The sequence below is a fragment of the Microcoleus sp. Z1_A1 genome (genome assembly GCF_036700305.1).
In the GTDB taxonomy this organism is placed as follows: domain Bacteria; phylum Cyanobacteriota; class Cyanobacteriia; order Cyanobacteriales; family Microcoleaceae; genus Microcoleus.
The window spans coordinates 423-58,093 of sequence record NZ_JAUBOR010000024.1 but is presented as its reverse complement, the minus strand read 5'-3'; the positions used below and the strand labels follow the sequence as shown (position 1 = coordinate 58,093).

37 protein-coding genes are annotated in these 57,671 nt (G+C 46.6%); 27 read left to right on the top strand and 10 right to left on the bottom strand.

Translation table 11 applies throughout. The features are described 5' to 3' along the window. Positions 1-139: 139 nt before the first annotated feature. A complete protein-coding gene (locus QT973_RS16875; protein WP_333053190.1) occupies positions 140-373 on the top strand; it encodes a hypothetical protein in 234 nt (77 codons plus the stop codon). A gap of 340 nt (positions 374-713) precedes the next feature. Here the strand turns inward: QT973_RS16875 and QT973_RS16870 are convergent, their stop codons facing one another. Both QT973_RS16870 and QT973_RS16865 read right to left on the bottom strand, forming a co-directional pair. Further along, the gene (locus QT973_RS16870; protein WP_333053191.1) at positions 714-1,409 is read right to left on the bottom strand and encodes a TrkA family potassium uptake protein; all 696 of its coding nucleotides are present in this window, start codon (positions 1,407-1,409) and stop codon (positions 714-716) included. Between the two features lie 140 nt (positions 1,410-1,549). After that, the gene (locus QT973_RS16865) at positions 1,550-2,884 is read right to left on the bottom strand and encodes a TrkH family potassium uptake protein (protein WP_333053193.1); all 1,335 of its coding nucleotides are present in this window, start codon (positions 2,882-2,884) and stop codon (positions 1,550-1,552) included. Positions 2,885-3,103: 219 nt separating this feature from the next. On the opposite strand from QT973_RS16865, the gene QT973_RS16860 reads away from it, so the two are divergent. From QT973_RS16860 to QT973_RS16850, 3 genes are all read left to right on the top strand, one after another. Continuing rightward, entirely contained in the window at positions 3,104-4,078 is a 975-nt protein-coding gene (locus QT973_RS16860; protein ID WP_333391761.1) for a methyltransferase domain-containing protein, read from the top strand. 36 nt (positions 4,079-4,114) lie between these two features. Continuing rightward, positions 4,115-5,173, top strand: coding sequence for a homogentisate phytyltransferase (locus tag QT973_RS16855; RefSeq protein WP_333391760.1), 1,059 nt, complete (start codon positions 4,115-4,117; stop codon positions 5,171-5,173). A 64-nt stretch (positions 5,174-5,237) separates the two neighbouring features. Next, positions 5,238-15,299 carry a tetratricopeptide repeat protein gene (locus tag QT973_RS16850; protein WP_333391758.1) on the top strand — a complete coding sequence of 3,354 codons (10,062 nt, stop codon included), beginning with the start codon at positions 5,238-5,240 and terminating at the stop codon, positions 15,297-15,299. A gap of 209 nt (positions 15,300-15,508) precedes the next feature. On the opposite strand, the gene QT973_RS16845 is transcribed toward QT973_RS16850, so the two are convergent. Further along, positions 15,509-18,763: a glycosyltransferase gene (locus QT973_RS16845; protein WP_333391756.1), complete on the bottom strand. Its 3,255-nt coding sequence runs from the start codon at positions 18,761-18,763 to the stop codon at positions 15,509-15,511. An 89-nt stretch (positions 18,764-18,852) separates the two neighbouring features. Here QT973_RS16845 and cobA point away from each other — a divergent pair, with 89 nt between their 5' ends. From cobA to QT973_RS16815, 6 genes are all read left to right on the top strand, one after another. Then, entirely contained in the window at positions 18,853-20,439 is a 1,587-nt protein-coding gene (gene cobA, locus QT973_RS16840; RefSeq protein WP_333053200.1) for a uroporphyrinogen-III C-methyltransferase, read from the top strand. A 32-nt stretch (positions 20,440-20,471) separates the two neighbouring features. After that, on the top strand, positions 20,472-20,663 hold the full coding sequence (locus QT973_RS16835) for a DUF2281 domain-containing protein (RefSeq protein ID WP_333053201.1): 192 nt from the start codon (positions 20,472-20,474) through the stop codon (positions 20,661-20,663). 16 nt (positions 20,664-20,679) lie between these two features. Further along, complete coding sequence (locus QT973_RS16830) at positions 20,680-21,042, top strand: type II toxin-antitoxin system death-on-curing family toxin (protein WP_333262256.1); 363 nt, start codon at positions 20,680-20,682, stop codon at positions 21,040-21,042. 230 nt (positions 21,043-21,272) lie between these two features. Next, the gene (locus QT973_RS16825; RefSeq protein ID WP_333053203.1) at positions 21,273-22,463 is read left to right on the top strand and encodes a tetratricopeptide repeat-containing serine protease family protein; all 1,191 of its coding nucleotides are present in this window, start codon (positions 21,273-21,275) and stop codon (positions 22,461-22,463) included. 87 nt (positions 22,464-22,550) lie between these two features. Then, positions 22,551-23,129: a Uma2 family endonuclease gene (locus tag QT973_RS16820; protein ID WP_333391754.1), complete on the top strand. Its 579-nt coding sequence runs from the start codon at positions 22,551-22,553 to the stop codon at positions 23,127-23,129. A gap of 200 nt (positions 23,130-23,329) precedes the next feature. After that, positions 23,330-23,962 carry a restriction endonuclease subunit R gene (locus QT973_RS16815; protein WP_333262261.1) on the top strand — a complete coding sequence of 211 codons (633 nt, stop codon included), beginning with the start codon at positions 23,330-23,332 and terminating at the stop codon, positions 23,960-23,962. A 100-nt stretch (positions 23,963-24,062) separates the two neighbouring features. Here the strand turns inward: QT973_RS16815 and QT973_RS16810 are convergent, their stop codons facing one another. Continuing rightward, entirely contained in the window at positions 24,063-29,210 is a 5,148-nt protein-coding gene (locus QT973_RS16810; protein WP_333391752.1) for a CHAT domain-containing protein, read from the bottom strand. A 206-nt stretch (positions 29,211-29,416) separates the two neighbouring features. Between QT973_RS16810 and coaE the strand changes: the two genes are divergently transcribed. Continuing rightward, positions 29,417-30,148, top strand: coding sequence for a dephospho-CoA kinase (gene coaE, locus QT973_RS16805; protein WP_333391750.1), 732 nt, complete (start codon positions 29,417-29,419; stop codon positions 30,146-30,148). Between the two features lie 970 nt (positions 30,149-31,118). Continuing rightward, positions 31,119-31,322, top strand: coding sequence for a heterocyst-inhibiting protein PatX (patX, locus tag QT973_RS16800; protein ID WP_333208308.1), 204 nt, complete (start codon positions 31,119-31,121; stop codon positions 31,320-31,322). Positions 31,323-31,631: 309 nt separating this feature from the next. Here patX and QT973_RS16795 read toward each other — a convergent pair whose 3' ends face one another. Next, entirely contained in the window at positions 31,632-33,038 is a 1,407-nt protein-coding gene (locus tag QT973_RS16795) for a TldD/PmbA family protein (protein ID WP_333053209.1), read from the bottom strand. Positions 33,039-33,127: 89 nt separating this feature from the next. Next, positions 33,128-34,318: a transposase gene (locus QT973_RS16790; protein WP_333250041.1), complete on the bottom strand. Its 1,191-nt coding sequence runs from the start codon at positions 34,316-34,318 to the stop codon at positions 33,128-33,130. A 481-nt stretch (positions 34,319-34,799) separates the two neighbouring features. Between QT973_RS16790 and QT973_RS16785 the strand changes: the two genes are divergently transcribed. Beyond that, a complete protein-coding gene (locus QT973_RS16785; RefSeq protein WP_333391748.1) occupies positions 34,800-36,416 on the top strand; it encodes a HAMP domain-containing sensor histidine kinase in 1,617 nt (538 codons plus the stop codon). A gap of 258 nt (positions 36,417-36,674) precedes the next feature. Here QT973_RS16785 and QT973_RS16780 read toward each other — a convergent pair whose 3' ends face one another. Then, on the bottom strand, positions 36,675-38,234 hold the full coding sequence (locus QT973_RS16780; protein ID WP_333337840.1) for a UDP-N-acetylmuramoyl-L-alanyl-D-glutamate--2,6-diaminopimelate ligase: 1,560 nt from the start codon (positions 38,232-38,234) through the stop codon (positions 36,675-36,677). 199 nt (positions 38,235-38,433) lie between these two features. Next, the gene (locus QT973_RS16775) at positions 38,434-38,739 is read right to left on the bottom strand and encodes a glutaredoxin family protein (protein WP_333053321.1); all 306 of its coding nucleotides are present in this window, start codon (positions 38,737-38,739) and stop codon (positions 38,434-38,436) included. A 208-nt stretch (positions 38,740-38,947) separates the two neighbouring features. On the opposite strand from QT973_RS16775, the gene QT973_RS16770 reads away from it, so the two are divergent. The 4 genes from QT973_RS16770 to QT973_RS16755 all read left to right on the top strand — a co-directional run bounded on the left by QT973_RS16770 (position 38,948) and on the right by QT973_RS16755 (position 43,614). Beyond that, entirely contained in the window at positions 38,948-40,003 is a 1,056-nt protein-coding gene (locus tag QT973_RS16770; protein WP_333053215.1) for an acyltransferase, read from the top strand. Between the two features lie 315 nt (positions 40,004-40,318). Next, the gene (locus QT973_RS16765; protein ID WP_333391746.1) at positions 40,319-41,596 is read left to right on the top strand and encodes an ATP-dependent DNA ligase; all 1,278 of its coding nucleotides are present in this window, start codon (positions 40,319-40,321) and stop codon (positions 41,594-41,596) included. A gap of 92 nt (positions 41,597-41,688) precedes the next feature. Further along, entirely contained in the window at positions 41,689-42,264 is a 576-nt protein-coding gene (locus QT973_RS16760) for a Uma2 family endonuclease (RefSeq protein ID WP_333053218.1), read from the top strand. Between the two features lie 108 nt (positions 42,265-42,372). Next, entirely contained in the window at positions 42,373-43,614 is a 1,242-nt protein-coding gene (locus QT973_RS16755) for an exonuclease SbcCD subunit D (RefSeq protein WP_333053220.1), read from the top strand. A gap of 253 nt (positions 43,615-43,867) precedes the next feature. Here QT973_RS16755 and fmt read toward each other — a convergent pair whose 3' ends face one another. Together fmt and QT973_RS16745 are read right to left on the bottom strand one after the other, a co-directional pair. Then, the gene (gene fmt, locus QT973_RS16750; protein ID WP_333053222.1) at positions 43,868-44,881 is read right to left on the bottom strand and encodes a methionyl-tRNA formyltransferase; all 1,014 of its coding nucleotides are present in this window, start codon (positions 44,879-44,881) and stop codon (positions 43,868-43,870) included. 140 nt (positions 44,882-45,021) lie between these two features. After that, positions 45,022-45,249, bottom strand: coding sequence for a hypothetical protein (locus tag QT973_RS16745; RefSeq protein ID WP_333208315.1), 228 nt, complete (start codon positions 45,247-45,249; stop codon positions 45,022-45,024). Positions 45,250-45,310: 61 nt separating this feature from the next. Between QT973_RS16745 and QT973_RS16740 the strand changes: the two genes are divergently transcribed. From QT973_RS16740 to QT973_RS16695, 10 genes are all read left to right on the top strand, one after another. Then, entirely contained in the window at positions 45,311-45,445 is a 135-nt protein-coding gene (locus QT973_RS16740; protein WP_333267711.1) for a hypothetical protein, read from the top strand. Between the two features lie 18 nt (positions 45,446-45,463). Continuing rightward, the gene (locus QT973_RS16735) at positions 45,464-45,922 is read left to right on the top strand and encodes a hypothetical protein (RefSeq protein WP_333267726.1); all 459 of its coding nucleotides are present in this window, start codon (positions 45,464-45,466) and stop codon (positions 45,920-45,922) included. A gap of 261 nt (positions 45,923-46,183) precedes the next feature. Further along, the gene (locus QT973_RS16730; protein ID WP_333053225.1) at positions 46,184-46,375 is read left to right on the top strand and encodes a hypothetical protein; all 192 of its coding nucleotides are present in this window, start codon (positions 46,184-46,186) and stop codon (positions 46,373-46,375) included. A gap of 65 nt (positions 46,376-46,440) precedes the next feature. After that, positions 46,441-47,781: an ABC transporter substrate-binding protein gene (locus QT973_RS16725; protein ID WP_333208317.1), complete on the top strand. Its 1,341-nt coding sequence runs from the start codon at positions 46,441-46,443 to the stop codon at positions 47,779-47,781. A 557-nt stretch (positions 47,782-48,338) separates the two neighbouring features. Next, a complete protein-coding gene (locus QT973_RS16720; protein ID WP_333391744.1) occupies positions 48,339-50,852 on the top strand; it encodes an MASE1 domain-containing protein in 2,514 nt (837 codons plus the stop codon). Between the two features lie 300 nt (positions 50,853-51,152). Continuing rightward, a complete protein-coding gene (locus QT973_RS16715) occupies positions 51,153-54,884 on the top strand; it encodes a response regulator (RefSeq protein ID WP_333391741.1) in 3,732 nt (1,243 codons plus the stop codon). Continuing rightward, on the top strand, positions 54,877-55,251 hold the full coding sequence (locus QT973_RS16710) for a response regulator (protein ID WP_015177895.1): 375 nt from the start codon (positions 54,877-54,879) through the stop codon (positions 55,249-55,251). Before QT973_RS16715 ends, QT973_RS16710 begins: the two co-directional genes overlap by 8 nt. Next, complete coding sequence (locus tag QT973_RS16705) at positions 55,248-56,306, top strand: adenylate/guanylate cyclase domain-containing protein (RefSeq protein WP_333262279.1); 1,059 nt, start codon at positions 55,248-55,250, stop codon at positions 56,304-56,306. The genes QT973_RS16710 and QT973_RS16705 overlap by 4 nt, the downstream gene beginning before the upstream one ends. 84 nt (positions 56,307-56,390) lie before the next feature. Further along, positions 56,391-56,909 carry a Ycf51 family protein gene (locus QT973_RS16700; RefSeq protein WP_333232194.1) on the top strand — a complete coding sequence of 173 codons (519 nt, stop codon included), beginning with the start codon at positions 56,391-56,393 and terminating at the stop codon, positions 56,907-56,909. 185 nt (positions 56,910-57,094) lie between these two features. Beyond that, a partial coding sequence (locus tag QT973_RS16695) for a tetratricopeptide repeat protein (protein WP_333391740.1) occupies positions 57,095-57,671 on the top strand: 577 nt, incomplete at its 3' end.

The window sequence follows — 57,671 nt, the reverse complement described above, 5'->3', positions numbered from 1 at the left end:
ATTATAAAATTTATCACCCCAGCGGATGAATTTCCTAACCTTAAATTTTACCGTAATTAATGGCGCATTTCCGAATCTTTGATGTATTGTTACAATATGCTCAGATGCCATATGTAAAAAAATTGATGGGGTAAAAATCATGATCGCAAGTTGCTTAATTCCGTTGACGATCTGCTTGATTGCTTGGTGGGTGACAGCCGGGACTGACAACAGAACGCTAGACGGAATTCCGGCTCCCATAGCTGCAATTATTGGAATTTGTTCGTTAATTTGGTTGGTGGCGGCGTGTCCTTGGCCTGTTGAACTTGCTCTAGTATTGGCGGTACTGGTTTTGGGCAAAGCTTATTTGCAAAAAATCTTGAAAGTCGGCTGAAATTTTAGGGCTAGCGCTCCTAGGGTTTGCGGGAGCGCGACGATCGAGTGCTGCTACCTTGTTAAAATTTTTTGCAATGTGTCTGGCTAAGTTCTCAAAGGGGGTCGCAAAGGCGGAAAAAACCCTAGAATTGGTGAAATTCAATTTACATATTTTAGTTAAAAATTAGAACATAAAGATGGACAGGAAAACCCGGTTTATCTAAAATAAACCGGGTTTGTGAGGGTCTGAAATTGTCACACATCCAGCAATAATTGCTTAGGAGTGAGACACTCGGAACACAAGACACTGGGTTTCTGAGTCGAGGACTGTTGCTGTATGTGGGTAAAATGTCGATCTGTTAAATTGGCAAGCGATTAATATCTTTGTTAGAACCAATTACTACCATCACCTCGCCTTTTCTCAAGCGTTCGCTTGGCTGCGGATTGATCTCGAACTTGTCGCCACGACCGACTGCTAGCAAATTCAAACCATACCTGCGCCGGAGTTCCAATTCGGAGATGGTTTTGCCATCAAACTTTTCAGGAACTAGCAACTCAACGATGCTGTGAGCTGGGTCGAGGTCAAAGCGTTCTAAAATGCTGGGTTTTGTAAGGAGGCGGGCCAAAGAGCAGCCCATTTCTCGTTCGGGAAAAACTACATGATCTGCGCCGACTTTTTTCAACAGTTTTAAGTGAGTTTCCGAAGAAGCTTTGGCTATTACGTGAGCTACCCCGCCTTCCTTAAGATTTAAGGTTGTGGTAATGCTTTCTCCTAGATAATTGCCGATCGCAACAATTACTGTTTCAAATTCAAATATACCGGCTTCCGCAAGAGCGCTAGGCTCAGTAGAATCTAACTGCAAAACGTGAGCCGCAATGCGATCGTTCAAAGCTTGAGTTACTTTTTTTTCATCGGTGTCAATTCCCAGGACTTCGTAACCCAAACCGTGCAGAGTAGAACACACAGCTTTGCCGAAGCGTCCCAAACCAATAACTGCAAACTGCTTGTTGTCGGCGCGCAAAGTGCGAAAAAAATTTAAAGATGACAGGTTCACTGAATATCCAGCGCTGAGCGTCTTGCTGTTTAAATTTTAGCAGAGACAGCGCCGCCTCCTTTTGATTTTTGGGTAAGTAGTAAAAGTTGATTTGGGTTGTCACCCATTGTTTAGATTATCAGCAACGAGGCAGGATTTTTTTATCCCACTAACAAACTTTCCTCAGCATACTTAAAAGACCTAGGTTTTGGATCGCCGAAGGCAGCACTCATCAGCAGCAACACGCCAACCCGACCTATGTACATTGTAGCAATCAAAACCAGCTTACCGATCGCTGAAATCTTGGCTGTAATCCCTGTGGAAAGACCGACCGTGGCAAAAGCTGAAACTGCTTCATACAGCGCTGCGATAAATTCTACTTCGGGATTGGTCAGCTCAATTAAAATTGCAGATGTGAACGCGACCAACATGGAACCGAAGACTACACTAATGGTTTTTAGAATCATTGCTGGCGGGATTTGACGCTGATAGCACTCCACATCTTCCTGGCCTTCGAGAACTGCTGTGGTACAGCAAAACAATATTCTAAAAGTTGTGGTTTTGATTCCGCCGCCGGTGCTGCCAGGACTGGCGCCGATAAACATCAGCGCGATAGTCAGAAATAGCGAGGCTTCGCTCATTTTGCCAATGTCAATTGTATTGAATCCCGCCGTGCGGGGAGTAAGAGATTGAAACCAAGCTGCCATCACTTTTTGAGGAAAATTTAGAGAGCCGAAAGTGTCAGGGTTGTCGTATTCCAGCACCAAAAAGGCTAGCATTCCTAAAATCAAAAGGACAGCCGTTGTAGTGGTAACAACTTTGAAGTTCAGGGAAAAAACTGTGCAGATAGGGCTTTTCTTCAAGCGATCGCGCAGCCACAGGTACATTTCCATAATTACTTCATAGCCGATTCCGCCAAATATGATTAAACCACCGACAGTGAAGTTAACCATAGGCGAATTGATGTAGCCGATCAAATTATCTGAATAGATGCTAAAACCCGCGTTGTTAAACGAATTAACGCTGTGAAATATAGCAGACCACACACCCTCTTTAAATCCGTATTGGGGGACGAAAACCGTCATCAGCAAAAACACTCCTGTTAATTCAAACAAAAGTGTTGTTGCTAGAATTGACTGCACCAGTTGTACTACGCCGGCTAGCCCGGATTTGTCGAGAGATTGTTGCAGGGCAATTTTGTCTTTCAAGCCAAAGCGGCGGCCCAATAACAGCAGCAAGAAAGTCGTGGCTGTCATGTAGCCCAAGCCTCCTATTTGCACCAGTAAAACTAGGCACAGTTGCCCCCAAAAAGAGTAATATTTTCCGACATCTACAACCGACAAGCCGGTGACGCAGACAGCGGAAGTAGAGGTAAACAGTGCTGTTATTGGATCGCTCCAAGTTCCATCAATTGTGGAAAAGGGCATCATCAGCAATAGAGTACCTGCGAGGATGACAGCGAGAAAGCCCAAAGCAATGGTTCGCGAGACAGTCATTCGATTTTAGATTTTAGATTTTAGATTTTAGATTTGGGATTTGAGATTTGAGATTTTGGATTTGGGATTTGAGAGGGAACCCACAAATATATCGTCGGGCTTGAAATCAGGACATCTCTATCTGGCGAAGGCCGGAGACCGATCGAACTCAATCGCCAAATTCTATGACAACAGCGGGAAAATAACGGTAGAATTCCTTTAATAACTTGCGATCCGGCGATGACATCAACACTTTACCAGCAAATTCAGCAACTTTACGACGCTTCTAGCGGTTTGTGGGAGCAGGTGTGGGGCGAACATATGCACCACGGTTACTACGGCCCGGATGGCAATTTGAAAAAAGAGCGCCGACAGGCTCAGATAGATTTGATAGAAGAACTGCTGGCTTGGGCTGGAGTCCCGTCAGAGAAGGCACTGGGTGAATCTTACCGCATTCTCGATGTCGGTTGCGGGATCGGCGGCAGCACGCTGTATTTGACGGAAAAGTTTAGTTCGTTAGCGCAGCCCTCGAAGAGGATCGCTCAAAATAATTTAAAGTTGGATGGCGGGGTCGATCGAGATTTTAGCCGATCGCCCGAACTCAACAAAACGGGCGCTAGCGTTACAGCTACCGGAATTACTCTCAGTCCGGTACAGGCCAACAGAGCGACCGAACGCGCTAAAATTGCTGGGCTTGAAAGCAATGTGAATTTTTTGGTTGCCGATGCTTTGAATATGCCTTTTCCTGATGAGTCATTCGACTTGGTTTGGTCGCTCGAAAGTGGCGAACATATGCCAGACAAAATTAAGTTTTTGCAGGAATGCTGCCGCGTACTCAAGCCGGGAGGAACTTTGATATTGGCAACTTGGTGTCACCGCCCGCTGGGAGAAACGGCGGGTGAATTAAGTGATGAAGAGAGAAAGCAATTGGCAGAAATTTACCGGGTTTATGCTTTGCCTTATGTGATTTCTTTGCCGGAATATGAGGAAATTGTCCGCAGTTTGCCTTTGACAAGTATTCGCACCGCTGATTGGTCAAAAGCTGTTGCTCCTTTTTGGGATGTGGTGATCGATTCTGCTTTGACTCCGAGCGCGATTTGGGGTTTGCTAACGAGCGGTTGGACGACTATTCAAGCAGCACTTGCTCTCGGATTGATGAGCCGTGGATATCAGAGCGGGTTGATTCGTTTTGGAATGATTTGTGCTGTAAAATAACAGGCATATATCAGAGAAGTTTTGAGTCTTGAGTTGATGAGTAAGGTGCGTATTACGCACCCTACAGAATATTATTTGTTTGGCGTGGGTGTGAGATTTATGGGCAATGATTCGATTGGCAAGTCTTGGATTGATAAAAATGGCTCGGCTCCGCAAAGCTGGGTGAGGGCATTTTGGGAGTTTTCTCGGCCACACACAATTGTGGGTACTAGCTTGAGTGTATTGGCTTTGTACGCGATCGCCCAAAGCACGAGGCTGTTTGTGAATCCTATATTTTTGCCCCTAGCTTTTGCCTGGTTGGCTTGCATTTGCGGCAATATTTATATTGTGGGATTGAACCAGTTAGAAGATGTTGAAATTGATAAAATTAATAAGCCGTATTTGCCGATCGCGTCGGGAGCGTTTTCTAGGAAAACCGGGGAATTAATTGTAATTGCAACGGGAATTATAGCAATTTTGACTGCTGTTTTACAAGGCCCGTTTTTGCTGGCTACTGTTGGTGTTAGTTTGGCGATCGGGACTGCTTATTCTCTGCCGCCAATTCGGCTGAAGCGGTTTCCTTTGTGGGCGGCGCTGTGCATTTTTACGGTGCGGGGCGCGATCGTAAATTTAGGGTTATTTTTGCACTTTAATTGGGTGTTGGGTTTGGGAGGGGCGAAAAGCGCTTTTTCTGGCTGGAGTTTGGAGAGTGTGTCTTTTGAGATTCCTGCGGAAGTTTGGGTGCTGACGGTTTTTGTTGTGGTGTTTACGTTTGCGATCGCCATTTTTAAAGATATCCCCGACATGGAAGGGGACAAGCAATATAATATTACTACGTTTACGATTGAGCTGGGCAAGCCGGCTGTCTTTAATTTATCTCGCTGGGTGTTGACGGTTTGTTATTTGGGCGCGACTTTTGCGGGAGCGATCGTATTGTCTAATGTTAATTTAGTGTTTCTGGCAGTTTCTCATTTGGCGGCTTTGGGTTTGATGTGGTTTTGGAGCGCGAAAGTTGATTTGGACGATAAAATAGAAATTGCGGCATTTTATCAGTTTATCTGGAAGTTGTTTTTCTTAGAATATCTGATTTTCCCCGCAGCTTGTTTGTTGGGGTAGAAGTTCGGCAACTGATTGTGTAACGGATGTAACGGATGTAACGGATGTAACGGATGTCACTCCGATGGAAGGGGGAAGAAGCAAGAAGGAAGTCGGAAGTTCGGCAACGGATTATGTAACGGATGTAAAGGATAGAAGGAAGAAGGAAGAAGGAAGAAGGAAGAAGGAAGAAGGAAGAAGGAAGAAGGAAGGAAGAGTTAACACATTAGAAGAAGTTGGCAATTACCAGTTAGCGAACTCCCAAACAACTAAGACAACTATGGCTTCTCAAAAAAAATTGCGGAAATCTGCCTGTACACTGGGTGCCGAAGACTCTTTGAAATTAGCTTGGGAACATCACCAAGCGGGACGTTTGTTAGAAGCTGAGAATTTGTATCGGCAAATAATAGAAGTGCAGCCGGAATCAGCAAACGTGCTGTGTTTGTTGGGAATAGCGGCGAGACAGCAGGGAAAGATTGCAGAGGCGATCGACTTTTACGAAAAGGCGATCGCCCAAAACCGCGATTTTGTAGAAGCACATTTAAATAAGGCTAATCTTTTGCTCGATGTAGGCGAGTATCAAAGGGCGATCGCCAGTTACGAACAAGTCATCAAAATCCAGCCCAACTCCGCACTCGCCTACAATAATTTGGGCTGGTCAAAACAGCAATTAGGCGAAATAGATGCAGCTATTTTATATTACCAAGCAGCGCTGCGAATTGACCCCAATCTGCACGAAACAGCGCACAATTTAGGACATATATTTAAACAGAAGAATTACTTAAATGAGGCAATTGCCTGTTACCAGCACGCTTTAAAAATCAATCCAAATTTGACATATTCCCTGATGGGTTTGGGAACAGTTTGGCAGCAGCAAGGTAAATTAGCAGAAGCTCTCAACTGCTACCAGCAAGCGGTAAAACTAGACCCCAACAATCCCGAAGCTCACAACAATGTAGGAGCATTTTTTCACGAACAAGGCAATGCAAAAGCAGCAATATCCCACTACCGACAAGCCCTAAATTTAAAGCCAGATTTCGTGGAGGCTATTAATAATCTCGGACACGCTTTGGTCGATTTAGGAGAATTTCAAGAAGCTTTTTCTTGTCACAGTCGAGCCTTGGAATTGCAGCCAGAAAACGCGATCGCCCACCTGGAATTCGCCTTAACTTTGCTATTGTTCGGAGATTTTCAGCGCGGTTTTGCTGAATATGAGTGGCGGTGGCGCACTCCGCAACTACAACCGAGGCAATTTAAACAGCCGGTTTGGGATGGTTCGGATTTGCAGGGAAAAACTATTTTACTCCACGTCGAGCAAGGCTTTGGCGATTCTATTCAGTTTATTCGCTACGCGCCGATTCTTCGCAGCCGAGGGGCTAAAGTTATGGTGGCTTGCTATCCAGAACTGATGCGGTTGTTTGCGACAGTTGCCGGCATTGAATATTTATCAGTTCGTTTGGAAGGTTTACCAGAATTTGATGTTCACGCGCCGCTGATGAGTTTGCCGCGAATTGTGGGGACAACTCTGGAAACAATACCAGCAAATGTTCCTTATTTATATCCGCCTGCTGAGTGCAAATTTGCGCTTTCTTCTGATGCCAAGTTGAAGGTAGGGATTGTTTGGGCGGGAAGTCCGAAGCGCCGGAAAGACAATCAGCGTTCTTGCAGCTTGAGCGATTTTATTCGATTTTTGGATGTTCCGGGAATTGCTTTTTATAGTTTACAAAAAAACTTGTCCGAGAGCGATCGCACTTTGTTACACCAACACTTAGTGCCGGATTTAACTCCGCATTTGAACGACTTTGCTGATACCGCTTCGGCTATATCTCAACTGGATTTAGTCATTAGTGTCGATACGGCTGTGGCGCACTTAGCTGGTGCTTTAGGAAAACCGGTTTGGGTGCTGCTTTCTTTTGCTCCTGACTGGCGTTGGCTGCTGGATCGCGAAGACAATCCTTGGTATCCAACTGCGAGGCTTTTTCGCCAAAGTCAGCCGGAAAGTTGGCAAGAATTGTTTGAGGAAGTACAGGCGGCTTTGAGTTTATTTGCGATCGCCAATACTGCTAGTTATTCCGAGGAGTCTGCCAAAGATTCGCTTGACTTCGTTTCACTCGCAATGACGGCTAATCATAAGCCTGACCTCGATTATGTAGCTGTCAAAATGACAGGTGCAAGCGTAGTTCAAGAGAGTAAACAAATATTTGCGATTGCGAGCGAAGGGTTAGCAGAAGGCTCTGCAGCTAAGCAATCGCAGGGGATTGAGACATCGATTGCGATCGGAAACAGCGGGGAGAATTTGGTTGTTTTAGAGGATTTATTGCGGCAAGCAGAGCATTTAATGGAAACAGGCGATCGGGAAGAGGCGATCGCCCTTTACGAACAGATTATATCTCTTGAGCCAAATTGCGTTCAAGCGCGGATTAATTTTGGTTTTCTCAAGCAAGAAAAGGGCGAATTAGAAGCCGCTATCCCGCACTACCGAGAAGCTTTAGCCATCGCTCCAAATATTCCTCAAACAGCTTACAACTTGGCCAAGATTTTTGAGGAACAAGGTCAAGCGGAAGAGGCGATCGCACATTACGAGCAAGCTCTTGTAGCTCAACCGGATTTCGTACCTGCACTGATTAATTTAGCCGTGGCGCTGCAAGAAAAAGGCGAACTTTTCAGGGCGATCGAGCTGTACCGGCGAGCGCTGGAAATTAATCCGCATAGCTGGGAAGCTTACAACAATCTGGCAACTGTTTTGCAAGAACAGGGCAATTTAGAAGATGCGCTGGAGTATTATCACAAAGCTCTAGAATTGCTGCCGGATTTTGTGGAAGCTATCAACAATTTAGGCAGGACATTTCTGGAAAAAGGTGCGGTAGAAGATGCGATATCCTGCTACAGACGAGCGATTCATTTAAATCCAAATCATGCTAGCGCTCACCTGAATTTATCCTTGGCTTTGCTGTTGGTGGGAGATTTGGAAAATGGTCTCGCTGAATACGAGTGGCGCTGGCAAATTAAAGAATTTCACACTGGTCATTCCTGTTTTTTGACGGGGCCGGATAATAGTGTTTCGGCAAGAGAATACCGGCCTCTATGGGACGGTTCTGATTTGCTGGGAAAGACTATTTTGCTGCACGCCGAACAAGGTTTAGGTGATTCGCTTCAGTTTATTCGCTACGCTGCGATCGTCAAAAATAAAGGCGGTAGGGTTATTGTGGGCTGTTACCCGCAATTGCACCGTTTATTTGCAACGGTTGAGGGCATTGATTTGCTAATAGTTAAAGGGGAGCCACTGCCGGAATTTGACGTGCAAGCGCCGATGTTGAGTTTGCCCTATATTCTTGGTACAAATCTGCAAACAATCCCGGCAAATACTGCTTATTTATCTCCGCCAGCGGGTGCTGAATTTGGACTTTTGCCCGATCGCACTTTGAAAGTTGGGATTGTCTGGGCGGGGAATCCAAAACACCGCAAAAACAAGCAGCGTTCGTGCAGTTTGAGTCAGTTTCTGCCGCTTTTGGACGTTTCGGGGGTAAGTTTTTACAGCTTGCAGAAAGAGGTTTCTGAGGCCGATCGCGCGCTGTTGAATCAAAGGTCGATCGTAGATTTGAGCCCGCATTTTGGCGATTTGGCCGATACTGCTGCTGCGATCGCCAAACTGGATTTAGTCATTAGCGTCGATACCGCTGTCGCCCATTTGGCGGGGGCTTTGGGCAAACCAGTGTGGATTTTGCTGGCGTTTTCGCCGGATTGGCGGTGGCTGTTGCAGCGCGAAGATAGTCCTTGGTATCCGACGGCGCGGCTGTTTCGCCAGCATCAGCGGGGCGACTGGGAGGACGTTTTCGATCGGGTGGCGGAAGCTCTAGGCGCGGTTGCTGCTGCATTTGTCCCGTCGGATGGGGCGGATGCAGAGTTTCGGTTGGGCGTGGATTTGCAGCAGCAAGCCGATTGGGGCGGTGCGATCTCTTGTTACGAGCGAGCGATCGCGATCGATCCTAATTACGCAGCCGCGCACAGCAATTTAGGCGTTGTTAAACAGCATACCGGCCAGCTAACAGAGGCGATCGCGCACTACCGACAAGCCCTCTTCATCGACGGTAATTTGGCGGAAACTGCGAGCAATTTGGGCAGCGCGCTCGCGGAAGCAGGGGAGACTGAAGAGGCGATCGCAGAATATCAGCGGGCGCTTTCTTTGAACCCGAATTGCGCGGAAGCGCTGATTAATTTGGGCCTGTTGCGGGAAGAGCAAGGGGATGTGGCGGAGGCTATAAGCTGCTACGAGCAAGCGATTCAAGTCAATCCTAATTGCGCGGCGGCTTATTTGAATTTGGGAATTGCTTTGGAGGCACAAGGGGAGGATGCGATCGCGAATTACGAACGGGCGATCGCGAATTACGAACAGGCGATCGCGATCGCTCCCAATGATGTGGAGGCTTTGCAGCATTTAGCATACGCCTCGATCCGACAGGGCAAAATTTCCGATGCGATCGCATACTACGATCGAGCTCTGGCGCTGCAACCGGATTGGGCAGAAACTGATCTCGCTTATCTGAGTTCACTGTCTAGCCCAGATAAGTTGGATGAGGATTTAGCTGTTTGCCAGCAAGCGATTCAGGCATCGCCAGCCAGTGCACAGGCTCACGGCAATCTGGGAATTGTCCTGCACAAACAGGGCAAAATTGAAGATGCGATCGCCTGCTACCAGCAAGCTTTGAGGCTGAAACCCGACTTTCCACAAGCTTTGAACAATCTCGGCAAAGCTTTTGAGGAAGCGGGAAATATGGCAGAGGCGATCGATTGTTACCGTCGGGCGATCGTACTCAAACCCGGTTATATCAATCCCCTCACCAGTTTGGGAAGTGCTTTGCACGATCGCGGACAATTTGCGGATGCTCTCACCTACTACAGCCAAGCAGTTAAATTTAATGTCGCTAGCCCCGAATCTCACCTAAATTTAGGTTTAGCTTTGCTGCTGGCGGGAGATTTTCAGCGTGGTTTTTGCGAGTACGAATGGCGACTCCTAGTTAAAGAAAAACAGTTCCGGCGCCACAACTTTATTCAGCCGGTTTGGGATGGTAAAAATTTGGAGGGAAAAACTATTTTGCTTTGCCCGGAACAGGGTTTAGGCGATGCAATTCAGTTTATCCGCTATGCAGATTTAGTCAAACAAAAAGGCGGTAGGGTAATTGTTTGGTGTTTGCCGCACTTGCAGCGCTTGTTTGCAGAAGTTTCTGGAATCGATGCGTTAATAGTTAATCCAGAGGATGCGCCGGATTTTCAAGTGCGCGCGCAGCTCATGAGTTTGCCTCATCTTCTGGGAACAACTTTAGAAACTATACCCGCCAAAGTTTCTTATTTAGCTCCGCCGCCCGGTTGGGAATTTACTCTCAATCCAACTACTAATTTGAAAGTGGGAATTGTATGGTCAGGAAATCCTAAAAATTCCCAAAATAAGGTGCGATCGTTACCGCTAAAATTGTTGACAAAACTGTTAGATATTCCGGGAGCAGATTTTTACAGCTTGCAACAGGAAATGACAGCAGACGATCGCGCTTTGTTAGAGCAAATAGCCGTAACAGATTTAAGCTCTTATTTGCACGACTTGGCGGATACTGCGGCGGCAATCTCGGCTCTGGATTTAGTGATTTCTGTAGATACTTGTGTGGCACACTTGGCTGGTGCTTTGGGCAAACCCGTGTGGATTTTGCTGTGTTTTGTGCCGGATTGGCGGTGGATGTTGCAACGCGAAGATAGTCCTTGGTATCCCACGGCGCGGCTGTTTCGCCAGTCTACAGCGGGAGATTGGGAAGGAGTTTTAGAACAAGCTGCTTTGGCGCTGAGAGAAAGAATTGTCCAGCATAAACCAGCTATACCGCCCAGAGAAAGTCTAACCAATATTGAATTATATCAAAGACAGTTTAATCAGGGAAATATTCTCAAGGCGCAAGGAAGATTTGCCGAGGCGATCGCTTATTTTAAAAATGCTTTGGTTTTGCAGCCAAATTCGATAGAGACCGCCACGAATTTGGCAGTGACGCTGCACCAAACAGGCGATTTAGCCGAAGCTGCCACCTATTATCAGCGCGCGAGCGAAATTGACCCTAACTGCGCTCAATCTCACAATAACTTGGGTATTTTGCTGCAAGATCAAGGCAATATAATGGCTGCTATATCTTGCTTTCAAAAGGCGATCGCCCTGAATCCGGTTTACGTCAAAGCTCTCAACAATCTCGGCGCGATACTCCAGCAGCAGGGCGAGTTGCCAAGTGCGATCGCGTGTTTTCATCAAGCACTTTCTGTCAATTCCAATTACGTGCCGGCGCTGGTAAATTTGGGTGCGGCGATGCAAACACAATCTCAGCTAGACGAGGCTCAACGGCTTTACGAGCGGGCAATTGAAGCAGAACCTAACAATCCTGCAGGACACTATCACCTGGGAACGTTACGCTTGGGGGCGGGAAAAATAGAACAGGCAATTTCTAGCTTGGAACGAGCCATATCTTTGAACCCTAATTATCTAGAAGCTCTTACTAATTTAGGCAGTGCTGTTGAACAATTAGGAGACGTAAATCGAGCAATTTTGTGTTACAGTAAAGCTCTCGAACTTGATGCAAATTGTGTTAAAAGTCACTTCAATTTAAGCTTAGTTTTGCTGTTAACTGGGGACTTGCCGCGCGGTTTAGCAGAATACGAGTGGCGGTGGCAAACAGAACAGGCGAAAAAATTGCCACGGTTGAATTTTAATCGACCAGTTTGGGATGGTTCAGATTTGAATGGGCAAACTATTTTGCTCCGATCCGAACAAGGTTTGGGCGATGCTATTCAATTTGTGCGATACGCAGCCATTGTGCAGCGAAAAGGCGGCAAAGTAATCCTTTCTTGCTATCAAGAACTGAAGCGTTTATTTAAGCAGATTCCTGGCATCGAACAAGTGGCGGTTCGGATGGATGAATTGCCCGATTTCCAAGTGCAAGCACCGCTGATGAGTTTGCCTCATATTCTGGGAACAAATTTAGAAAATATACCCGCAAATGTTCCTTATTTAGCTGCGCCGCCGCATTGGCAATTTTCTCTAAATTCCGATGGCAATTTCAAAGTTGGGATTGCGTGGGCGGGAAGTTCGGAACATTTGAAGGATTTTCAGCGATCGAGCGATTTAAGCTATTTCCTGCAATTGTTAGATGTTCCCGGTGTAAGTTTTTACAGTCTTCAGAAAGACTTATCGCCTGAAAATCGTACTTTGTTAACTCAAATTCCCGTGATAGATTTGAGCGACAATTTGAACGATTTTGCCGATACTGCGGCGGTGATATCGCAACTAGATTTAGTAATTTGCGTGGATACTGCGATCGCGCACTTAGCCGGTGCTTTGGGTAAACCCGTATGGATTTTGCTGTGTTTTATGCCGGATTGGCGGTGGATGTTGGAACGCGAAGATAGCCCTTGGTATCCGACAGCGCGGCTGTTTCGGCAGCAAACACCGGGCGATTGGGAGGAAGTATTCGATCGCGTAAAAACAGCCTTGCTAGAGAGCATAAAAACAGCCTTGCTAGAGAGGGCGAGCACGGGGGCACCGCCCCTACAATCTACTCGTTTCCAGGCTGTGCCTGGTAACGGAGATACCGAAGCTTCGCCTCGATTTGCCTTATCGCCGCCACAGGTACAATTTTACATAGCAAAGGCCTTAGAAAAACAAGGTAAAAAAGCAGAGGCAGCCGCTCGTTATGAACAAGTAATTGCCGCCTCACCCAGCCACGCAGAAGCCCACAGTTGTTTAGGTTATCTCAAACAGGAAAACGGGCAAATAATCGAGGCAATTTCGCATTACAAACAAGCGCTAGAAACCGATCCCAATCTGAGCGAAACAAACTTATATTTGGGTTCCGCCCTCGAAGAACAAGGAAAAGTCGCAGAGGCGATCGACTTCTACAATAAAGCAATTCAACTACGTCCCAACTCGCCAAATTGGCGCTTGAGACTAGCCTTAGCTTTGCTCTTAACTGGAAATTTTGAGCGTGGTTTTGCGGAGTACGAATCGCGCTGGCAAACTCAACAATTGGATCCGCGCTCTTTTGAGAAACCACTTTGGGACGGCTCTGATTTGCAGGGAAAAACAATTTTATTGCACCCTGAACAAGGTTTTGGTGATACGATACAATTTATCCGCTACGCAGCTTTAGTTAAGCAAAAAGGCGGCAAAGTTATTGTGGCTTGTCATGTCTTGCTGAAGCGTTTATTTGAAGGAATTGCCGGAGTCGATCGAATTGGAGTCAAGCCGAGCGATTTGATTGATTTTCAAGTGCAAGCCCCGCTGCTAAGTTTGCCCAGAATTCTGGGAACTACTTGGGAAAATATACCGGCGAATATTCCTTATTTAGCACCGCCACAGGATTTTAAATTTTATTTAAAGCCGAACAATAAACTCAAAGTAGGTATCGTGTGGGCGGGCGGCCCGCTGCACCGCAACAACCATCGGCGATCGTGTAAATTGAGCGATTTTGTGAATTTTTTAGATGTTCCTGGAGCTAGTTTTTATAGCCTTCAGAAAGATTTATCACGGGGCGATATTACTTTATTAAAGCAACACCAAATTGAAGATTTGAGCGAACATTGCGTCGATTTTGCCGACACCGCAGCAATTATTTCGCAACTCGATTTAGTAATTTGTGTAGATACTTCTGTCGGGCATTTGGCTGGTGCTTTGGGCAAACCAGTCTGGATTTTGCTGTCTTTTGTGCCCGATTGGCGCTGGATGCTGGAACGCGAAGATAGCCCTTGGTATCCCACTGTGCGTCTGTTTCGCCAGCAAAAAGCCGGTGATTGGGATGGAGTGTGCGATCGTATAAAAGCAGCCTTGCTAGAGAGGGCGGGCACGGGGGCACCGCCCCTACAATCTACTCGTTACCAAGCTCTGCCTGGTAACGCATATTCAGAGGCTCCGCCTCGGCTTCAACCCCCAGAAACTCCCCCACAAATTACCGGAATGGGCATCAGTTGGCCGATCGGCATCACCAGCGGCTGGGGAATTTACGCCCTGAATTTAACACTACAACTGCGGCAAAATCCTGCCTGGGAAGTTGCACTTTTAACACCGCCATCAATCACCTCAGAATCGATGAATCCGCTGCATAAATCGCTGTTGTTACCTGTCATTGAAAAGCACAAAAGTTTTCAGGAATTAGTAGCAACCAATTCCGACAAACAAATCAGTTGTAATTTTCCCGTACTTTACGCTTTAGGGAATAATTTAGCATCCTCTGGAGTTGACAATCAAATTACCAGCGATTGTCAAATAGGAGTCATATTTTTTGAAGACACGCGAATCACAGCAGAAGCACTAGAAACAGCCAAAAAATATAGCGTGATTGTCGCCGGTTCTAACTGGAATGCCGATGTTTTGAGAAGCTGCGGCTTGACTAATGTGGCGATGGTACATCAAGGAATTGACCCAACAATTTTCCATCCTGCACCCAAATCTAATCTATTTGGCGATCGCTTCGTCATTTTCTCCGGCGGCAAACTGGAATATCGCAAAGGTCAAGATATTGTAATTGCCGCTTTCAAACGATTTCGCGCCAAACATCCAGAGGCTTTGTTACTAACAACATGGCACAACTTCTGGCCTCAGTATATGTTAGGAATCGAACAAACCGGAAACGTTGCGGGACTTCCCAATATCAACCGCGACGGAAGTTTAGGAATTTCTCAATGGTTAGTGGCTAACGGTTTGCCAGTTGACTCTTTTATCGACATAGGCTTAATTCCCAATCACCTCACCGGACAAATTTTGCGAGAAGCCGACTGCGCTGTTTTCACCAACCGCTGTGAAGGCGGTACTAATTTAGTCGCGATGGAAAGTATGGCCTGCGGAATTCCGACTATTTTATCAGCAAATACTGGTCATTTAGACTTGATTTACAGCCACATTTGCTATCCTTTATGGAGTCAAGGACGAGTTAAACTAACTCCTCCTTTTTCCGGTGTAGAAGGTTGGGGAGAGTCTGATGTGGCAGAAGTTGTCGAGGCTTTGGAGCAAGTTTATACTAATCGGGAACAAGCTAAAAGTCGCGGTTTAGCAGCGGCTAATTTCATGCTGGATTGGACTTGGGAAAAACAGGTTAAGCGCTTTCTTGATGTCATATCAAATTCGCTTTAACAATCATATTTTTACGGCCAATAGAATTCGCTACCACAGAAACGAAGTTTGTTTTGTGGACTAAATAATAAAGAATCCTATCATGTCCGATCGATCGCCCATAATACAATTGCCGGGGCGGGTTTGTGAGATTGTCCGTTTTTGGCAAATATTATTGGTGAACCCGCCCCTACAGGAATCAGGGTAATCCACCGGACATGATATCAAGATTAACTTGCGATTAGTTCCAATAGCTTTTCAGCATTATTCACGCTTTCCATATCGTAAAGTTCCCGGTTGTAACAAACAATTTGTGCTACTAATTTGTGATGATATTGTTGAGCTTTTTCATTTCTAGAACCATGAACCTGACGATAATTAAGAACTATTTCTCTCGTTCCAAAAAAAGGAATGCTATGTTTGTGACAATTAACCCAAAATTCCCAATCCTCATAACCTTCTTTCATCTCTGCTTTGTAACCGTTGACCAAATTCCAAACTGATTTGTGATACAATGAAGACGGGTGAATCATATTAGATTGCTTGATATTTTCCGGCGAATACAAATCGTAACTGGGTACGGTGCGCTTTTCATTGCCAAACAGTTGATAAGAACCAAATGCTATGCAAGGTACTTTGGATTTTAGACATATTTCTAAAAGACAAATCAAGGCATTGGGATCTAAAATATCATCGGCATCTAAGGGCATTATGTATTCGCCGCTTGCTGCCGATATGCCAGTATTTCTAGCCCTTGATATCCCTTGATTAGCTTGTTCTATTAGCCTAATTTGATGCTGGGGATTTGTTGCTATCAATTTTTTGGCGGCTGTGCTAGTAGTATCTAAGCTGCCATCATTAACAATGATTATTTCCCAATTTTTGTAAGTTTGATTGATAACGCTAGTTACTGCTTGCGACAAAAAATGAGCTTGATTGTAACAGGGAATAATCACAGATATTAAAGGTCGATCTGCCGATTGTGGCGAAGGTGCAACTTGTTTGACACTTTCTGATTGTAAATTCTGTCCCGAATTTCTAGCAGCTTGCAAGCTGTAAAAATAAATCTTGGGATGGACGATCGCTAATTGATTCAGATCGGTATTTTGATACTCATTTACTAACCTCGGATATCCCGACAAGTGCTCTTGTTTAACAAAAATCAAGATATTCTGAGCGTACCAAGGCTCTACTTTGTCATTGTTCCATATTTTTTTTCTCAAGCAGTCAATAACTGCATAGCCGTTTTGCTGAAAGTAATAAACCCAATATTGTGGCCACTGTTCGTTAACGTGTTCGACGCCTCCTTGAAATGGTATCGCAGCAGAAAACAGAATCACTGGTGCTAGTTGAGTGAGAGAATTAACAAAGTTTTCGGCACAGGTAGCCGGTAAATGTTCGGCAACTTCCAGAGAAATTGCTAAGTCAAACTTTCTGTTTATTTGCAGCGGTTGCTTTAAATCGGCGGATTGGAACTGATTTAAAGGAATTTGTAAAATAGTGCGATCGACATAATCGCCATCTATTCCCAAACAATCAGCAATTCCCAACTTCTGAAACGCCGCTAACCAACTTCCCGTACCGCAGCCCACATCCACTACACTTTTAGGTAAAATCGGTTGCAGCAAGTCTAACAGCAGGGGAATAATTTCTCTAGCAGAAGTGCGAGTTCCTTCTCCGATTAATTGGTAAAAATCTCTTGTATAAGATGAGTGTTGGTTTTGATTGGTTTGGCTGGCTGTTGGAGAATTAATTGTCTCTAAACTGCTAATATTGTAACCGTGCAAATGGGCTGGCAACTGCCAGGAAATATTGGGGTCTGGTTGATGTTTTACTGGCTCGACATTGCCCCGCCAAGCAGCACCCATAATTTGCATTGTTTGATATACTACCGTTTGCCATCCCCTTTGCTTCAAGTAATCTAAACCATGAGCAACATCGGGAGCGGTTAAATCGTGAAATAAAATTATTGCATCTTCCTCCGCCAATTTTTCACACGCAATGGCATCATTTAACGGCCCATCACCTCCGTGTTCTCCGTCAATAAAAATTAACGACCATTTGCGGTTGAATTGAGCGGAATATTCTTCTACTCGTTGGGGGCTATAGCCCGGTATTAGCTCGACTGATGTTTGAACGCCCGACGCATTTAGAGCACTTTGAATTGAATCGATTACACTTTGTCTGATATCTTCTCTTTCTAACAGCGGATCGACGACATCTAACTCAACTCCTGCGAGGGCTATGTGACAAGCAGACCAACCCAGCCAGCAACCTATTTCTAAGGCTTTTTTACCTTTGAATTGCAGAGCAGTATTGTAAAGAATATGTGCTTCGTCGCGATTCAAAAACCCGATAAATGGATAGCGCTTGTCTGCATACCAATTATGCGGAACTTCCCGGCGCAAATAAGGCCAGTTACTCGTATTTGGATCGGCAATAATCATATTGGGGAAATAGGAGTCAGGTATAATTATTTGGAACCCTGGCGAGACATAATCCCCTGGATGTAATAAATTATTTTTGCTAATTTCCGGTTGTTGGTAAGTCATTTTGGGTTTTTGAAATATTTGGACTGCTTCCTGTTTTTTAGGTTGGTAACGGACGCTAATTTCCAGTATATCGCCGTCAGTTGCCATCAATTGTACTCGGTCAAACTGCTGGCGGCCAGCTAAATGCAAAATGCTGATCGCCTCCTGCGGCAAGTACGGCTCCACAAAACAGCCTCGCTGCTTGTCCCAAACCGGAAAACCGTTGAATATCCAATTGCACCAAGCTGGGAGCATTTCAGTGAGATTGAACAATTCGCCACTGTAAACAGCGAGGTTGAGGGCAAATTGATCTGTCATGACACAGCCGGATCTTTGCAATCCTTGATTGATTTTTTCTGCCCAGATTTCCCAGTGCAAAGCATCTTGTCGGAGTGCGAAAACTCCGGCATTTAATATCGGATAAGTGTAGAATTTATTAGCAATTTCTTCACCAAAGTTAGCTTCATATTGTTGATAAACCCACGGCAAAAACTGAGGAAGTTGCCCGTACTGCTGCAAGCTTGCCCTGTGAACTTCGGGAACAATTGCCAGCCCCCGGCGCGATGCTCCTTCAACCAACAAATTAATTGCTCTCCAGTCTTGAACCCAAGCATCCGCATCAATCCAAAGGTATATATCAAAATTGGGAAAGTATTTTCGCAAACAAGGTCTAACTAATAGTCCTTTTAAATGTTCTGGAGATTCATTTCTACCGGGAAAATCAAAATCCCAGTCCGGTTTTTTAATAAAAGTTACTTGCCTTTCTAGCCACTGCAACTGTTCGGGAGTGCAGCCGAGATCGAAAAAGCCGATCGCCACATTTTCACCCTCTGGTTTTTCCCGCACCGATAAAATAGTACCTTGCACCAATTCAAAGTAATTTGCATCGGCGGCCGTGATGATGATAATCTGCATAAATATAGGATTGGGCATCGGGCATTGGGCATTGGGCATTGGGCATTGGTTATTTGTTATTTCATAATGGCTCATTCTTCCTTCTGCCTTCTGCCTTCTTCCTTAAATTATACTATCGAGGAGGAATTGTGAAAAACCATAAAGGGAAAGTTTATCTAGTCGGTGCGGGGCCCGGAGATTGTAACTTGATGACAGTGCGATCGCACAAACTGCTATCCCAAGCCGAAGTCTTAATCTACGATGCTCTTATCGACATCCCGCAACTCGAATTAATCCCAGCAAATTGTCGAAAAATCGAAGTCGGTAAACGCGGCGGCAAACCTTCCACCCAGCAGGAAGAAATTAACCGTTTGCTGGTAGAACATTGCCAACTAGGAAAACAAGTAATCCGCTTAAAAAGTGGTGATCCGTTTATTTTTGGTCGTTCTAGTTCCGAAATTCAAGCATTAATCACAGCGGGCTGCGACTTTGAAGTAATACCCGGAATATCCTCCGCCTTAGCCGCACCTTTACTAGCAGGAATTCCCCTCACAGATCCGGTAATGAGTCGCTGTTTTGCAGTGATGAGCGCCCACGAACCGGATGCTTTGGAATGGGAAGCATTAGTGCAGATAGAAACTTTGGTAATATTGATGGGAGGGCGCAATTTAAGCGAGATAATTTGGCAATTGCAAAAGCACGGACGATCGCCCGAAACTCCGATCGCCATTATCCGAAATTGCGGCCGCCCCGAACAGCAAATTTGGCTAGGCACTCTCTTCAACATTGTACAGCAAACAGCAGGTCAATCTCTGTCGCCTTGCGTAATCGTAATTGGGGAAGTAGTTAGATTGCGCGAATATTTAATCCAGCCAGAAAGCACAAATATGATCGATACACCAGTCACCATTAATAACAGCCAATTGCCGCTAGCAGGAAAAACCATTTTAGTCACGCGATCGGTTTCTCAGTCTGCTGAATTTAGCGATCGACTCCAGCAACAAGGAGCCCGCGCGATCGAAATGCCCGCCTTGGTAATTGGGCCCCCGTCCACTTGGGAACCATTAGACAGTGCGATCGCACAATTGTCAAGCTTTCACTGGTTAATTCTCACTTCCCACAACGCTGTAGACTGCTTTTTTCAAAGATTACAAGCAAAAGGCAAAGACGCCCGCAGCTTGTTTGGTATTAAAATCGCAGTTGTCGGGAAAAAAACAGCAGAAAGTTTGCGATCGCACTCTCTACAACCCGACTTTATTCCCCCCAACTTTGTCGCCGATTCCCTAGTCGAGAACTTCCCCTGGCAGGGCGGGCACGGGGGCACCGCCCCTACAAACTGCAAAATCCTATTTCCGAGAGTAGAAAGCGGCGGCAGAGAAGTTTTAGTTAAAGAATTCACCGCCAAAGGAGCGCAAGTAATAGAAGTGCCAGCTTACCAATCTTGCTGTCCCGAAACTATCGATCCGATCGCCCTATCCGCACTCCAAAACCAAGCCGTAAATATCATAACCTTTGCCAGTTCCAAAACCGTGCATAACTTTTGCAATCTCCTCGAAAAAAGCCCAGAATTATCCCTGTCTAAGGATTGGTTGGAAAACGTTTGCATCGCATCCATCGGGCCGGAAACTTCCAAAAGCTGTCAGAATTTATTGGGTAAGTTAGATGTGGAAGCCAAAGAATATACCTTAGACGGATTGACTGAGGCGATCGTCCAATGGGCACAAGCGAGGTTGTAAAATAGTTGTACGATCATTAGGAGGAAAGAAACATGACCGCAAAAGACCAACTTCTTCAAGAACTAGACCAAGTACCAGAACCCGTGCTGCTGAAAGTGCTTGAATTTGTCCGTTCCTTAAAGACTGAAGAAGAACAACAAAAACTAGAAGCCAAAGCATGGCAGGCATATCTAAATTCCGAACACGAAAGAAAGGAGGTTTACCGTCGCCTTGCCAACTCCTAATTTTGTCAGCAAAAGTATGGTTTTAAGTATCCACGCCAGACAGATAGAGAGGTTTGGCGGCACTCCCGGCGTTAGAGATGAAGGTTTGTTAGAGTCGGCTTTGGCTCAACCGCAAGCAACTTTTGGCGGTCAATTTTTGCATTCAACGATTAGCGAACAAGCTGCCGCCTATCTCTATCACATAGCGATGAATCATCCCTTTATTGACGGCAATAAACGATCGGCTTTTGCAGTGACAGATACCTTTTTGCGTTTGAATGGTGGCGCTTTGAATTTGACCGACGATGAAGTATATGATTTAGTCATGCGAGTCGCGCGGGGAACGATGACTAAGGAAGAACTAACCACCGAGTTGGAGTCATGTATTGTTGAGGTTTAATAAGTAAGTTTGGCAGTGCGCTACATTGAGATTAAGTAAGATGCGCCGATAAGCGCCCTACAGTGAAATAGCGAATCGCGGAACAAAAAAGCGAGTAAAGTTATCACTAAAGAACAAAGCCGAGATCCCTTGCGTCAAGCCAGTAATAAAACTAAACAGAAAATAGCACCAACCGCCGATCGCCCTTCCTCCACCAAATCCCGCTACCCAGCTACTAATTAGCAATAGCCATGAATATAAATTTTTCTCGTTACGACACCTTAACCACCCTGCTAGCAGGAACTACCGCAGCCTTAACCATAGTCATCAGTCAGCCCGCGATCGCCAAAACCCCCCAAGAAGTCGCCAGCATTGCCGGGCCGCTGACAGTACAAATTAACAGTGCTCTCGGAGACGGTTCTGGGGTAATTATTGCCAAAACAGGCAAAACTTACACAGTTTTAACAGTCAACCACGTCGTAGAAAAAGCAGACGTGAAATACACCGTTCGCACGTCTAAAGGCAAAAACTATCAAGCAACCTCCGTCACCCGTTTGCAAACCGCCGAAACTGACCCGGATTTAGCCGTAGTCAAATTTGAAAGCCCCGAAGAATATCCAGTCGCGACGATCGCAGATTCCGATCAAGCCGTCATCGGCACTCAAATCTTCGTTTACGGCTATCCCGCTACCGGCGGACTTTTCGGCGCTGAACGAGAACCCGAACTCTCTCCCGGACTCGTTACCAGCCGCCCCAGCAACCGCCCGGAAGGTTACACTTTGCGGTATCAGGCCGTAACTTGGAGTGGCATGAGTGGCGGCCCAGTTTTTGACTCCGAAGGCCGAGTCATCGGTTTACACGGACAAGGGGAATTCGGTTTTGCTCAAACCAGTTCCGGCGAAGTCGCCCCAATTAAAACCGGATTTAACGCAGCAGTTCCCATCAATACATTTATCGCCAAGCTAGTGGCGGCGGGAATAAACAAATCCGAGTTGAAAGTAGACAATACTCCCGCAACGATCGGCCCGGTATCCACCGCCAATCCCCAAGACGCCCAAGCCTATTATTTTCGAGGACTTTCGCTGTTAGATCAAGGAGATGCTTGGGAGGCGATCGCGGATTTCAACAGAGCACTCGCTTTCAAGCCCAAATATACCCCTGAATTGTATTTTAATATCGGTAATGCCCGCACTTTCATCACCGCCGGCTTAGCCCAACTCGAACCCACACGCGGTTCCAATGCTATTCAAGCATACACCCTGGCGATCGAAGCCAATCCCGGTTTTGCCGACGCTTACTACAACCGAGCTTTAGCTTACCTGGACAACAAAGACCAACCGAAAGCAATTGCCGACTTCCAAAAAGCAGCAGAACTTTACAAGCAAGGCGGCAGAACCAGCGCCTATCAAGACGCGCTCAACAGAATCAAGCAATTGCAGTAGACTTACAAGTTAAGAATTAAGAATTAAAAATGGGATTATTCATTTTTAATTCTTAATCACGTTCATACAAACAGCAGGTAAATAACCATGACTGCTATCACCTTAAATCTCAACTCCCTGATTAAACTAACTTCAGAACAGTTTTATCAACTGTGCGAAGAAAACCCTGACTTGAAACTCGAACGCAACGCCAACGGAGAATTAATAGTCATGCCGCCAACCGGAGGAGAAACAGGAAAAAGCAACTCAAAACTTAACTTACAGGTAGGAATTTGGAACGATAGAACTGAACTCGGAGAAGTGTTTGATTCCTCCACAGGATTTACTCTGCCCAATGGCACCGATCGATCTCCTGATGTCTCCTGGGTAGAAAAATCCCGCTGGTCAGCTTTGACGCCCGAACAAAGAGAAAAATTCATCCCGCTTTGTCCCGATTTTGTCATTGAATTAGTCTCGCCCAGCGACAGTTTGAAAAAAAGTCAGGAAAAAATGCAAGAATATATGGAAAATGGCTGCCGTTTGGGTTGGCTAATTAACCGCAAAAAACGGGAAGTTGAAATTTATCGCCCCGGTCAAGATGTGGAAGTTTTACAATCTCCTCTCATTCTTTCTGGGGAAAATGTTTTGCCGGGATTTGTTCTCAATTTGCAAAAAATTTGGAATTAGCAGAATTTAATTTTGACTTATATCATCTTCTGTAAAATAACCTTTACCATTTCTTAGGGAGGAATGCCAGTCCGAGCGATTTGGATTAGGACTCTCAGTCCTCATTACAAACCAATTTTGTTATAATCTTTCGAGGGGACATAATATTAGCTGGAAATTGATAAAATTGTAATTACTCATAAAATTAACTGGCTCGAATTATGGTTCAAACAATTCAAGCTAAAAATGTCACATTAGAAGAATTAAAAACAGTTTTTGACCTTCAACTTGTCACAGACGACCAATTTTTCCGAGAATGGCAAGATGAGTTACCAGAAATTACCGACTTTCAAAAACGACAGCTAGATCAGATGAAAGCGGGTTACTTCAACTTGTTAGAGTATCCGCCGATGCTGGAAAAAACCATTAGTTTGTCAATTGTCTCTCCGCTGTTATTTGCAGGCGAGTTTTATCTGCATCCTTTCTACATTAAACCAGAAAAATCCGTCGAATTTTCCGAAGAAGATGAAGGGGTTATCATCAAAGGCAGCATCGACACTTTAGTTTTAAAAGAGCAGTTGTGGCTGATGGTAATAGAATCGAAACTCGTTTCGTTTTCGATCGAAGCGGGATTGGCGCAAATTTTAGCTTATATGCTGGCAAATCCCAACCCGGACAAACCTAGTTACGGCATGATTGCTACAGGCGGCAGTTTCATCTTTGTCAAATTAGTTAACGGAGAATCACCTCGATATAGCACATCTAAGGGGTATCTCACCCGGAACCCCGGCAACGAACTTTATGACGTGCTCCGCATCCTCAAACGGCTGACTCAATTAGTGATTAGTCAGTAGTTATTGGCAATTGGGAATTGGCCCGCGCAGGGAATTAGGCATTAATCTTCCTTCTTCCCTCTTCCTTCTTCCTTCTTCCTTCTTCCTTCTATCTTCAGAATTACCACGGCGAACCGATCATTGTAAAAGCGGCCCAATAATAAGGATGCGACAAATTTCGATCGCCCCTGGCGGCCAACTCCGACGGCAAAGGCAGAGCTTGATTGTTGCCCGATCGTACCAAATAACCATCTTGCAACCGCACTTCACCCCGCAACATCGCCAACTGCGCTTGCCGCAAAGCCTCAGCCTTAATCGGCGCTGTACGCAACTGCTGGTAAAACTCAGTCATCAGCCCCAAAGTACCGACATCGCTGACATACCACAAACTCGCCAAAGCCGATTTTACCCCCGCGTGCACCGCCAACCCCGCAAACCCCAACTCAGCTTGTTCGTCTCCCACCGCCGTAGTACACGCACTCAAAACCAATAACTCCACCTGCGGGTTAGATAACTTCAACTGATCCAACTGATTCAACCGCAACTTAGTATCCCAAAACTGAATGTAAGAATTTTGGGCCCCCCCAGGCTGAAAATCGCCGTGAGTAGCTAAATGAATAATTTTGTATTGCGATTGATTGCGCTTCTGCTTCAAATTTGCCAAAGTAAAAGCTTCATTAAGAAAAGACGAACCAGGCCAAATCTTGCCCACAATTGTCGATATTTCCAACGGCACCGCAGGCAAAGGATTTTGATCGTATTTGGCGGGAAAATTCGACGCACCCATCGCTAAAACTTCAGAACCCTTAACATCGGCATAGCGAGTATCAGTTAAACTCAAACTCGGAATCAGCCCCAAACTGTACTTTTCTACCAAAAACTGCTTGCCGTCGTAAAGAGCAGCTAAAGGCAAAGTTCGCAAACCGGCATCCATCGAAAACACCAAAGTGTCAATCTTGTTAGCCTCCAATTCCGGTTGCAGCGGTGCAATTAACCACTGGTAAAGTTCCTCGGCAGGTTGCTTGTAATCAACAGCATTCAATCTCCTGGGACTTCTGATAGCATTAGTAAATTCTTTAGCAACTTTGAGCACTGTCTCGCGGCTTGCCGGCACACTTTTAAAAACATTTTTGCCGTCTGGCAACAACAACACAAGTTCTAAATGTTTGTCTTTTGCCCATACGTAAAGGATGGCGGGTTTAACCCCAGTCAATTGATTGACACTGCTGAGAGTATCTCGAATACTTTGCTGTGTGACTGACTTTTCAGTCACAGTGCCCCCAAAGTAACGTTCAAAGTCCCGCCCCTGAGTTCTATCCCTTTGCTGCACTGCGTCGATCGGATTTATTTGCGCGATCGAGTTCGATCGAGAAATCTCAGGAACCCTCACATTCCCGATACCTTCTGACGTTACCGCACTCCCCGGCTTCTGTGGAGTTTTTGCCACGCTGGCGTTTTCTGTCACCGCAGGCGCGGGCAAATTGTCTTTTAACACCGACGGCGATCGCACTACCGGGCCGGCAGCAGTCTGGTTAGACTGCGCCTCAACAGACGCAACAGCAGGTTCTGGCGAGACATTTGCGTTACTGAGCTTTGGCGCAGACACTGGGGGGCCGAGACTCACCTGAGTCACAATTTGTTGAGAATTCTCTGTAGTTTGCAGTTCCACAGTGGTAGTTGGTGCCGGACTCGGCACGATCGCCAGCGGCCCGATCGCAGTTGAGGAAGTGGCAGTATTCGACTTCGAGTTTCCAGTCCCAACAGTCGCCGCCGTGCAGGTTCCCGACGGGCAAGAGCTTTGCAGCAGCGTCTGTGAACCCGATTGAGCCAGCCCTTCTGTAGAAATGCTGACCTGGGCGGGTTCAGCAGCCGTTCCTGTTCCCGGTGGCCGAAATGCTCCCCCAGCCTCGATCGCCACATCGCCGCCGGTATTGCCGCGAGCTTTGATCGAAACAACTTCAACATCTTTCTGGCCAGTAATTTGGCTCGAACCGGCACTTCCCGATTGCGAACTCGAGTTAATCACCCCTGTAACGATCCGGCCCGGCGCAGCAATCGAAATATCTCCCCCGCTTCTGGCACCAAAAGCATCGATATTGCCGGTTTCTACCGCACCGGCGCTGCGAATATTGATAGGGCCCGCCACCCCGGAAGTTGAGCGAGATGAAACCGTACCAGCAGTCAAATTGCCTTGGGTGCTAGTGATATTAATCCCCGCAATCGAGGTAACGTCTCCGACGGCTACAGTACCGCCCATCAGAGAGATCGTGGCGTTATCAGTACCGACGATCGCACCCGTTCCCACGATCGCGCCGGTATCCAACGGCGAGCGAATCGTCATCGGATCTTGAAATGTCACCGCCACTGGCGTGGAATTTGGCGTTGAATTTGGCGTTGGAGAACCAATCGAGATCGCACCGCTACCGTCAGCGCGCCCGATCGTCATCGAAGCAAACCCATTCCGAAAAGTGTTCAATTCAGCAGCAGTCAAGTTCAGAGCTTCTGTATCGCCAGAACCTTGAATTATAATATTTTGACTGGGATCGGCAGGTTGCAGCACCAGATTGCCGTTGCTGGCGATCGAATTTTTGTCACCCGTCAAGTCAATTTCGTTGCCAGTTAAAGTAATATTTCCCGGTGTTTGCGAGCCGCCAGCTTCGATCGCCCCTGCAGTGACTCCATTGCGCCCCGTTAGCGTCACATTCCCCGCGCGATCGCCCCTCGTGTCGATCGCCCCAGCAGTCACCGTACCCTGTGCAGTAACACTCACATCTCCCGCCGAATTGCCTATATCTTCGGGAGGATTGACAGAAGTGTTGATGGTGCGGGCAGTTCCAGTAAGTAGCTGACCGGTTGTGACATTGCCTGCGGTGCTGACGATGCGAATTTCCTGATTGTTGGTAGTGATATTTCCGGTTCTGATATTGCCGTCAGCTTTGAGAGTAATTGAGGCCTTGTCTGCCCCTGTCAGGGAACTTGTAGTAGTGATTGTCCCCAAACCCGCTGGCGATTGAATAATTAGCGGATCGTAAAATGTGAAATCGTTAGCAATCAGAATTGAACCGATACCGTTGCTGCGCCCGATCGTAATTCCAGCAAACCCATTTTCCAAACTTCCGAGGTCGTTTGCGGTCAGATTCAAATAAATATTAGTACCGACATCTCCAGAACCGCCGATCGCAATATTTTGACCAGGACTCCAAGGTTGCAGTACCAAAAAGCCAGTACCGCTGACTGAATTTTTGTCACCTTTAAAATTAATTTCATTACCAGTCAAAGTAATGTTTCCCGAACCCCCTGCGATCGAGCTCACTCCCAGAACATTTCGAGCCGTCACAGTGACATTTCCCGTCGCTTCCGGGCCGCTGGCATCAAGTTTTTGCGCCGTTACATTCAGGCCTTCGAGCAAAATATTTCCGCTGCTGCCAGTGCTGGGATTGGATGAAGAAATCTTGTTGGCAACAGTCGAACCCGGACTAATCAAACTAATATTTCCGCCGTTACTTGACAAATTGCCCGCTGTAATTTGACTTCCCGAAATGGTTATAGCACCGCCAGCCGTGCTAATTGTATCGGCCGCATTCATCGAAAAAGCACCCGCACCATTGCCATCCGCATCTGCTCTAAATGTTACCGAACCAGTAGTTGCTTGAAAGCTCAACTGATTGTCCGCCAAATCAGCAATTGTAATATCATTGAGCGCTTCGAGAACCACATTTGCAGTCGCCGACATACTTTCCAAAGCTCTAGCCGAAATTGTCAGCGAAGGCTCAGAATTGTTTTCCTGTCCTGGTAGCGTTCCTGTTGCCAAAATATTATTGTTAGCAATTATTTCCGCATCGCCCGCAGCTTCTGGGGAATCTGTAATGAAAATATTTTCAGGATCTAACAGCAAAGTCCCCAAACCGTTTGTCCCAGAGGTATCAACAGTACCGTTAAAAATCAATCTTTGCTTACCCGAAACTTCCACAAACCCCCCAACACCTGCGGTTCCCGTTGCAGAAACGCCATTGGCGCTGATGCTGCCCAAAAATGCTGTTGTGTTGTCAGCCCAGACAACAACTCTGCCGCCGTTGCCTGATTCAGTTGCGTTGGCTGCGATCGAACTTTTGCCATCCACGTAAGTCATCCCGGCAGTCGGCACAGTTCCCTCGCCTCGGTAATCTCCCCCGATCCGCACCGTTCCGCCACCGTCCGGGCCCGAAGCCTCAATCTTCGCTCCCAATAGCCCTACCTTGTCACCCAACACGTTGACGCTTCCTCCGACGCCCCCCCTGGCAGACACGTCTGCAGCACCCCCTACCAGAGCATTTCCAGCCCCTGCAGGCACTGTTTGGCCGCCTGTGAGCACCACTTCACCTTGAGCGTTCGTAGTTATACCCGTAGCGTGAGCCACGCCGGGGCCAGAGAGCAGCCGAGGTAAACTCAGCCCAGAGAAGGGAACAGCTTCCGAACCCGACACTGCTGCTGCCGGAGAAACTTCTAAACTCAGCAAAAGTCCGTTTTGACTCAACCGCACCAGATTTTCGCCCGGAACAGCCGCCACAGTAATTTGACCGCCTGGGGCTGAAAGTTGTCCTGTACTGATGACCGTACCGCCCAGCAAAGTCAAATTTTGCCCGGTGCCGACAGCCAAGTTACCGGCATTGACAATACTCCCCGGCTGTGGGCCAAAAGCAAAAGCATTGGGCGTTCCGACGAGGGCCGCGAAGTCGTTCGCCCCAGTACCGTTGAACCAACCGTCGTCAAAACCGATACCGCTAGCGGTGGTAGCCAAAAAAGACCCGGACACGTCGAGTCGGGCATTTGTTCCGAAGATAATGCCTGCGGGATTCATCAGCAACAAATTAGAATTGCCGCCACTAACTTGAATTAGACCATTAATTAAGGAAGCATCGCCCCCGACAACACGGCCGAGGATATTTTTAACGCTTGGGTTGGAGATGAAATTGGCAGTTTCGCCCGAATTCAGATTGAACCGAGTAAAACTGTGGAACAAATTTGCTCCGTCTCTGGAGGTAGTGCCGCCCTGAATGTCGTAGCGAGGAGGCGACGCTGTACGTGGGGCGGTGACATTGGTTCCGGTGCCGTCTGGGGCTGGAGTAATAGATTGTGCCGCAGCAATTTGAGATTGGGGATAAATTGCCACGAGTACCCATCCGTTGCTGTTTTCTTTGAGGAAAACCAGGTTGGGGAAAAAATCTAATATCAAAAATCCAGCAATGGGAATTGCTGCCAAAATCGACCGCACAGCACGTTGAGCATTCATAAGTTTGCCTCGGTCTAGACCTTAATTCGAGTTTAAAATTGAGATTTTAGGTAAAAAAGAGTCGATCGCACCCAATGCTGACACTTCCTAACGCGAACTCTCGATCGCAAATCTTAAAATTTAAGTCTAAATTTGATTGTGTCACCAACATAGCAAAGACTGACAGTAAGTGTCGAAACACAGTTCCGTTTAAACGCCTGAAAATTATGAGCGATCGAATTGTCCGTCTGATCGGTTTAACTGGGGGCATCGCCACCGGTAAAACCGCTATATCTAATTATCTGGCCGATGCCTGTGGATTTCCGATTTTAGATGCCGATATTTTTGCCCGCGAAGCTGTGAGCCCCGGTTCGCCAATACTTGACTCTATTGTAAAACGATACGGCGCGGGTATTTTGCTCCCGGACGGCAATTTAAATCGGCCAGAGTTGGGAAGTATTATTTTTTGTAACGCAGACGAGCGGCAGTGGTTGGAACAACAGATTCACCCTTACGTGCGCCGCCGATTAGTTGAGGAAACTCAAAGCTACATTGCTGCATCGAGTTTGGTATCCCAAGACACACAGGATTTAGGTAAAAAGACTCAAGAAATCGGCTTTTTTCACCAAAAGCTAGAACGAAGTATTGTTGAAAAAAAATCCGGTTTCTGTGCCAAGGTTGACACGTTGACTTTGGTTTTGGTAGTGCCGCTGCTGTTTGAAGCTAACATGACTGACTTGTGTACCGAAATTTGGGTAGTGTACTGTTCACCCGAAGTGCAGTTAGAACGACTAATGCAGCGAGATGGCTTAAGTTACGATCGAGCTAATGCCCGCATTAACGCCCAGTTGCCGCTAGCTCAAAAGTGTCAACAAGCTGATGTTGTTTTGGACAACTCGTCAACCCTCGACTCGCTATTCCAGCAGGTAGATGTGCAACTCAGTCGCTGTGAGATTTGATATTTGAGATTGACTCGGCGATATGAGTTTTAAAACCAGGTTTTTTTAATTTCTGCGCGGCAGTTAGTCCATTTTAGATGTGAGATTTGAGATTGAATCCACGATTTTGCGAAGGGGCTTTTTTCCCTCAACCGCTTTCGACTCCTCCTTGAGAATGGCGCGTCACCGCTCTTGTCACAAAGCCAGATCAGAAAAGATCCGAAAAAATCAAAGATGCACAATTTATTTAAAAATACAAGAGCAACCATTTATGAAGTTAATGTGAAAATTAGGCATTGCCTCCTTTAAGGAATCTCATTCACCAAGATATTTATATGTAATACCAATTCTCCCAACTCTTGCAACAATTATGAGTTTTTGGTTTGTTTACGCTCACGCTTCAGGTAAGGTTCGTCGCTTGGAGATTGTCGCTCTTTTTTAGGATTGGCAGGTGGCGACGCACCCGGAGCGCTACTGTTGCATGAGTTTTGAGAATTAGTATAACGTCCTGATGGCGCGCCTGGGTACTCTCTTGTTGTGTCTGTAATCCCCGGTTGCCACTTCAACTCAATAAATTATCAAGTTAATCATAAAAGTAGTAAAACTTTACAATTGGCGCTTTTTGTTTCTTTCTTGGAAGACTGTTTCAAAAGGATTCCAGGGGCGATACCCTTTTAAATTTTATATTTTAGATTTTAGATTGGGGAATGATTTATAACTACGAGGGCTGGGAATACGGGCCTAGAAGAGTAGCATTTTTTTTGTGAACATGGTCTTGAATTCTGCTGGTTGCCCGCAACTAGCAGAGAACTAGAAATTACCAGCGAAAAAGCGAGCTAGATGAGGGATTTAACCCGCTTTTAACCAAAATTCAAAAAAATTGCAGGTGCCGTCACTTACTAATTGATGATTTCACCACAATTATTTTTTTTATCCTGATAGCAGAGTACAGACTGCGTATCAAGAAGGGAAAATACACCCACCAAAATTTATGATGCGCGTTTACTCTTCCATCCTGATGTCAAGCCTGTTACTGAGTGCTGGCGCAGTTAATGCTCAAAGCTTAGAAACTCGATCGACCTTTTTTGCTCAAGACAACTCTGCTCCCGAAATTTTAACCGCCATAGCCGACTCTCAGACCTTTTACGATAAGGAGCCAGATAATAAGCCGCCACAACGAGGAAGCGGGAGATAAAGCCGAAAAAAGCGATAATTGCAGGGAATTAGGGGGAGAATGGGAGAAAAGAAAATTGGGATAAGAAGAGAAAAATTGAATATTTCGAGCCATTAATTGCGGACTTACGTACTGCGTAGCAAAAAACCGATTTTTCAGCAGTATTTGACGAGTCAAGGCATAATTGTTCGCTATTCCGATTTTTTGGCCAAGCGTCCTCAAGATATCAGACACCACCAACGGGCGGGAAATGTTGCACTCAAAAAAAAAGAAAGGTAAAGCGCGAGTAGGAATCTTACGCTTTACCTTTTTTTTTAAACTTTTGCAGATTTAATCTTCTTCCGCAGCTTCGCCACCAACAACGACATCGCGAATCCGCAAACTCGGGCCGCCGCAGCCCACGGGCAAACCGCTTTGCCCTGCCTTGCCGCAGCCCCCGGATTCATCCCAGTAGAAATCGTCGCCGATCGCCTCAATATCAGCTAAAGTGCTGAAAACATTACCCGAAAGAGTAACATCCCGCACCGGATTGTCTAGTTTTCCGTCGCGGATCATCCAAGCTTCGCCGGCACTGAAAGTAAACATTTCGCCGTTAGTCATGCCGCCTTGCCAATTGCGCGCATAAACTCCTTCTTTGATACCAGAAAATAAGTCAGCAACTGGCGTGTCACCCCGTTCGATCCAAGTATTCGTCATGCGAACGATCGGCGGATAATGATAATTCAAACAGCGAGCATTGCCTGTAGGCGTTTCTCCCAACTTGCCCGCCGTTTCCCGCGAGTGCAGCCGCCCGACTAAAGCGCCGTCTTTAATTAACTGAGTAGTAGTCGCGGGAGTGCCTTCGTCGTCGTAGAAATAGCTGCCCCGGTGTCCCTCTGGCGATGCACCGTCGAAAATTTGCAAGTTTTCTGGGCCGAACTGGCGGCCGAGGGTCATAATTTCCAAAATGTCGGGATTTTCGTAGGCCATGTCGGCTTCGGAAAGGTGTCCGAAGGCTTCATGGACAAACAATCCGGTCAAAATCGGGTCGATGACGACGGTGTAGGTGTTGCCTTGGACGGGGGGTAAGGCTAGGGAATCTACGGCTCTCTGGGCGGCGCTGCGAACTTGAATATCGAGATCCGTTAAGTCTTCGTAAGCTTTGCGGGAACCGGTGGTTTCGCGGCCGGTTTGTACGGTTTCCCCGCTGCGGGCTGTGGCGGCAAAGCGCATTTCCATGTCTGCCCAACCTTGTTCGAGCATGGTGCCTTCGGAGGTGGCGAGGATGATCCGCTGGGTGCTGTCGCCGTAGCGCACGGAGATTGTGGCGATGCGCGGGTCAATGCTGCGGAGGATGGCCGCGTAACGATCGCACAATTGCTTTTTGTCAATTAGGGGAACCAGACGGGGGTCTGTTCCTGTCAGCGGCAGCAAGCAAATGTCTTGTACTGGGGTGACAGGCGCTAGGATCGTTTCTTCTTCGCCGATCAGTTTGGCCGCGGCGATGGCTTCTTCGATTCTTTCGGCGAGGGTGGAAAGTCGGTTAAAACTGGCAAAGCCCCAGCCGCCTTTGTGACAAGCTCTGACTTGGCCGCCAATTGAGACTCCTTCGCTGAGGGTTTCAATTTTTTCGCCCCGCAGCAGGATGTCGGTGCCTTCGGCTTCTTCCAGTCGAATTGCCAGATAATCGACTTGGTGGCGGTAGCGTGCCATTAAGTCTGACAGCAGATTTTTCGAGTCGGCGATCGAGGTGGGCATAAGGAAAGCACGGTGTTTAACTTACTTCATTTTGCACTTTTTTGACAACTCCCCTGCCTAAAGGCGAGGGGATTCTTGGTTCATGGGGACTACTCATGTAGCTTGCCCTCCCCAAAATTCACTGCGATGTGCCCCACCGCTGTATATCCACGCTGCAACACCACTTGGGCGGCTGCAACATCTCGATTCGTTTCATAGCCACACGTTTGGCATTTATGCACCCTTTGAGACAGTTCCTTTTTACCTGTATGGGTTTGGCACTTGGGGCAGGTCTGGCTAGTACCATGAGCATCTACCTTGGCGAAGTACACACCTCGCTTAAAGCAGATATGACTCAAAATGTTGAGAAACTGCCCAAACCCCGCATCTAGGGTGTGCTTACACAGCATCCCGGCTGACATGGCTTTGAGATTCAAGTCCTCGGCAAAGACAGTCTTGGCTCCGTCGCACAAATGATGAGCGGTCTTAAAGTGAAAGTCTTTCCGAGAATTCGAGATGTACTCGTGGTGTTTGGCAATTTGATGGTGAAGCTGACGAAATTTCCTAGAGCCTTTCTTCTTCCGTTTCAGTTGACGTTGCAGCGATTTCAGCTTGCGTTGTCCACCCACAAAGAATCGAGGTCTATCAATCAATTCACCATCAGACGTTGCCAAAAAATGTTCTAGCCCTAAATCAATCCCCAATCCATGCCCTGATGCCGAGACTTGAGGCACTTCAACATCACATTGTAAAGTGAGCATGGCCCAGTAGCCAGATGCCCGTTTCACAACGCGAATTTGCTTGACCTCAAAGCCTTCAGGGATTGGGCGCGATAGGTGCATTTTGACGCTTCCAATCTTGGGCAAGTTGACCCAATGGATGCCATTAAAGCGCTGAACAGATTCTAGATTCAATTGAGGAAACACAAATGAGCGCATCCGCTTTTTGAATCTAGGAAAGCCGTGCCCGCGATCCCACCTTGCCACAAACGCCGCCTCTAACTGGCGCAACACTTGCTGCAAGACATGGGTGTGAGGGAGCTTCAATTCGGGGATTGACTTCTTTGCTTGGGCCAGTGTTTTGCATTGGCCCGCAAAGGTTGGACGCGGTGCATCGGCAGGGATGATGTATTCCTGTTTGATGCTGCACGAGTTGATATCACATTTACGAGAATTTATCCAATCCTTCCGTTCCCGCAACGCAAAGTTATAGACCTTGCGACAGATGTTCAGCCACAGGTCGAATGTTTCGCGTTGCGCGTTGGTGGGAATGAGCTTGTACTCGTAGGTTAGATTCAACATATAACCATTCTACAGCGACTCTGAATAAATAGCAGCTTGTTTATTCAGACTCCTCACTGAAGACATCTTCATTGAAAGTCCCCCTAGAAGGGGAGGCTTGTACCCATTTCTCTGGTCACCGGGCGGGCGATCGTACAAAATACCGCCGCAAGCGCGGAGATTGCGACTTATTGGTACGGTTCTGCCAATATCCTTAGTTGACAAATGTGGATATCCTGTGAGTTAGGAGGAAGGCGCAAGAAATTATGCGGGATTTTTCGATCGTGCTGGTGCTTGACCCGGCCCAAAAACGGATACCGTGCCACGTACTTAAGTCGTGGAAAGATAAAAATTTTAGACCCTAGTTCAATCTCCCAGATTTATCTGTGGGGTAAATCTAAAATCTAAAATCTAAAATCTAAAATCGACTGACTCCTAACTCCTGAACTTTCCTATACATAAATACTTCACCCTTCATGCCTCCGAAGGTGGGTTTATAACTGTGAATACTTACTTTTTACCGACAATAAGCGAAATTTTAGCCTCCGAAGGCCAAGAAAATGACCTCAGTCTCTTTGATGCTAAGTTGGCGGGAGGAAACAACCGCCATCGGTGTCCTGTAAGCCGTGGGGCTTCTCGGCCCAAAGCCCAACAGGAATGGTATGGGGCGATCGCAGCTTTGAATCAAATGCTCGATCGGCAAAAAGCAGGACAAAAAACAGATGCCGATCGAGCAAATGGTCGATCGACAATCTCCAATTCCTGTCAGGGATTGGTGTTGTCGGGGCCATCTTCGGTTTTGACTCACCCCGCTTTGGCCAACGGCTTTGCCAATTGGATTTTTACCAGTATTCCCGACAACGATGCAGCTTTGTGGTCTTTTCGGGCCAGACAAACTTTAGCTTTAATGCCGGCGGCTGATGTGCAAACCTCAGTACCTGCGACGGCCCCGGCTTTGGCTTTGGCAAGTGGCGATCCCTTAGCCAACGAGCAGTTTTGTTTGGTTTTAACTGCTAGTTTTAGCCTGGTGATGGTTTTGGGTGAAAATTCTGCGGGAATTCCGGCTTTTCTATTTTCTTTCGATCCGCAAGTAGTCGCCAAAGCTTGGGAAGTTTTGCGGCGCAGGGTGACTGAAAGCGAATGTTTGCTTGCCAATTCTGACGGTAGCTTCAATTTACCAGTTAGCAAATTAACTAATAATTCTACTAAATTAGACGCGCTGTTCCAGCAGTTTTTTCCTGTGGAGCCCAATTATCAAACAGTGATGCAGTTCAGCCGCTTGCTGTTGCATAATTTGCCAATTGGGAAAGATGAAGCAGGCAGGATAAAGGATGAAAGAAGTGATGATGGTTTGAACCATAGACATCACAAGTTATCGGCTACAGATATCAACTGCAAATCTCCAATGCCTCTCGCTACGAAAGAGGTGGAATTGCTACAGGCGATCGCCCACGAAGTCCGCACTCCTTTGGCTACTATTCGCACGCTGACTCGATTGTTGCTGAAACGTCCCAAACTTGAGCCAGTGGTGGTCAAGCGTTTGGAAATGATTGATGCTGAGTGTACCGCTCAGATCGATCGCTTCGGTTTAATTTTCCGCGCCGTGGAATTGGAAATGTCGCAAGCTAAAAATTCGGGCGTGCAGCTAACAGCAATGTCCCTCGGTGAAGTGCTACAAAATAGCATTCCCCGCTGGCAAAAACAGGCGACTGTGCGAAACCACACTTTGGAAGTTATTGTGCCGAAAAAGTTGCCGGCGGTAGTCAGCGATCCGACGATGCTGGATCAGGTTTTAACTAATTTGATTGAGAATTTTACTCGAACTTTGCCTTCGGGGAGTCGCATTCAGGTGGAGGTGACATTGGCGGGCGATCAGTTAAAGTTGCAGTTGGAATCGGAACACTTACCTGAAGGTAATGTCGCATCGACTTTTGCAGAAGCGGCGAATGCTCCTTTGCGCTCGATCGGGCCTTTGTTGATGGTGCAGCCGGAGACGGGAAGTTTGAGTTTAAATTTGAGCGTGACTAAGAATTTATTTCGGGCTGCTGGCGGGAAGTTGGTAATTCGCCAGCGGCCCCAAAAGGGTGAGGTGATGACGGTATTTTTGCCGCTGCAATAGTGCTTAGTCATTAGTCATTAGTCATTAGTCATTAGTTTTAATCAATGAAAATCTCAATGACAAACTCCGTTCCTTCTCCCAGTGCAGAAATACAACAGTCAATGAGTTTGAGTTGTTTAGTCTCAGGATTAATCAGATATAATCTAGTGCCAATCAGATTCTATCGTCCTATCAATACTTAAAAATACAACAAATTTCACAGCCCACGAACAGCTAACAGTTAACAGTTAACTGTTAACTGTTAACTGTTAACCGAATTCATTTAACCGAATTCATTCTGGCTTTCAAGGCATCTCGCGCTTGTTCTCGATCGTCAAAATGGACTTTTTCGGTGCCCAAAATTTGATAATCTTCGTGTCCTTTCCCTGCAATCAGCACGCCATCTCCCGGTTTAGCGTCCATAATAGCAGTGCGAATTGCAGCGGCTCGATCGCACATCACTATCGGCTTTACTGTGGCGGGAATTCCTGCTAAAACATCCTCCAAAATGCGATCGGGATTTTCCGTGCGCGGATTGTCGGAAGTAACAACAGCTAAATCGGCTAATTCTGCCACAATTTTACCCATGATCGGCCGCTTAGTGCGATCGCGATCGCCACCGCAGCCAAACACGCAAATCATCTTACCCGGAATAAACGGCCGCGACGCCTTCAACAAGTTCTCCAAACTGTCTGGAGTGTGTGCGTAATCAACAATAACGCTAATATCTTGGTCGGGACTAATTTGCACCCGTTCCATCCGTCCCGGAACTCCCGAAAACTGAGATAATTTCTCCACAATTGCGGACAAATCTAAACCCAATTCTAAAACAGCACCAACAGCAGCCAACATATTTGATAAATTGAACTGACCGACTAAAGGCAAAGAAAAAGCTGTTTCACCCTTGGGAGTGTGCAGCATTCCCGTAACTCCATTAGGCTGATACTGCAAATCTGAAGCATACAAATCTGCCGTTTTGTCGCTAGTGCTGTAACTCCAAACTAGGTCAGATTTGAGGGTTTCAACTATCCGCTGCCCGTAGGTATCGTCAATATTAATCACAGCGCGATTTGCGAGGTAATCCGAACCAAACAAAAGCGATTTAGCCTCAAAATAATCTTCCATATCCCGGTGATAATCGAGATGATCTTGAGTCAAATTTGTAAAGACAGCAACTTCAAAACTACACCCCAAAACTCGCTGTTGCGCTAAAGCGTGGGAACTGACTTCCATTACCCCGTGTTTGCATCCGGCGACTACAGCTTCTGCTAATTGCTTTTGCAGGTCAACTGCAAAAGGTGTGGTGTAAAGTGCAGTTTGTTGGAATCCCGGCCAGCGAGTATAAAGCGTACCAAAAATTGCCGTCGGCAACTGCATTTCATTGAGCAAAAATTCGATTAAATGAGTTGTTGTAGTTTTGCCGTTAGTGCCGGTAACGCCGACAAGTTTTAATTTGCTAGCTGGATTGCCGTAAAAAGCAGTGGCTATTTGACCGCAAACTTGAGCCATATCGGCTGCTGCGATGACGCAGGGAACCTCTTCTAGCCCCTTGCTAAGGGGGGAAGGAACCTCTTCTAGCCCCCCCTTGCTAAGGGGGGGTTGGGGGGGTGTCTTCTCGGCTGCTTGGGTGGAAATTATGGCGGCAACTGCACCAGATTTGATCGCACTTTGCCAAAAATCTCCGCCATCTACCCGAGTTCCCGGCATTCCCAAAAACAAATCGCCCGCCTGACAAGCGTGGGAATTAGTGGATAAACCCTTGACTTCGACATCGAGGGCGGGATGTTGGGCGTCAAAGGAAATGCTGGGAACTGCTGCTAATAATTCTCTCAATTTCATCTGAAAAACTCCTCACTTGGATGTCTTGAATATGACTGGCGGAACACATTGTTTGAGCCACTCTCTACAGGTTTTTGCTGTGGGCGGTGCAAAGCCTAAGTTTTTTTGGTGCGCGGTGTAAAAGCTCTCGCCCTAGAGTAAGCTGCACACCGAGCACCCCGAAGTCAGGATTAAAACCTGAGTTTTTGGGTAAATTGTATTATTGTGACAGATCGATTTGCAAATATTTCTGTAACATTTGCTCCAATTGGGCGACACTACAGCGGGGAGAAGGACGGGGTAAAAGTTCTTCAGGGGAGAATGCAGCCTCGCCAGCAGAATTTGTTGGTTGGGGCTGCGCTTTAAACAAAACTGGAACTTCGTACTGATAAGCTTGAAACCAGTCATCGCGTTCGGTAATATCTCGGACTTCGAGTTGAAACTTCAGGCTTTCAATCTGTTCGAGTTTTTCTTGCAACCCTTCGCACAAGTGGCATCCGGGTTTGGTGTACAAAATCAATCGCATCATAAGAGTACAATTAAACTCGATCTTAAATTATCAAACCTGCGATCGCCATTGGGCTAACTCAACGCGAGTAAGACACAACTCACGGCTTTATTGGTCGCAATGCGCGATCCGATGTTATCTTAGCATTGACGGCAAACCGATTACGGTAATTTGCCATCTCAATGTAAATACAGGTCGATCTATCCATACACTCGGTCAGTAAAAAATGCAAATTACGCCTGAAATTTCTGGGAAAATTAAATTATTACGTCTCCCCCTAATTATTGGGATTGTTACTATTCACTCGTCTATAAATTCTGTGGGATATGCTGACAATTTTTTCCAGACTTTTATTGCGAGCACTTGGGGTGGTTCCTGCGTTTCTTTTTTGTTTGTTATTTCAGGATTTCTTTTTTTCAAAAGTTTTAACTTATCGCTAAATTCTTACCAAGAAAAGCTCAAGTCTCGGTTTTGGACTCTCCTGGTTCCCTATTTATTTTGGAACTTAGCTTTATTGGCAATGGTCTTAATTGTCTTGAACATACCGGCAACAACTTCTATTATTCAAGGTCATTACAAAAAATACATTGAAGACTACAGCTTCGCCAATTTTATAGATTGTTTGACGGGGTACAGAAACGGTTATCCGATCGCATTTCATTTCTGGTATGTCCGGGACTTAATCGCGATGGTGATTCTATCTCCGGTATTTTTACTGGTAGCTAGAAAGATACCCTATCTAGGTTTGGCTTTGTTTGCCGCGCCTTGGTTGCTGAAATTACAACTTGGTTTTATTAAAATCCAGTGGTTGGGGCCACTGTTCTTTTATTTGGGATGTCTGATTGCTGTTCAAAAATTGGATTTAACTTGGATCAATCGACGAAAAAGTTTGATCGTAAGCATATACTTAGCGATGGCTGTTGTGCTGGCAATAATGAAAACATCCGAAATAGAAACTTTCCAACACCTGTTTGAATGCTGCACCAGAGTAGTAGGTACGATGGCGATTTGGTGCGCTGCCGATTTGGTAGGTGGGAAGCTGCAAAAGGTGTGTTTAAATCTTTCGGGTTTGGCATTTTTTGTTTATGCTTCTCACGAACCGACGGTAACAGTTTTGAAGGAAGTTTTTGAGAAATTGTCAAAAACGCCAAATTCGATAACTGTCATGATACACTATTTGTTGATATTGACAATTTCCACTTTACTAACGCTGGCTGCGGGTAGTCTTTTACAAAGGTACACGCCTAAATTTTTCCAAGTGATAACAGGTGCCAGGGGATAATCATACAATTTTAGATTTTAGATTTTAGATTTTAGATTTTAGATTAGGGAGGGATGATTATCATCGTTTCGCTCTTGCCTACAGTAGCATTTTTTGGGGCTACCTAATATCAATTTTAGATTGGGGATTAGAGAGTTTAGATTACTCTCTTTCTGCTCTTCCTCTGTGCCCTCTGCGCCTCTGCGGTAAAAAAATAAATCTAGTTCACCAATGAAAAAGTTAAATTTATTCACACCAACTAATTTTCCAATTAGGATTGACTAATAAATCAAGCTTTAGTATAGTATAGAAATAGCCCTACATAAAGGAGGCAGTATGGACTGCACCGAATACGCAGAAGCCAAGCGAAAAGCAGCCAAAAAAATTAGCGGCGACATTCGAGAACGCTGGAACAATCGCATTGTTCAGCGAGAATTGCACTTGATGGGAGAAGCGGGGGCAGTGCAGTATTTAGCTGATTACGGGCGCGGCATCGGTACGGCAAAAGTTATTGGTTTTGCACTGTGCGCGGAGTCGGAAGGATACCCGGAAATGGCGATCGGCTTTTGGAAAAGAGCGTTTGAATTGGAAACAGGAGAAAAGCCGATCGCCCTCAATACTCCAAACAAATCTAGCACCAATCTTGCTCCTGCTGCCAAATCAACTACCGCTGCCAGAATAGAGACTGTTAATGACCCCGTAGTTCCCGAATTGCCACCGCATTTGCAGCCGGGAAGGATTGTCACCATGCAGCCGGTGGACGCGCCGAGCGAACGTTCTTATTACATCGAAAATCCCGATTATTGGGGACAGCCAAAGCGCGACGGCAATCGAGTAGTGGTCATCGCGACGCCAGATAAAGCATACTACCAATCGCGATCGACTAACCTGCGGCAACAAGCATCGATTGAAATTGAACAGGCATTAATCGACACAGCCGCTAAAATTGGCACCTTTATTTTAGACGGCGAACTGTATTACAAAAGCTGTACCGGCAGCGAACACCGCACCGGCGCGCAAGCTGCTACAGTTAATATTGAAAGCGGTTTTCCCACAATCCAGCCCAGCGCAATTTATGCCATTTTTAAAAGTTTGTTTTTCAAAGGCAATGATTTAACTACCGTGGCAGAATCCGAACGAATTGCAGCGGGAGTTGAAGTTGGCGAAATTCTGGCAAATATATCCCCAGCCTTTGAAGTTGTACCGACATTTCGCACCACCGCCGAAAAACTCGTCCTGGCAAATCAGCAGGAATCTGAAAATAGAGAAGGCGAAGTTTGGGTGTTGCACAACTGCCAGTATGTCGGCGGCAAAGATGTTAAGAAATATCCGATGGTGAGGACTAAATACTGTCAAGAACACGATTTATTTATTGTGGGTTTGACGGCGACAAAAGTTGCGGGGCGGCCGTTTAGCGCCGTCAAAGTAGCGCAAGAAATTGATGGCAAATTAGTCCCAGTAGGAACCGTGGGAACCGGGTTTAGCGCGGAGGAAATGCAGGAAATTGCCCGACTCTACGAGGCTAACCCCAAAAATGTCAAAATTAAAGTGCGATCGCAGGGTTTGACGGAAAGCGGCAAATTATGGCACGCCCGATTTCTGGAGTTTTGTTAAATTTGTAGGGAAACTGCAGTGACGTTTCCCAGCCTGGTGTGCGATTATTAACCAATAGTGGTAAATAAATAAAAATATCGGAGGAAACCTCAATGTTTGTTAGCAAAAATAATTTTTACATCTCCCCAGAAGAGTACCTAGAAGGCGAGCGAGTAAGCCCCATCAAACACGAATACAGACGCGGACACGTTTATGCAATGACGGGGGCAAAAAAACCTCATATTGTTATTTCAGTAAATTTAGCAAGTTTGCTTAACAATCATCTCCGCGAGAGTTCCTGCTTAGTTCTTTCATCAGATATAAAAGTCCGACTGGAAGATGCAAATTGCTATTACTATCCTGATGTAGCGGTGACTTGCGACGAAAGAGATACAAGTTCCACCGAAGACTTCATTCTCTATCCATCTCTAATTATTGAGGTGCTATCTCCCTCAACTGCATCTTTTGACAGGGGCAATAAATTTGTCGATTACCAAACTTCTCTGAGTTTGCAAGAATACGTACTCATCACTCAATCTGAAATTAAAATAGAGTGTTTTCGGCTTAACGAGTCAGGAAATTGGGTTTATCAAACTTACGGACAAGGAGATAGAGTAGAATTTGTTAGTGCGAATTTTAGTTGTGAAATTAGCGAAATCTATGAAAAAGTCCCCGGCATCATATTGTGATGTATGAAAAACAACTTTCTTGGGTTCGCAGTCAGGAATGCAAGTCATGCTTCTGAGGACTTCACTCCTCACTCCGAACCAAACGATAACTAACAAATAGAAAAAACAATGATTAAAATCTTACACCTTTCAGACATTCACATGGGCAGTGGCTTTTCCCACGGCCGGATTAATCCCGAAACTGGTTTAAATACGCGGCTGGAAGACTTCGCGGCGACGCTGAGCAAATGTATGGATAGAGCAATTTCTGAACCCGTAGATTTAGTCCTATTCGGCGGCGATGCTTTCCCGGATTCGACGCCTCCACCGTTTGTAAAAGAGGCTTTTGCTCGCCAATTCAGCCGCTTGGTGGAGGCGCAAATTCCGACGGTTTTGCTAGTAGGAAATCATGACCAACATTCCCAGGGACAAGGCGGCGCGAGTTTGGGGATTTATCGGACTTTGGGGATACCTAAGTTTATTGTAGGCGATCGCCTGGACACTCACCTGATTCAAACCCGCAGCGGGCCCGTACAGGTGGTAACATTGCCTTGGTTGACTCGATCGACCTTAATGACACGTTCCGAGACTGAAAGCCTGTCTATGGGCGATGTTAACCAATTATTAACCGAAAAACTGACGATCGCAATGGAAGGCGAAATCCGCCGCCTCAACCCCGACATACCAACCGTACTTTTAGCGCACTTAATGGCAGATAAAGCAAGTCTGGGCGCCGAACGTTTTTTAGCAGTTGGCAAAGGTTTTAACATTCCCGTTTCCATGCTAACTCGTCCTTGTTTTGATTACGTTGCTCTCGGCCACGTACACAAACACCAAAATCTCAACGCTGACAACAATCCGCCCGTAATTTATCCCGGAAGTATCGAACGAGTTGACTTTAGCGAAGAGAAAGAAGATAAAGGTTTTGTGTTAGTTAATTTGGAACGGGGGAAAGCAGAGTGGGAATTTTGCGCTTTGCCAGTGCGGGTGTTTCAGACGATTAAAGTGAATGTTTCCGAATCGGAAAATCCGCAAGCCGAGTTAGTTAAAGCTATTAGCAAGAAAGAGATACAAGATGCGGTTGTGAGATTAATTTACCAATTGCGATCCGAACAATTAGATTTAATCGACAACGCTGAATTGCACGCACTTCTGGGCGAAGCGCACAGCTATACAATCCAGCCGGAATTAGTCAGTCAGTTAGCAAGGCCGCGTTTACCAGAATTGAATGCTAATAATAGTATAGAACCCTTAGAAGCTTTGAAAACTTATCTGGCAAGTCGCGAAGATTTGAAAGATGTTGCGGAGAGTATGTTAGAGGCGGCGCAGGGTTTGTTGGGTGGTACGGAGGAAGTTTTAGTTGAATTTTAGGTAGAATTTTAGGTAACATCGGGTATGTAAATTTTCCCTACCACACAATCTCAGAAACCGGGTTTTTTCCTATATTTTTCCTACTCAACCCAAATGATTCGCAGAAACCCGGTTTCTCCCTACCACTCATTTACTTAGGATCGCGAATTAAAGAACTTACAATTTTAATTGTTATTGTGGGATGGGCGTCCCGCCCGTCCAAAAAAGACGGGCGGGACGCCCATCCCACAAACTTGTGGAAGTTATTTAATTCTCATTCCTTAACTTCAACCATCCCAAAAACTTCCCCTACAACCAACCGAGTTCCGTTGGCAAAATCCACTCCCGACTGCACCTTTTTCCCCGCTAACTGCACCTCCCGCAACAATAATAAACCATCACCGGTTTGGACGATCGCCCCCAAGCCCTTCACAACCTTCACAACTTCCCCATTTGCGCCCGACAACTGGGCTAAAACAGGCCATTCGCGTTCCAAAACTCTCAAATCTGCTGGCATTTGCAGCCAATATTCCGGCCCGACGGGCACAGTAGCTATCACCTTCAGAGAATTGCCGCGAAAAGTCGTCGTGCAATCCGGGAAAAAGCCCCTAACTTGATTGTGAAGGGCGATCGCACTTTTCGACCAATCCAGCACATAATCGGCACTCTTAATCATCGGCGCATAAGTCGCCTCAGCATCATCTTGAACAACAGCTTCAATTTTGTCGTCCCTCAATTTCACCAACGTTTCTATCAACAAATCCGCCCCAACTTCCGCCAACCTATCCGCCAAAGAATCAGCATTATCCAACAGCGAAATCCCAGCAAAAGCCTTCAACAGCATCGCCCCAGTATCCATCCCAGCATCCATCAGCATAGTAGTAATTCCTGTTGTCTTTTCCCCGTCAAAAAGACAGCGCTGAATCGGCGCCGCACCGCGATACTTCGGCAAAATTGAACCGTGAACATTAACGCAAGCCAAATTAGGAATATCGAGTATTTCTTGAGAAAGAATCTGGCCGTAAGCTACCACCACAAACACATCCGCCTGCGCTTCTCGCAATTTGGCAATGGTTTCAGCATCTTTCTTGATTCGTTGCGGCTGCAAAACCGGGATACTGTGATTTAAAGCCACATCTTTTACAGGTGAAGGCATCAATTGATTGCCTCTTCCCCGGCGTTTGTCCGGCTGAGTCACTACACCCACAACCTCAAATTCTGGGTGGCTTAACAAACTGGATAAAGTAGGGACAGCAAAGTCGGGAGTGCCAAAAAAAACAATTTTCATAGATTCTTCGTTATTAGTAAGTAGTCCTCAGTCATTACTCATTAGTCGTCAATTAGGTAATGGCAAAAAACCATAGTATATTATACAGACTATTCAGCGCGTAGCAGCTATGATACAAGCGAGTTTATGAGTATTTTCACTCACCGGACTCGTGTAATATTTATCGATCGGCTAAAACAATAATAGTTTGCTTCTAGATTATACACTTCTATAATTGTTCCGAGTTGTGCGATCGGCAAAAAAAATCTCGATTGATACTCAGGTGCAGCCCAACTCGATCGCTCAAAACCAATGAGTTTTATATACGCAACAACATTTGCATCTATGCTTCCCAAGTTAACTAGAACTGTTTTAGTAAAAATTTTCATATAATCTACATTTTTTACTGCTAATTTCAATTTTAGCATATCTACTAGAACAGGAAAATAATTGTCGAATTTTCTGCTAAAACTCAGCCGCAGCTTATTTGCCTACACCGCCGAACAAGAAAAGTTTATTCACGCCGTCACTAATCCCCAAGCTTTTAATTCTGCTATTTTGTGGCTGCAACCACAACCAACATAAAACCCATTTAATCTCGAAATTCCAGTTTCTTGGCAACCCCAATTTGTAGATAGACTAGCCTTAGAATCCCAGCCGGGAAAACATTCCTTACATCAAGCAGAACATTACTACTGTCTCGACTTTTTCTCAATCTTCGCCGCCTCTATCTTATTAACAATACCGCAGCCAATCAAAGTAATATTAGATATGTGCGCCGCCCCCGGAGGAAAAAGTATATTTGCCTGGAAAACATTAAACCCAGAATTGCTGTTGTGCAACGAAGCCATAGGCAAACGCATGGGAATGTCGATCTCTAATTTAAGACGCTGCCAAATTCAACCATCAGCCGCCGCCAACGTCGATTCAAAAATACTTGCCGAAAAAATACCACAAACGGCTAATTTAGTAATAGTAGATGCTCCTTGTATTGGTAAATCACTCTTAGCAAAAAGAGACAAGCACCCGGCTGCTTTCATACAGCACTTTCCAGGTAAGTGAAGTACAGAGAAACCGGGTTTCTTGAATAAAACCGGTTTCTGGCGAGAAATCCAGAAGAAACCCGGTTTCTGGGGTGTACTTTATAAACCTGGAATCCGCTGTAATGTCACCATCAACAGCAATGCCAATCGCCAAAAAATAATTTTAGCCAATTCTGCTAAAATTGTAGAGCCCCAAAGTTATCTTGCATACATGAGCTGCACTTATTCAACTGCATAAAATGAACAAGTCAGCGAAGGGCAGTTAAGCAAATTCCCCGAATTGGGGCCAGTCACTGTTCCTCATTTAGAAAAATATCGATCGCACCTGACAGAAATTCCTTGCTATCGGATGTGGCCGCAAGATAGACTAGGAGCAGGAGCTTTCACTGTTTTGTTTCAAAACACCTCCGATGGAGAGAGAAATCAGCTACCAGCAGATTTTCGAGATTTAGCTCGTTTTACCAACCTCTAACTATCCGCGTCCATCCCCGTTCATCTGCAGTTAAAAAAGTCTGCTTCCCTGAATCTAAATAAAAAATGATATTCTCCAAATTATCCAAAGCAATTAAAAGACCACTAAAACTAGCGATCTGCATTTTAATTACCTTAAATTTGCTAATATTAAGCGGCTGTCAAAACCGCACAACCCCCGCATCGAAAAACGGCGAACCGATCGAACTCACACTGTGGCACGGCATCAATCCCCCCCCCAATCGCGACGTATTTCAAGCCCTCACAGACAAATTCAACAAAACACATCCCAACATCCAGATCAAACCAATTTACATCGGTCAGCCCGACCAACAACTGCCAAAAATTCTAACAGCAATAGTTGGAAATGCACCGCCGGATTTGCTGTGGAATAGTCCTACAAGTGCCGGAAAACTAGCAGAACTAAACGCAATTGTGCCGTTAGAAAACTGGATCGACAAATCGCCCCGGAAAGCCGAAATCTACCCGGCACTCTTCGAGTCAATGGAACTCGGCGGACACATTTGGTCAGTTCCCCTAGGCACAAACAACGTCGCCATATTTTACCGTCCCAGCTTATTTGCAGCAGCAGGAATCAAAAAAGTGCCCCAGAATTGGGCGCAATTAAAGCAAACAGCCCGATCGCTCACGCGAGACACCAACGGAGACGGCCGCACAGACCAACACGGCATAGTGCTCCCCCTAGGCAAAGGAGAATGGACAGTATTTACCTGGCTGCCATTCATGTTCAGTGCAGGGGGCGAACTCAAAGGCGAAATACCTCAAAATCCTGTACCCCAAATAGATAATCCCGGTTCTCACGCCGCCTTAGAATTGTGGAGCGACTTGTTAAAAGAAGGTTCAGCAATATTGTCAGCACCCGAACGCGGTTACGAACTCGACAATTTCATCGCCGGGAAAGTCGCCATGCAAATCACCGGGCCGTGGACGCTAGCACAGTTGCAGCAAAGCGCGATCGACTACGGAGCAATGCCTTTACCCATCCTCAAACGCCCCGCAGCCGTCGTAGGGGGTGAAAACCTATTTTTAATGAAAACCTCGCCAGAACGAGAGCGAGCAGCCCTAGTATTCTTAGAATACGTTATAGGTGAAGAATTCCAAACAGCATGGGCATTGGGAACAGGTTATTTACCCATTAACTTAAAATCGAGACAGAGCCAAGCTTATCAAAGCTTTGTGGAAAAAAACCCTGTTTTGCAAGTATTTTTAGAACAAATGAACTCAGCTAGAGCGCGACCCATTATATCAGGTTACTCCCGCCTATCAGAAAACCTCGGTCGCGCCATAGAGGCAACCCTTCTCGGCCGCAACCCCCAAGACGCCCTTAAAGAATCTCAAGAGCGTTTGACACTAACCTTAGATATTGCAACAGCCAAAGAGAAATAGACAAAAAATTTTTTTTTGCTGTAATATATCCGCTTTCACTGTATCCAAGCGCAAGACTTGAAGCCTTGATTGATTGGTTAAAAATCTAGTGAAAATAACTACCGCCTGCTGTTCTAATCAGAAACCGTGTTTATTGACCCAAACATACCTAAAAGCAGAGATTTTACGTCTCTGTTATTGGTATTTTAGGTATTTTAGGTATTATCGATCGGGGTGCAAGATGTTAGGGTGCATTGAGTTACGATCGCCCGACACAAAAAGACACCCGCTGTCGCTCGGTAATAAATTTTTAACAAAAACCAAAATTTACAAACCAATTGCTTAGCCATTAGAGATATATTTACAAAAAAGCGATACTCCCGAAATTCATGGGCAGATTTGATCGAACAAAAAAACCGCTCCCTCAACGGCACCACAAAAAGTTAGCTCAAAAGCTTCTCCCAGTACCTACCACCCATGACCTACCATCACCTAATAGAAACATTTTCTCTACCCTGTGCCTGTCCCGTGCCACATACTGAGACCCCAACAACCGTCCACCTTTTCCCCAAACGACCATGCAGACAAAGTTCCTTAACGCAATCAAAGGACATTCCTGGCGGTACTTCCTCGCAGTAGGCGCGATCGCCCTGGTCTACTATTGGGCGTCGCAATTCGCCATTTCCACCCTCACCCTCAGTTCAGAAATTTACCCGATGTGGCCAGCAGCAGGAATTGCCCAAGTCGCCCTGCTGCTGTTTGGGCGGCAACTGTGGCCGGGAATCGCGATCGGAGGCTTCCTGTTCAGCATGAGCGTACCGTCGGCCAACATCGCCACGGCATTGATATCGGCAGGCGCCAGAAGCCTGCAAGCGTGGACGGGAACTTATCTACTCCAAGGCCTTAACTTTAGCGCCGGGCTCGATCGGCTCAAAGACGTTTTAGGAATAGTCGGACTAGCAGCCTTGGGATCTACCCTGATCAGCTCCACCATCGGCAGCATCCTCGTATGCCTGAGTGGTATATCTAGCTGGAGCGATTTTGGCACGATTTGGGGGACTTGGTGGGTCGGAGACGCCATGGGAATTGTGCTCGTCGCCCCGCTGCTACTGACGTGGCAACAATTGCCCAAAGTCCCCACCCATCGCAAACAGATAGCTGAACGAGCGATTTGGCTGCTGCTGCTACTAGCAGTCGGCTGGCTCGTCTTTTGCTCCCGCACCCGCGCCGCCTACGCCCGCTATCCCCTCGAATACCTACCATTTCCCCTAGTAGTTTGGGCTGCCTTTCGATTCGGTCAGCGCTACACCGCCCTCTCCAACTTCATCCTCTGCGGCTTCGCCATCTGGGGTATCGCCCGAGGCAGCGGCCCCTTCCTCAAACACGCCAGCAGTATCCCCCAAGCACTGTTATCCCTGCAAGCCTTCATCGCCGTCATCGCCGTCACCGGCTTAGTCTTAGCTGCCACCGTCGCCGAACGCCACCAAGCAGAAGTCTCCCTGCGCGCCAGCGAAGCCAGCCTCGCTAACGCCCAACGCATCGCCCAGCTAGGCAACTGGGACTTAGACCGCAACGCCCAGCAATTGCGATGGTCAGAGGAAATTTACCGCATCCTGGGAGAGCAACCGGGAACTTTTGAACCCAGCCTGGAAGCCTTCTTGGAATACGTGCACCCTGAAGACAGAGAATTAGTCAAAACCTCGATCGAAGCCGCTTTATTTCAGCAACAGCCTTACAGCATCGACTACAGGCTCATACTCCCCGACGGTAGCAACCGCACAGTCTACGAACAAGCCGCCGTCACCTCCCTCTACATCACCAGCACCGTCCAAGACATCACAGACAGAAAGCAAGCCGAAGCCGCCCTGCGTTCTTCAGAAGAAAGATTTTCCAAAGCCTTTCACGCCTCCCCAGTCGGGATCAGCATCTGCACCCTCACAGACGGATGCTTCCTCGATGCCAACGAAAGCTTTTTGCGCTCATTAGGCTGGCTGCGGCACGAATTTCTCGGCCGCACTCCCAGCGACTTAGGAATATTTGTCAATTCAGAAGACGGGGGGCGGCTCGCCCAGATTTTGCAATCACAAAATTCGATCAGCAACCAAGAAATCAAAATTCGCACCAAAGCCGGCGAAGTGCGCGACTGGCTGCTGTCAGTGGAACTCATCCACCTCGGCAGCACTCAGTGCGTTTTAATCATGACCACCGACATCACCGAACGCTTGCGTTCCGAAGAATTCCGCCGCGCCGCATTAGCCGCCGAAGCTGCAAATAGATCCAAAAGCATTTTTCTCGCCAACATGAGTCACGAACTCAGAACCCCCCTCAACGCCATCATCGGCTACAGCGAGATCCTGCAAGAAGACGCCCGAGACCTAGGTGCCGAAGAGTTCATCGACGACCTCCAGAGAATTAACACGGCCGGCCAGCACCTACTCGCGCTGATTAAAGATATTCTCGACTTGACCAAAATTGAAGCAGGTCGCATCGACTTCGACCTCGAAACCTTCACCATTTCAACTCTGGTTGAGGAAGTAGTTGCCACGATCGCGCCGATGGCAGACAAAAATAGCAATATTGTAGAAATACAATGCCCCGATGATATTGGCTCAATGCAGACCGACTTGACTAAACTCCGGCAGTCTCTGCTCAACATCCTCAGCAATGCCGCGAAATTTACTTGCTCCGGCGCGATTACCTTTGCCGTTACCCGATCCGTCGAACCCCCTGCCGACTCTGCAAAGAAAGGCAAAACACTTGGAGCGTATAGAGGAGGTGGCCAAAATGAAAATAGCTTGTCTCTATTATCTTCCGCTCAAGATTGGATCATTTTTACGGTCAAAGATACCGGCATTGGCATGAGTCCCGAACAGTTAGCCAGAATCTTTGAGCCTTTCACCCAAGCAGATTCCTCAACTACTAAAAAGTACGGCGGCACTGGTTTGGGGCTGACGATTACTAAGAAATTCTGCGAAATGATGGGCGGAGACATTACCGCATTCAGCGAGGTGGACAAAGGTTCTACCTTTACTATTCGGCTGCCAGCTATTTTCACCGACCTTTCAATCTCAACCGAAAAGTCTGACAAATAATAATTTATTGACATTTCTTTTCGAGCGTTGTCGGTTTTATTAGCCTCCGCAATTTGCTGATTATTTCGCTATCACGTATCAAAAAATTCCACATATAGCCAAATCAATAAAGCCATTAGGATATAAATATAATTAGCGCAGTTTGAAAGATTTTGGAGAGCAGAGATGATCCCTCGGCTTCTCAAGAAAACCTGTGATAGACTTCGATCGCGTAGTTTTCCCCTAACCGTATACCTACGTATATATACTATTAATTAAAAAGATATACTGTAGAAAGTTGCCTACAAAGTGCCAGAAAATATGCACCCCCACCTCCAGCGCCAACTCGAACAGCTCGGTTTAGTCGGCGAGTCTCCTCCTCCCACTGCTGAGCAGTGGCAGCTTTTATTAGAGCAGGTAAGTTGTAGCTATGACGGAGTTCAGAATCAGCAAGAACTTCAGCAGCAGGATTGCTTGAACAACGAGACAGTGGCGTTAAAGGATTTAACAGACTCCCCCCAGTCCCCTCAAGACTCTCCAACAGCTTCAGAATTCGATCGACTGCGGGCGAGTGTCAACAGTTGGGGAGCGGGATTGTGTATCCTTGACGCGAAGGGCTGTGTAATCTCGGTAAATCCAGAGGCAGAACGCTTGCTGGGATGGCGAGAATCGGAACTTGCAGGCTTTTCTCTGCTAGAGTGCATCGGGAAGCAAAAGAAAGGTAACAAATCCCAAGTTTTGACGGCTACGAAACAGTCGCCCAGCAATACTGAAGATGGGACGATCGCATCTACACTAGATTTACAACAGGCGATCGCTTCGGGTCAACCTTGCAACAATTGGGACGACGAGTTTTTGTGTCGCGACGGCAAGATTTTACCAGTTTCCTATTTTTTCCATCCCGCCGTTGAGGGCAGCGAAATATCAGTCTTGGTGTTTTTTGACATTTTTGACATTAGAGAACACAAGCAATCGCTCTCGATACTGCAAGCAGTTCTAAAATCTACAGATGCAGGAATTTTGGCGGTTGACAGAAACGGCAATATATGTAATTATAATCAGAATTTTCTAGAGATGTGGGGTTTGTCCGCCAGCCAAGGAAAGTTGAGCCGATCGACCTTCGGCACAGTCAAAAACACGATCGAAACAGGATTACCCAACGCCCGGGAACAATTACAAGACCCGCAAATATTTCTCGAAAACGCGATTAAAGTGTCGGCAGATTCAGATACTCAAATCAGCGAATTATTAGAATTTAAAGACGGAAAAATTTTTGAATTAAATTCGTTGCCATCAAAAGTCGGATCGAAAACAGTCGGTAGAGTCTGGATCTTTCGAGACGTTACCGAACTCAAAAAAGAAGAACAATCTTTGCAGTATCGAAGAGAATTCGCTCAATTGATTGCCCGTTTGTCAACCCATTTCATCAGCCAGCCCTTATCAGAAATAGACAAAGGCATCGATCAAACCCTAGAAGCGATCGCCACCTTGAGCGGGTTTGACCGCAGTTACATCTACCTGTTATCATTCGACAAAACCCGCGCCGACAAAACCTACGAGTGGTGCGGCGAAAGCATTCCGGCAGTCAAAAACAGCACCGACAAACCAATAGACATCGCACAAATCCCTTGGATTGCAGAAAAGCTCGATCGCGCCGAATGCCTCTATATTCCAGAAATTGGCGAAATCCCGCCCTCAGCAATCGCCGAAATTGCCTATTTTATCGGTAAAAATCCAGCCCAATTCCAGACAGACTCCCCATCCCAAACAGTCAATGAAACAGCAACCGCCTCAATACCTGCAATGGGCGCTTCCATCAATAAATTAGAATCACAAAAACACCTAAAAAATATCCAATCGCTGATAATTATTCCCCTAATTAGTTGTAGTAAAAACCTAGTAGGATTTCTCGGATTCGAGGGCTTAAAGCAAACAGCAGGTCGAGGAACCGAAATATCCACAATATCCACACAGCTAAAAATGGTAGGAGAAATGCTCGCCAATGCCCTAGAGCGCAAGCGAGCAGAAGCAGCCTTGAGACAATCCGAAACAAAATACCGCAGCATCTTTGAAAACGCAGTCGAAGGCATATTCCAGACAACGCCTTCCGGGTACTACCTCAGCGGCAATAGCGCACTAGCTCGAATTTACGGCTACGAATCCAGTACCCAAATGCTTGCCGAACTCACCGATATCAACCATCAATTTTACGTGAACCCCAATCGGCGCGCCGAGTTTATGGCCCAATTGGGCGCGCGCGGCCAAGTGTCAAAATTTGAATCCCAAATATACCGCCGAGACGGTAGCACAATCTGGATTTCCGAAAACGCGCGCAGCATCTGCGACGAAAACGGCAGGGTTTTGTACTACGAAGGCACAGTCCAAGACATCACCGATCGCAAACAGGCAGAATCCGCCATGCAGTTGGCCCTAGAAGCAGCAGAATCAGCCAACCGGGCAAAAAGCACATTTCTCGCCAACATGAGCCACGAACTTCGCACACCCCTCAACGCCATCATCGGCTACAGCGAAATGCTTAAAGAAGAAGCCGAAGAATTGGGCAGTTGCGAATCCGTCCCCGACCTCGAAAAAATCTGCAGCGCCGGCAAACACCTGCTGTCCCTGATTGACGACATCCTAGATATTTCTAAAATTGAAGCAGGCCGAATGGATCTTTACTTAGAAACCTTCGACATTCATACCTTAATTGAAAGTGCTGTGGCTACTGCCAGACCACTGGTCGAGAAAAATGGTAATACCCTAGAAGTTTACTGTCCAGACAACCTCGACACCATGCACGCGGACATGACCAAAGTGCGGCAAGTGCTGCTTAACTTGCTCAGCAACGCTGCTAAGTTCACACAAAACGGGAGAATTGCGATCGGAGTGGAAAGAATTAAAAATGAACAATTAAAAATGAAAAATCAAGAGGAATCTTCCCAAATTTTAATTTCCAACTCCGAATTTTTAAGTTTCCGCGTCGCCGACACCGGCATCGGCATGACAAAAGAGCAATTGCAGCGAGTTTTCCAACCTTTCACCCAAGCTGATGCCTCGACTACTCGCAAGTACGGCGGCACCGGTTTGGGACTAGCAATCAGCCAGCGCTTCTGTCAAATGATGGGCGGCAGCATAGAAGTCAGCAGCACCTTGGGCTCCGGCACCACTTTCACCGTGCTCTTGCCCAAAGCCATCAAACATCCGGAAATCCCCAACAAAGTTCACGACAGCACAAACCCTCCCGACGCCCCCGCTATCGGCACGGTGCTGGTAGTTGACGACGACCCGATCTCGCGGGATTTAATCCAGCGCGCCCTCAGTCGCCAAGGACTGCACGTAGAAGTCGCCGGCGGCGGCGAGCAAGCTCTCCGGCTGGCTAAGCAACTACGGCCAGACGCCATTACCCTGGATGTGATTATGCCCGGAATGGACGGCTGGGCGGTACTCTCAGCGCTGAAGGCAGATCCTGACCTTGCCGAAATTCCCGTAATCCTGCTATCCTTTGTGGGCAACAAAAGCCTCGGCTTTGCATTGGGTGCCTCGGACTACCTCACCAAACCAGTGGACGGCAAACGGCTGGCTGCCTTGTTGAACAAGTACCGACGCGACCAAGACGGCGTTGCAAGTAACAATTTGACCTGTCAGATTCTAATTGTGGAAGACGACGTTGCCACGCGCGAAATACTGCGATGCGTACTAGAAACACAAGGCTGGGCAGTAACGGAAGCTGATAGCGGACGCGCTGCTCTCGATCGGCTAAAAGTTGCTCGCCCGCACCTGATATTACTGGATTTGATGTTGCCAGAAATGGATGGTTTTGAGTTGATCGGGGAAATTCGTAAATCCCATTCGGGAGATCCTATACCGATTGTTGTGATCACGGGGAAAAATTTGACACCGACCGAAAGCCAGCAGCTAAACGGCTACGTCGAGCGGGTGCTACAAAAGGGAGTCTACAGTTGCGATACTTTGTTGCGCGATGTTCGCTCTATAGTCAATGACAGGTTCGATCGCAGGTACGACTCGAAAGGCAAGGAGAACACCAATGGCTAAAATCCTGTTGGTCGAAGATAACGAAATGAACAGGGATATGCTTTCCAGGCGTCTGGCCCGCAAGGGACACGAGGTCTTTATTGCTGTTGACGGTGCTGAGGGGGTGTCGATGGCGCTCGCGAAAGTACCAGATTTGATTCTGATGGATATGAGTCTGCCGGTTCTAGACGGGTGGCAAGCAACGCAGCAAATTAAGGCGGCTCCTGAAACTAGCAGGATTCCGGTGATTGCGCTGACGGCTCACGCAATGGCGGGCGATCGTGAAAAGTGTCTTGCTGCAGGCTGCAATGACTATGACACTAAACCGGTCGAGTTTCCCCGACTTTTGGGTAAAATTGAAACTCTTCTCAAAGAGGCCCTGACATGAAAGGTGACGAGGGCAGCGTGCTGGTTGTTGACGACAATGAGGTAAACCGCGATTTGCTGGCCCGCCGACTTCAGCGTCAAGGCCATGTGGTGACTGTTGCTGAAGATGGTCTCCAAGCTCTGGAAATGTTGCGAAACCATCCTTTTGATTTGGTTCTCCTAGACATTATGATGCCGCAAATGAACGGCTATCAGGTGCTCGAAAGTCTGAAGGCGGACGAGAAGTTGCGCTACATCCCGGTGATTATGATTTCGGCGGTGGACGATATCGACAGTATCGTGCGGTGTATAGAGTTGGGGGCGGAGGATTATCTTTCTAAACCGTTCAATCCGGTATTGCTCAAGGCTCGGATTAGCGCTTGTCTGGAAAAGAAGCGACTGCGGGATAAGGAACAGGCGTATTTACATGAGTTGGCCCAGGAAAAGGAAAAGTCCGAGCGTTTGCTGTTAAATATTTTACCGAGGGCGATCGCACAGCGCCTGAAACACGGGGAAATTACGATCGCAGACAGTTTCGCTGAGGTGACAGTGATGTTTGCCGATTTGGTCGGTTTTACTAAGCTTTCGGCTCATTTATCGCCGGCCCAATTGGTGGAGTTGCTCAACGAAATTTTTTCGGCTTTTGACGAGTTGGCCGAGCGCTACGGACTTGAGAAAATTAAGACGATCGGCGATGCTTATATGGTGGTTGGCGGTTTGCCGACGCCCAGCGACGACCACGCCGAGTCGATCGCGGAAATGGCCCTGGAAATTCAAGCAGCAATGACTAAGATCCGTACCAAGGGAGGTCAGCCGCTCAGCATCCGCATCGGCATCCACACAGGCCCCGTGGAAGCTGGGGTAATCGGTACTAAAAAATTTACTTACGATTTGTGGGGAGATACGGTAAATACAGCTTCCCGGATGGAATCTCAAGGCGTCCCCGGCAGCATTCAGGTGACAGTTGCTACCTACGAACGCCTGCGGGGTAAGTACGTTTTTGAGGAGCGCGGCGTGATTCCAGTGAAGGGGAAAGGCGATATGATGACTTATCTGCTTGTGGCCCGAAACGCTTAATTAATCATTGGGCATTGGGCATCGGGTATCGGTAACTAATATCAACAGTCAACAGTCAACAGTCAACAGTCAACAAATCATCAAATGAACGTAAATTCTAACCTTTTAATGTACGCCCAATGGGCGGGAATTCTGACAGGAGCTTTAGCTATTCTAACAGTTATAGCATTTATCTTCAAATGGGGTTTTCGCTTCCGATTGGTGGGAGTGACCAGCTTTATGGGAGTAATTGCTGCGAGTATATTTGGTCTGGGTTTGGGACTGTTTTCCCGTACAGAAATTCCGGGTGCGGTGCGCTATTCTTTAGTTTACGATACTGGCGGCGCTCAAACAGTAGTTACTGTGCCACCTACGATCACGGAATCTGAATTAGAAGCAACGATGCGGCAAGCGGCTGCGGACTTGTACTCTCCAGGGCGCTCTGGGCGTGGCAGAGACTACATGACAATCCGGGTTCGTACAGTGGTACATCCTGAACCTGGGCTGTCGCAGCCGCTGTTTTTGGGCGAGGTGAGGCGATCGCTGGCGACTCGTTATGATGACAAAATGGCGATCGAAATTTTCCCCGAAAAAGTTGCTATTCTGAAAAAATATCAAGCCTGATAAATGCTGTAGGGGCGGGTTTTACAAATAATAATTGCCGAAAACCGACAATCTCAAAAACCCGCCCCCACCCAACTTAGATGATGCGGCGATTGAAATCGCTTCTAGACAAACGAAGTCCACTCAAGCGCGGACTAAGATGGGCTACAAAAAATACTTTAAAATTATCACAAAAATATCAAATTATGACTCAAGAATCTGAAAAAAGGCAAGCTTGTTGGAAAAGATGGAACCGAGAAGATGATCTCGCTTTGACTCCTCAAGAACGGAAACGGGAATTGGTGAGAATTCAAGTTTTAATTGATGAGTATGGGCCAACACCAGAACAAAAAGCTGATTTGTTTTTAGAACAAGGTTTATTGTATAGCTTTGGTGAAGAATACGCAAAAGCGATCGCCTCCTACGACAAAGCCTTAGAAATCAAACCAGATAATCACGAAGCCTGGAACAATCGGGGCAATGCACTCGGTAAATTAGGCAGGCGAGAAGATGCGATCGCCGACTACGACAAAGCCTTAGAAATCAAACCAGATTTTCACAAAGCCTGGTACAATCGGGGCGTTAAACTGCGTAAATTAGGCAGGCGAGAAGATGCGATCGCCGACTTCGACAAATCCTTAGAAATCAAACCAGATTTATACGAAGCCTGGTTCTATCGGGGAGTTACACTGGGTGATTTAGGCAGGCATGAAGATGCGATCGCCGACTACGACAAAGCCTTAGAAATCAAACCAGAAGACCTCGAAGCCTGGTTCTATCGGG

Coding starts and splice junctions, on each gene's coding strand:
- QT973_RS16875 (WP_333053190.1), top strand. CDS start 140: ATGATCGCAAGTTGCTTAATTCCGTTGACGATCTGCTTGATTGCTTGG.
- QT973_RS16865 (WP_333053193.1), bottom strand. CDS start 2,884: ATGACTGTCTCGCGAACCATTGCTTTGGGCTTTCTCGCTGTCATCCTC.
- QT973_RS16860 (WP_333391761.1), top strand. CDS start 3,104: ATGACATCAACACTTTACCAGCAAATTCAGCAACTTTACGACGCTTCT.
- QT973_RS16855 (WP_333391760.1), top strand. CDS start 4,115: ATGAGTAAGGTGCGTATTACGCACCCTACAGAATATTATTTGTTTGGC.
- QT973_RS16850 (WP_333391758.1), top strand. CDS start 5,238: ATGGAAGGGGGAAGAAGCAAGAAGGAAGTCGGAAGTTCGGCAACGGAT.
- QT973_RS16845 (WP_333391756.1), bottom strand. CDS start 18,763: ATGCCCAATGCCCAATGCCCGATGCCCAATCCTATATTTATGCAGATT.
- QT973_RS16835 (WP_333053201.1), top strand. CDS start 20,472: ATGACCGCAAAAGACCAACTTCTTCAAGAACTAGACCAAGTACCAGAA.
- QT973_RS16830 (WP_333262256.1), top strand. CDS start 20,680: ATGGTTTTAAGTATCCACGCCAGACAGATAGAGAGGTTTGGCGGCACT.
- QT973_RS16825 (WP_333053203.1), top strand. CDS start 21,273: ATGAATATAAATTTTTCTCGTTACGACACCTTAACCACCCTGCTAGCA.
- QT973_RS16820 (WP_333391754.1), top strand. CDS start 22,551: ATGACTGCTATCACCTTAAATCTCAACTCCCTGATTAAACTAACTTCA.
- QT973_RS16815 (WP_333262261.1), top strand. CDS start 23,330: ATGGTTCAAACAATTCAAGCTAAAAATGTCACATTAGAAGAATTAAAA.
- QT973_RS16810 (WP_333391752.1), bottom strand. CDS start 29,210: ATGAATGCTCAACGTGCTGTGCGGTCGATTTTGGCAGCAATTCCCATT.
- coaE (WP_333391750.1), top strand. CDS start 29,417: ATGAGCGATCGAATTGTCCGTCTGATCGGTTTAACTGGGGGCATCGCC.
- patX (WP_333208308.1), top strand. CDS start 31,119: ATGATGCGCGTTTACTCTTCCATCCTGATGTCAAGCCTGTTACTGAGT.
- QT973_RS16795 (WP_333053209.1), bottom strand. CDS start 33,038: ATGCCCACCTCGATCGCCGACTCGAAAAATCTGCTGTCAGACTTAATG.
- QT973_RS16790 (WP_333250041.1), bottom strand. CDS start 34,318: ATGTTGAATCTAACCTACGAGTACAAGCTCATTCCCACCAACGCGCAA.
- QT973_RS16780 (WP_333337840.1), bottom strand. CDS start 38,234: ATGAAATTGAGAGAATTATTAGCAGCAGTTCCCAGCATTTCCTTTGAC.
- QT973_RS16775 (WP_333053321.1), bottom strand. CDS start 38,739: ATGCGATTGATTTTGTACACCAAACCCGGATGCCACTTGTGCGAAGGG.
- QT973_RS16770 (WP_333053215.1), top strand. CDS start 38,948: ATGCAAATTACGCCTGAAATTTCTGGGAAAATTAAATTATTACGTCTC.
- QT973_RS16765 (WP_333391746.1), top strand. CDS start 40,319: ATGGACTGCACCGAATACGCAGAAGCCAAGCGAAAAGCAGCCAAAAAA.
- QT973_RS16760 (WP_333053218.1), top strand. CDS start 41,689: ATGTTTGTTAGCAAAAATAATTTTTACATCTCCCCAGAAGAGTACCTA.
- QT973_RS16755 (WP_333053220.1), top strand. CDS start 42,373: ATGATTAAAATCTTACACCTTTCAGACATTCACATGGGCAGTGGCTTT.
- fmt (WP_333053222.1), bottom strand. CDS start 44,881: ATGAAAATTGTTTTTTTTGGCACTCCCGACTTTGCTGTCCCTACTTTA.
- QT973_RS16745 (WP_333208315.1), bottom strand. CDS start 45,249: ATGAAAATTTTTACTAAAACAGTTCTAGTTAACTTGGGAAGCATAGAT.
- QT973_RS16725 (WP_333208317.1), top strand. CDS start 46,441: ATGATATTCTCCAAATTATCCAAAGCAATTAAAAGACCACTAAAACTA.
- QT973_RS16720 (WP_333391744.1), top strand. CDS start 48,339: ATGCAGACAAAGTTCCTTAACGCAATCAAAGGACATTCCTGGCGGTAC.
- QT973_RS16715 (WP_333391741.1), top strand. CDS start 51,153: ATGCACCCCCACCTCCAGCGCCAACTCGAACAGCTCGGTTTAGTCGGC.
- QT973_RS16710 (WP_015177895.1), top strand. CDS start 54,877: ATGGCTAAAATCCTGTTGGTCGAAGATAACGAAATGAACAGGGATATG.
- QT973_RS16705 (WP_333262279.1), top strand. CDS start 55,248: ATGAAAGGTGACGAGGGCAGCGTGCTGGTTGTTGACGACAATGAGGTA.
- QT973_RS16700 (WP_333232194.1), top strand. CDS start 56,391: ATGAACGTAAATTCTAACCTTTTAATGTACGCCCAATGGGCGGGAATT.